Below are 55,557 nucleotides of genomic sequence, written 5' to 3'. Positions count from 1 at the left end.
CGTCGACGGGCGCGCTCCTCGGCGGACGCGGTGAGGAAGATTTTCAGCGGGGCGCCGGGGAAGACCACGGTGCCCATGTCCCGACCGTCGGCCACCAGGCCAGGCGCTTCGAGGAAGGCGCGCTGGCGTTGCAGCAGCGCATCGCGGACCGCCGGCAGCGCGGCGACCTGCGAGGCGCCGGCGCCGACCTGCTCGGTGCGGATGGTGTCGGTGACGTCTTCGCCTTCGAGGATGATGTGCTGGCCCTGCCCGCCCTTGGCGTGGGTGAACTGCACGTCCAGGTGGGCGGCCAGGACCTTGAGGGCTTCCTCGTTGGTCAGGTCGATCCCGTGATTACCGGCGGCGAACGCCAGCAGGCGGTACAGCGCACCGGAATCCAGCAGGTTCCAGCCCAGGCGCTTGGCCAGCAGGCCGGCGACGGTGCCCTTGCCCGAGCCGCTGGGGCCGTCGATAGCGAGGACCGGCCATTCGCCGTTCATCAGTTCTTCTCCTCGGCGACGCGGATGCCCGCGCCGGACGCCAGCCCGAGGAAGTTCGGGAAGGAAGTCGCGACATTGGCGCAGTCGTGGATGCGGATCGGCGCGCCGGCGCGCAGGGAGGCCACGCTGAAGGACATGGCAATACGGTGATCGCCGTGGCTCCAGACTTCGCCGCCGCCGTAGCTGCCGCCGTCGATGATGATGCCGTCCGGGGTCGGCTCGCACTTAACGCCCAGGGCCAGCAGGCCGTCGGCCATGACCTGGATGCGGTCGGATTCCTTCACCCGCAGCTCTTCCGCGCCGCGCAGGACGGTGCGGCCTTGCGCGTTGGCGGCAGCGACGAAGAGCACCGGGAATTCGTCGATGGCCAGCGGCACCAGGTCTTCAGGAATATCGATACCCTTCAGCTTGGCGGAACGCACGCGGATGTCCGCAACCGGCTCGCCGCCCACCTCACGCTGGTTTTCCAGGGTGATATCGGCGCCCATCAACTTGAGGATATCGATGACGCCGGTACGCGTCGGGTTGATGCCGACGTGCTCCAGGGTCAGGTCGGAACCTTCGGCGATGCTCGCGGCGACCAGGAAGAAGGCAGCCGAGGAAATGTCGGCCGGGACTTCGATGGAGGTGGCAGTGAGCTTGTGGCCGGACTCGACGCGGGCGGTGGCGCCTTCGACGTCGACCGGATAGCCAAAGCCGCGCAGCATGCGCTCGGTATGGTCGCGGGTCGGAGCCGGCTCGGTGGTGGAGGTTTCACCCACGGCGTACAGGCCGGCGAGCAGCAGGCAGGACTTCACCTGGGCGCTGGCCATCGGCATGTCGTAATGCATGCCGGTCAGCTTCTGGCCACCACGGATGGTCAGCGGCGGGCGACCTTCAGGACCGGTCTCGATCACTGCGCCCATTTCGCGCAGCGGTTTGGCGACGCGGTTCATCGGCCGCTTGGACAGCGAGGCGTCACCGGTCAGGGTGGTATCGAACGGCTGGGCGGCGAGCAGGCCGCTGAGCAGGCGCATCGAGGTGCCGGAGTTACCCAGGTAGATCGGACCGGGCGGAGTCTTCAGGCCATGCAGGCCGACACCGTGAACGGTCACGCGGCCGTGGTGCGGGCCTTCGATGACCACGCCCATGTCGCGGAACGCCTGGATAGTGGCAAGGGCGTCTTCACCCTCGAGGAAGCCTTGCACCTCGGTCGTGCCTTCGGCCAGCGAGCCGAGCATGATCGAGCGGTGGGAAATGGACTTGTCGCCCGGTACGCGAACACGTCCGGAGAGGCGGCCACCCGGCTGGGCCAGGAAAATCAGGTCATTGTTGTGCATGGCGTCCACATAGGCCCGGCGGGCCAGGATTTTGCTGAAATGCTCGCGGGCAACGCGGGCGCGGGTGAAGACGCCCATCAGTTGTTGCCCGTCCCCCTTGTCGACGGCCTCGCGCAGATCATCGAGGTCGTCACGGAATACGTCGAGGATGCGCAGGACTGCCTCGCGATTGGCGAGGAAGATGTCGTGCCACATCACCGGATCGCTGCCGGCGATCCGCGTGAAATCGCGGAAGCCACCAGCGGCATAGCGGAAGATTTCCAGATTCTCGCTGCGTTTGGCCAGCGAGTCGACCAGCGTGAAAGCCAGCAGGTGCGGCAGGTGGCTGGTGGCAGCAAGGACTTCGTCGTGGTGTTCGACGGCCATCTGCTCGACGTCCGCTCCCAACTCGCGCCAGAGGCTCTCGACGCACTGGATCGCGTCTGCGTCGGCATTATCCAGTGGCGTGAGGATGACTTTATGACGGCGGAACAGTTTCGCGTTGGCCGCTTCCACTCCGCTCTGCTCGGAACCGGCGATGGGATGGCCGGGGACGAAGCGCGCCGGCATGCCACCGAACACCGCCTTTGCCGCACGCACCACATTGCCCTTGGCGCTGCCCACGTCGGTGAGAATCGCGTCGCCGATGTCAAAGGTGGCCAGTTCGCCGAGGACCTTCTCCATGGCCAGGATCGGAACCGCGAGCTGGATCACGTCGGCGTCGCGGCAACCGACAGCGAGTCGCTCCTCGCAGCGGTCGACCACGCCGAGCTCCACTGCGAGGCGGCGGGTCTGCGGGTCCCGGTCGATGCCGACCACTTCCTCGAACAGGCCCTTCTCGCGGATACCCCTGGCGAAGGAACCGCCGATCAGGCCGAGCCCCACTACCACCAGGCGACGCAGCTTGTGCGGCTGGACATCAGGCACGGGCGAGCACCTTGGCCAGCGCGTCGAGGAAGCGGGCGTTCTCGGCCGGCAGGCCGATGGAAATGCGCAGGTGCTGCGGCATGCCGTAGCCGCCCACCGGGCGGACGATCACGCCTTCGGCGAGCAGGGCCTGGTAGACCGGGCCGGCATCGCGCTTGAGGTCCACGGCGATGAAGTTGCCTTTGGAGGGAATCCACTCTAGCCCCAGCTCGGTGAAACCCTGTTCCAACTGTGCCATGCCTTCATCATTGATCTCCTTGCCTTCAGCCAGGTACTCGGCATCGTCCAGCGCAGCGCAGGCCGCAGTCAGGGCCAGACTGTTGACGTTGAACGGCTGGCGTACGCGATTGAGCACGTCGGCGACCTGCGCCGAGGAGATCGCGTAGCCGACGCGCAGCGACGCCAGGCCATAAGCCTTGGAGAAGGTGCGCGAGACCAGCAGGTTCGGATAGCGGGCCAGGTACTTCAGGCCGTCCGGCAGTTCTTCGCCCTCGGCGTACTCGATATAGGCCTCGTCGAGCACCACCAGAACGTTCTCCGGAACCTGCGACAGGAAGCGCTCCAGCGCGTCCGGGCCGAACCACGTGCCGGTGGGGTTGTTCGGGTTGGCGATGAAGACCACGCGGGTGTCGGCATCGATGGCCGCCAGCATGGCTTCCAGGTCATGGCCCCAGTCTTTCGCCGGGACGACCTTGCCCTGGGCGCCGACGGCCTGGGTGGAGATCGGGTAGACGGCGAAGGCGTACTGGCTGAACACCGCATTCAAGCCGGGCGCGAGGTAAGAGCGGGCCACCAGGTCAAGGATGTCGTTGGAGCCGTTGCCCAGGGTGACCTGCGCGATATCGACGCTGCAGCGGGCCGCCAGGCGGCTCTTGAGTTCGAAGCCATTGCCATCGGGGTAACGAGTCAACTCCAGCATCGCCAGCGCGAGCGCTTCGATGACCTTCGGGCTCGGGCCCAGCGGGTTCTCGTTGCTGGCCAGCTTGACGATGCTGTCGGGGTCGAGTTTCAGCTCGCGGGCCAGTTCATCGACCGGCTTGCCTGGCACGTAGGGGGAAAGCTTCTGCACGCCCGGCTGGGCCAGGGCAAGGAAATCACACGACATCGCTAAAAGCCTCAAGCTATGGGCCGCAAGCCATCAACCGTCTACCGACGTGTCGGCAGCTTGCGGCCCTGGCTTGCGGCTATCGGTTCAGAGAACCGCTTTGGGGTACGAGCCCAGCACCTTCAGGGCAACGGCTTCGCTGTTGATCTTTTCCAGGACATCCTTGATCAGCGGGTCCTTGTGGTGGCCGACGAAGTCGATGAAGAACACGTAGGTCCACTTGCCGCTGCGCGACGGACGGGTCTCGATGCGGGTCAGGTCGATGCCGTTGTTGTGGAACGGCACCAGCAGCTCATGCAGAGCACCCGGCTTGTTGCGCATGGAGACGATGATGGAGGTCTTGTCGTCGCCGGTCGGCGGCACTTCCTGGTTGCCGATCATGAGGAAGCGCGTGGAGTTGTCCGGGCGGTCCTCGATCTTCTCGTGCAGCTTGTCCAGGCCATACAGGCTCGCAGCCATGTCACCGGCAATCGCCGCGCTATTCCACTCGCTCTTCACCCGCTTGGCAGCATCGGCGTTGCTCGAAACCGCTACGCGCTCGACGTTCGGGTAATGCGCATCCAGCCACTTGCGGCACTGGGCCAGGGACTGGGCGTGGGAGTAGATGCGAGTAATGTTGCTGGTCTTGGTGTTCTCGCCCACCAGCAGGTGGTGGTGGATGCGCAGCTCCACCTCGCCGCAGATCACCAGGTCGTGTTCAAGGAAACTGTCGAGGGTGTGGTTGACCGCGCCCTCGGTGGAGTTTTCCACCGGCACCACGCCGAAGTTCACCGCGCCGGCGGCGACTTCGCGGAACACTTCGTCGATAGCCGCCATCGGGGTGCTGATCACCGCGTGGCCGAAGTGCTTGAGCGCCGCCGCCTGGGTGAAGGTGCCTTCCGGGCCGAGGTAGGCCACTTTCAGCGGCTGCTCCAGAGCGAGGCACGAGGACATGATCTCGCGGAACAGACGAGCGACTTCCTCGTTGTCCAGCGGGCCCTTGTTCAGCTCCATGATGTGCTTGAGCACCCACGCCTCGCGCTCGGGCCGGTAGAACACCGGCTTCTCGCCTTCGGGCAGGGCCGCCATCTTCACGCGCGCCACGTCAGTAGCGCAGCGGGCACGTTCGCTGATCAGCTCGAGGATCTTCTCGTCGAGGCTGTCGATGCGTACGCGCAGCGCCTTGAGCTGGTCAGCGTCGCTCATCAGCCGTGCTCCTTCTCGAACTCGGCCATGTAGCCGACCAGGGCTTCGATGGCGTCCAGGCCCAGCGCGTTATAGATGGAGGCGCGCATGCCGCCCACCGAACGGTGGCCCTTGAGGTTGAGCAGGCCGCGCGCATCGGCGCCTTCGAGGAAGGCCTTGTCGAGCTTCTCGTCGGCCAGGCGGAACGGCACGTTCATCCAGGAGCGGGCGCTGGGCTGGATCGGGTTGGTGTAGAAGTCGCTGCTGTCGATGAAGCCGTACAGCATGTCCTTCTTGGCGCGGTTGCGCTGCTCCATGGCGTCGACGCCGCCCTGCTCCTTCAGCCACTCGAAGACCAGGCCGGAGAGGTACCAGGAGTAGGTAGCCGGCGTGTTGTACATGGAGCCGTTGTCGGCGGCGACCTTGTAGTTGAGCATGGTCGGGCAGATGCTGCGGGCGCGGCCCAGCAGGTCTTCGCGAACGATGACAACGACCAGGCCGGACGGGCCGATGTTCTTCTGCGCGCCGGCGTAGATCAGGCCGAACTTCGACACGTCGGTCGGGCGGGAGAGGATGTCCGAGGACATGTCGACCACCAGCGGGACGTCACCGACTTCCGGAATCCAGTCGAACTCCAGGCCGCCGATGGTCTCGTTGGACGCGTAGTGCAGGTAGGCGGCGTCCTTGGACAGGTTCCACTCGTTCTGCCCGGGAATGGCGAAGTAGTCGTATCGGGATGCGCTGGCAACCACGTTGACGTTGCCGTAGCGACGAGCTTCCTCGATGGCCTTCTTCGACCAGATGCCGGTTTCCACGTAGTCCGCCACGCCGTCTTCGGGCAGCAGGTTCAGCGGGATCTCGGCGAACTGCTGGCTGGCGCCGCCCTGCAGGAACAGCACCTTGTAGTTCGAGGGCACGCCCATCAGGTCGCGCAGATCCTGCTCGGCCTTCTCGGCGATGGCCACGTAGTCGTCGCTACGGTGGCTCATCTCCATGACCGACAGGCCCTTGCCTTGCCAATCCAGCAGCTCGGCGCGGGCGCGCTCCAGCACCTCGGTGGGAAGCGCCGCGGGACCGGCGCAGAAGTTAAAGGCTCGCTTGCTCACATCCACTCTCGCTATCAGTCTTCGCTGGCCTGCGGGGCTTCTTCAGCCGCAGCTTCGCCTGCTTCTGGGTTCTCTTGCGACACTTCACCCTCGACGATCTCACCGTCGATGACGTCGTCTTCACCTTCCACCACGGTCGGCTCCTGCACCCGCTCCAAGCCCACGACGGTCTCGTCGGCGGCCAGCTTGATGAGGATCACGCCCTGGGTGTTACGACCGGCGCCGCGGACTTCGTCGACACGGGTACGCACCAGGGTGCCCTGGTCGGAAATCAGCATGATTTCCTCGCCGTCCAGCACCTGCACGGCTCCCACCAGGTTGCCGTTACGCTCGTTGATCACCATGGCGATCACGCCCTGGCCACCGCGACCGCGGCGCGGGTAGTCGGCCAGCGGGGTGCGCTTGCCGTAACCGCGCTCGGAAGCGGTGAGGATCTGCGCTTCGCGGCACTCGGGGATCAGCATGGATATGATGCGCTGGTCGTCGGCCAGGCGCATGCCGCGTACACCACGGGCGTTACGACCCATGATGCGTACCTTGCTTTCCTTGAAGCGGATCACCTTGCCGGCGTTGGAGAACATCATCACGTCCTTCGAACCGTCGGTGATGGCGGCGGCGATCAGCGAGTCGCCCTCTTCCAGCTTCAGGGCAATCAGGCCATTGGAGCGCGGCTTGGTGAACTGGATCAGCGGGGTCTTCTTCACGGTGCCCTTCATGGTGGCCATGAAGATGTACGCGCCAGTCGGCTCGTCCTGGCTGAAGTCGGCGTCGTCGCCTTCCTCGCCCTCTTCGACCTCCACCACTTCGGCGACCTGCTCGGCGACCACGTCGTCGTCATCGCCATCGTCACCGGCGAACTGGGCACGCACGGCTTCCAGGTCGATCTGCAGCATCGCGGTGATGCGCTCGCCTTCGTCCAGCGGCAGCAGGTTCACCAGCGGACGGCCACGGGCGGTGCGCGAGGCTTCCGGAATCTCGAAGGTGCGCAGCCAGTAAACCTTGCCCTTGCTGGAGAACAGCAACAGGGTGGCGTGGCTGTTGGCGACCAGCAGGTGTTCGATGTAGTCCTCGTCCTTCACGCCACTGGCGGACTTGCCCTTGCCACCGCGACGCTGGGCCTCGTAGGCGGCCAGCGGCTGGGACTTGGCGTAGCCGCCGTGGGAGATGGTCACCACGCGCTCTTCTTCGGTGATCAGGTCGGCGATGGTCAGGTCCATCTGCGACGCGACGATCTCGGTGCGACGGGCATCGCCGAACTCGGCCTTGACCTTCTCCAGCTCCTCGCGGATGACTTCCATCAGGCGCTCGGGGCTGGTCAGGATGCGGATCAGCTCGCCGATCAGGGTGAGGATTTCCTGGTACTCGGACAGGAGCTTCTCGTGCTCCAGGCCGGTCAGGCGGTGCAGGCGCAGTTCCAGGATGGCCTGGGCCTGCTCCGGCGACAGGAAGTACTTGCCGTCACGCAGGCCGTATTGCGGGTCCAGGTCTTCCGGACGGCAGGCATCGGCGCCGGCGCGCTCGACCATGGCTTCCACGGCGCTGGATTCCCAGCCGGTGGCGATGAGGCGCTCCTTGGCTTCGGCCGGGGTCGGCGACGTCTTGATCAGCTCGATCACCGGGTCGATGTTCGACAGTGCGACGGCCTGGCCTTCGAGGATGTGGCCGCGCTCGCGGGCCTTGCGCAGCTCGTAGACGGTCCGGCGGGTCACCACTTCACGGCGGTGACGAATGAACACCTCGAGCATGTCCTTGAGGTTCATCGTGCGCGGCTGGCCGTCGACCAGGGCCACCACGTTGATGCCGAAGACGCTCTGCAGCTGGGTCTGCGCGTAGAGGTTGTTCAGCACCACCTCGCCCACTTCACCGCGGCGCAACTCGATGACCACGCGCATGCCGTCCTTGTCGGACTCGTCGCGCAGCTCGGTAATACCTTCGATCTTCTTCTCTTTCACCAGCTCGGCGATCTTCTCGATCAGGCGGGCCTTGTTCAGCTGGTAGGGCAGCTCGGTGATGATGATCTGCTGGCGGTTGCCACCCTTCTCCATATCCTCGATGGTGGCGCGAGCACGGATATAGACGCGGCCACGGCCGGTGCGATAGGCCTCGATGATGCCCGCACGGCCGTTGATGATGCCCGCGGTCGGGAAGTCCGGGCCGGGGATGTAGTTCATCAGGTCGTCGATGGACAGCTCGGGGTTGTCCATCAGCGCCAGGCAGCCGTCGATCACCTCGGTGAGGTTGTGCGGCGGGATGTTGGTCGCCATGCCCACGGCGATACCGCTGGAACCGTTGACCAGCAGGTTCGGGATCTTGGTCGGCATGACCGCCGGGATCTGCTCGGTGCCGTCGTAGTTGGGCACCCAGTCGACGGTTTCCTTGTCCAGGTCCGCCAGCAGCTCATGGGCGAGCTTGGCCATGCGCACTTCGGTGTATCGCATGGCCGCGGCGTTGTCGCCGTCCACCGATCCGAAGTTGCCCTGGCCGTCGACCAGCATGTAGCGCAGCGAGAAGGGCTGGGCCATGCGGACGATGGTGTCGTACACCGCGGTGTCGCCGTGCGGGTGGTACTTACCGATCACGTCGCCGACCACACGTGCGGACTTCTTGTAGGGCTTGTTCCAGTCGTTGCCCAGTTCGCTCATGGCGTACAGGACGCGGCGATGCACGGGCTTCAAGCCGTCGCGGGCATCGGGCAGGGCACGACCGACGATCACGCTCATGGCGTAATCGAGGTAGGACTGTCGGAGTTCGTCTTCGATGTTGACCGGGAGGATTTCTTTGGCCAGTTCGCCCATGAGAAGCCTGGTTCCTTTTTCAAATGGGACTCCGCCAAGCCCGTCCTGAGCCCGGCGGAGCGCGGTGCGCCATCAAAGCGCCACCGACTCTCTACAAATCAACGACTTGGCCGTTGATCCGCGATGCTGTGGGGGCCGAAAAAATGCCCCATCAAGAACCGTCGGAGCTTACCACAAGCCAGGGTCAAACCCTACCCTCGGCCACGCCCCTCGATGAATTGCCGCAGCCCCCGTCAGTGCAGGCGCTTGCGGCTCATCAGCTGGGCCATCCGCTCCGCGTCCGGGCGTTCGACCACGCCGCGTTCGGTCACGATCGCATCAATCAGGTCGGCCGGCGTCACATCGAACACCGGATTGAAGGCTTCGACGTCAGCGGCCACACGTTTGCCACCGATTTCCAGAAGTTCGCGACCATCGCGCTCTTCGATCGGGATGTCCTCGCCGCTTTCCAACCCCATGTCGATGGTCGAACTGGGCGCCACCACCATGAAGCGCACGCCGTGGTGCATCGCGGTGACTGCCAACTGGTAGGTACCGATCTTGTTCGCGACGTCGCCATTGGCGGTGATGCGGTCGGCGCCGACGATGACCCAGGTGATGCTTTCGGTCTTCATCAGGTGCGCGGCGGCGGCATCCACGTTCAGCGTGACCGGAACGCCTTCGTTGGCCAGCTCCCAGGCGGTCAGGCGGGCGCCCTGCAGCCAGGGGCGAGTCTCGTCGGCATAGACCCGCTCGATCAGGCCCTCCAGGTGCGCCGCACGCAGCACGCCCAGCGCGGTGCCGAAGCCGCCGGTGGCCAGGGCGCCGGTATTGCAGTGGGTGAGGATCTTCTGCGGGCCGCCGTGGTGCTTGCGGATCAGATCCACGCCCAGCTGGGCCATGGTCAGGTTTGCCTCGCGGTCGCTTTCGTGGATCGCCACGGCCTCGGCTTCCAGCAGCGGCAGCGGGTCCTCGCCCGGCTTCAGGCGTTCCAGGCGGTCGCGCATGCGGTTCAGCGCCCAGAACAGGTTGACCGCGGTCGGACGCGACTCGGCCAGCACGGTGAAGTCGTCTTCCAGCGCCGTGCGCCAGTCGCCACCGGCAGCCAAACGAGCACGCAGGCCCAGCACCAGGCCGTAGGCGGCGGCGATGCCGATGGCCGGCGCGCCGCGCACGACCATCTGGCGGATGGCGTCGGCTACGCCTTCGGCGGACTCATAGGACAGCCAGGTTTCCTCCAGCGGCAGCGCGCGCTGGTCCAGCAGACGGAGTGTGCCCTTGCGCCAATCAATGGCCGTGACCCGTTCGGCCGCCAACAGTCGCTCACGCATGGAACACCTCTTCATTCGATTGGAATCGCGGGCCGCTCAGGCACCACGGAAATCACCCCGGAAGCACCGGGAAACGGCGGAGTATACCGAGCCTGAAGCAGCACTGCTCGGCTATACTCCGGCCCTTTATCAACGCGCCCAGGATGCGCTTCATGCCGACCGAAAAAGTCCCGCTCGACCTGCTGCTCTTCCCCACCTGGATCGTCCCCGTGGAGCCCGCAGGCGTCGTCCTGCGCGATCACGGCCTGGGCATCCGCGACGGCCGCATCGCCCTGCTCGCCCCGCGAGCCGAAGCAATCCGGCACCCGGCCACGGAAACCCGCGAACTGCCGGGCATGCTGCTCTCTCCCGGGTTGATCAACGCCCACGGCCACGCGGCGATGAGCCTGTTCCGCGGCCTGGCGGACGACCTGGCGCTGATGACCTGGCTGCAGGAGCACATCTGGCCGGCGGAATCCCAATGGGTCAGCGAGGACTTCGTCCGCGACGGCACCGAACTGGCCATTGCCGAGCAGCTCAAGGGCGGCATCACCTGCTTCTCGGACATGTATTTCTTCCCGCAGGTCGCCTGCGAGGTGGTGCACAAGGCCGGCATACGCGCGCAGATCAGCGTGCCGGTGCTGGACTTCCCGATCCCCGGCGCCCGCGACGCCGACGAGGCGATCCGCCAGGGCCTGGCACTGCGCGACGACCTCAAGCACCATCCGCGCATCAAGGTGGCCTTCGGCCCGCACGCGCCCTACACGGTCAGCGACGACAAGCTGGAAACCATCCTGATGCTCGCAGAGGAGCTCGACGCCGGCATCCATATGCACGTCCACGAGACCGCCTTCGAGGTCCAGCAGGCAGTGGAGAAGCACGGCGAGCGCCCGCTGGCCCGCCTGCACCGCCTGGGGCTGCTCGGCCCTCGCTTCCAGGCCGTGCACATGACCCAGGTGAACGACGAGGACCTGGCCATGCTGGTGGAAACCAACAGCTCGGTGGTGCATTGCCCGGAATCCAACCTCAAGCTGGCCAGCGGCTTCTGCCCGGTGGAACGGCTGTGGCAGGCCGGCGTCAACGTCGCCATCGGCACCGATGGCGCCGCCAGCAACAATGACCTCGACCTGCTCGGCGAAACCCGCACCGCCGCCCTGCTGGCCAAGGCCGTGGCCGGCCAGGCTACCGCACTGGATGCCCACCGCGCCCTGCGCATGGCCACGCTGAACGGCGCCCGCGCACTGGGCATGGAGCAGGAAACCGGCAGCCTGGAACTGGGCAAGTCCGCCGACCTCACCGCCTTCGATCTCTCTGGCCTGGCCCAACAGCCGGTGTACGAGCCGGTCTCGCAGATCATCTACGCCAGCGGCCGCGACTGCGTGCGCCATGTCTGGGTCGGCGGCAAGCAGCTACTGGACGACGGCAAGCTCACCCGCCTGGACGAAGAGCGCCTGATCGCCGCGGCCGGCGACTGGGGGCGGCGGATCGCCGGCGCCTGACCGCGCCTTCCTGCGCATCGCGACCTCGGATACGGGGCCGCAGTTGCGACAATCTGTCATGCCGCGCCCCATCCATTCCGCGAAGCTGGCATCATAGCCAGTCTTCGTTTCCAGCTTTTTGATCAATAGGGACACCATGAGCAACGTCGACCACGCCGAGATCGCCAAATTCGAGGCCCTCGCCCACCGCTGGTGGGACCGCGAAAGCGAGTTCAAGCCCCTGCACGACATCAACCCGCTGCGGGTCAACTGGATCGACGAGCGCGTCAGCCTCGCCGGCAAGAAGGTGCTCGACGTCGGCTGCGGCGGCGGCATCCTCAGCGAAGCCATGGCCCAGCGCGGCGCCACCGTCACCGGCATCGACATGGGTGAGGCACCACTGGCGGTCGCCCAGTTGCATCAGCTGGAATCCGGCGTGCCGGTCGAGTACCGCCGCATTACCGCCGAGGAACTCGCCGAGGAAATGCCTGAGCAGTTCGACGTGGTGACCTGCCTGGAGATGCTCGAGCACGTGCCGGACCCGGCCTCGGTCATCCGCGCCTGCTACAGGATGGTCAAGCCCGGCGGCCAGGTGTTCTTCTCCACCATCAACCGCAACCCGAAGGCCTACCTGTTCGCCATCGTCGGGGCGGAATACGTGATGCGCCTGCTGCCGCGTGGCACCCACGACTTCAAGAAGTTCATCCGCCCCTCCGAGTTGGGCGCCTGGTCGCGTGACGCAGGCCTGGCGGTCAAGGACATCGTCGGCCTAACCTACAACCCGCTGACCAAGCACTACAAGCTGGCCAGCGACGTCGATGTCAACTACATGATCCAGACCCTGCGCGAGGAGTGAATCGCATGCTCAGAGCGGTTCTCTTCGACATGGACGGCACGCTGCTGGACACCGCGCCGGACTTCATCGCCGTGTGCCAGGCAATGCTCGTCGCCCATGGCCGTGCGCCGATCGATGACCGGCGCATCCAGGACGTGGTCTCCGGTGGCGCCCGCGCCATGGTCGCCGCGACCTTCGACATGGACCCGGAAGCCCCCGGCTTCGAGGCCCTGCGCCAGGAGTTCCTCGACCGCTACCAGGAGCATTGCGCCGTCTTCACCCGCCCGTACGACGGCATGGCCGAACTTCTGGAGAGCATCGAGCAGTCGCGCCTGATCTGGGGCGTGGTGACCAACAAGCCGGTGCGCTTCGCCGCACCGATCATGGAGCAACTGGGCCTGGCCGAGCGCTCCGCGGTGCTGGTCTGCCCGGATCACGTGACGAAGAGCAAGCCGGATCCGGAAATGCTCCTGCTGGCCTGCCGCCAGCTGAAGGTCGACCCGTCCGAAGTGCTGTTCATCGGTGACGACCTGCGCGACATCGAATCGGGCCGCGCCGCCGGGACCAAGACCGCCGCCGTGCGCTACGGCTACATCCACCCGGACGACAACCCCGCACACTGGGGCGCCGACGTCATCGTCGATGCACCCCGCGACCTGCTCGCCGTCCTCGACCGCGCCCTCTGCTCCTGCTGAGCCGAACCCCCGGGAGCCCGTCGCTCTGACGGGCTCCGCCAAGGAGAAACCATGTTCGACTATTCCGCCCGCCCTGACCTGCTCAAGGGCCGCGTGATCCTGGTGACCGGTGCCGGCCGCGGTATCGGCCGGGCCGCTTCGCTTGCCTTCGCCGCCCACGGGGCCACCGTGCTGCTGCTGGGCAAGACCGAGGACTACCTCAACGAGGTCTATGACCTGATCGTCGCCGCCGGTCATCCCGAGCCGGTGGTGGTCCCGCTGAACCTGGAAACTACCCTGCCGCATCAGTACGACGAGCTGGCGGCCATGATCGAGAAGGAGTTCGGCAAGCTCGACGGCCTGCTGCACAACGCCTCGATTCTCGGTCTGCGTTCGCCCATCGAGCAGATTTCCACCGACAACTTCACCCGCGTCATGCAGGTGAACGTCAACGCCATGTTCAGCCTCACCCACACCCTGCTGCCACTGCTCAAGCTCTCCGAGGACGCCTCGGTGGTCTTCACCTCCAGCAGTGTCGGCCGCAAGGGCCGCGCCTACTGGGGCGCCTACGCGGTGTCGAAGTTCGCTACCGAAGGCCTGATGCAGGTGCTGGCGGACGAGTGCGAGGACATCACCAGCGTGCGCGCCAACAGCGTCAATCCTGGCGCCACCCGTACCGCCATGCGCGCCCACGCCTATCCGGGTGAGAACGCCTACAACAACCCGGCGCCCGAAGAAATCATGCCGGTCTACCTGTATCTCATGGGCCCGGACAGCAAGGGCGTGAACGGCCAGGCCTTCAACGCCCAGGACTGATTTCCGCCTCACAGAATCGGTACTGGCGTACCAGCGGCGTCGACTTGCAGCCCAGCAACGACGCCGCCTCCCGCCATTTTTCTGGCTCTACCTCACTCAACCCTCTGGCTAAGTGCCACTATTTCGCCAGACTTCTGGCGAAACCTTCCTCCACCCGGGAACCCTGACCGCCACCGGTCGGTCAATACGGCGTCTTTTCAGGCCTTTCCGCGCCCTGGCACGGAAATCGCTCTGTCCCCGCAAACGCCGTAAAAATGGTCACCGCCATGGTTCCTCCCAAGCAGTCCAACACCATTGATTTCGATGCTGCCAAGCTCCAGCGCGCCGCCAGCCAGGACACCCGCACACCCTCGCGGCGTCCGCTGGAACTGCTGGAGCTGCGCCAGCAGCTGAACCTGCAACTGCAGGTGAGCCTGGAGGCCGAGCGCATCCTGGCGGTGTTTTTCCGCGAGATCCAGCAGATGCTGCCGGTGGAGTACCTGGCCTACTTCCATGCAGGTGCCGACCTGCGCCTGGAGTTCGGCGAAGCGGCCCGGCACAGCGCCGACTACCGCCTGACCCACGCCAGCGAATACCTCGGCGAGATCAGCTTCCGCCGCGCCCGGCGCTTCTCCGAGGCCGAGCTGTCGCAGCTGGAATCACTGATGGCCTGCCTGCTCTACCCTTTGCGCAACGCCCTGCTCTACCGCGCCGCCGTGCAGTCGGCGCTGCGCGATGCGCTGACCGGCACCGGAAACCGCATCGCCATGGACCAGACCCTGGGCCGCGAGGTCGAGGTGGCACGGCGTCACCTGCTGCCGCTGTCGATCCTCATGCTCGACCTGGACCACTTCAAGCAGATCAACGACGAGCACGGCCACAGCGTCGGCGACGACGCCCTGCGCGCCGTGGCCACGGCACTGAAGAACAGCCTGCGCAACGTCGACATGGTGTTCCGCTTTGGCGGCGAAGAGTTCCTCGTACTGCTGTCCAACACGCCCGGCGTTGCCGCCGTGCAGGTCGGCGAACGGCTGCGCGCTGCCGTGGAGGAGCTGAACCTGGCCGCCGACGGCAAGCGCTTGCCGCTGTCCATCAGCCTGGGCTGCGCAACGCTCAATGGCGGCGAGTCGGTGGACGACCTGCTGCGCCGCGCCGACAGCGCCCTCTACGAAGCCAAGCGCGACGGGCGCAACCGCCTGGCCTGCGCCAGCTGATTCAACAGGAACCTACCCTGTAGGAGCGAGCTTGCTCGCGAACCCGCTTAATGCCGGTGCCGCCGGAAAACTCGTTCGCGAGCAAGCTCGCTTCTACGAAGAGCCCATCCGGATAATGTGCAGGCAATAAAAAAAGGGCTCCGAGGAGCCCTTTTCATTGACCGCTGTCGCTTAGCGCTTGAACCCCGGACGCATGCCGTCACCGGCAGCCTGTGGGCGACGCTTGGCGATTGGCTTGCGGGCGACCGGCTTGCCGGGACGCTCGGCCAGCGGGGCACCTTTCTCGCGAGCCGGACGGTCGCTCGGCGCCTTGCGCGGAGCACGGCCTTCGCCGGCATCACTGCGCGGGCCACGGGCCGGACGATCGGCACCGTCACGCGGAGCGCGAGCAGGGCGATCACCACCGGCGTCACGCGGCTTGCGCGGAGCGCGGCCTTCACCCGCGTCACTGCGCGGGCCGCGAGCCGGGCGATCGGCGCCATCACGCGGAGCGCGAGCGGGACGATCACTGCCAGCATCGCGCGGCTTGCGCGGTGCGCGGCCATCGGCGGAGTCACCACGCGGAGCACGAGCCGGACGCTCGTCGGAATCGCGCGGACCACGAGCCGGACGCTCACCAGCAGCCGGACGCGGAGCACGCTGCGGACGCTCACCTTCGACACGCTCGGTGCGGGTACGCGAGCCACGGCCCGGACGCTCGCTGGGCGCCAGCTTCTTGCCGAGCTTGCGCTCCTGGCGCTCGACCTTTTCCTTGGTCTTGGTGGAAACCGCCGGCAGCGCGATCGGCGTCAGGCCGACTTCCTCGCTGAGGATGTCCAGCTCGCGCTGGCCCATCTCGCGGTAGCGGCCCATGGTCAGCTCGGAGGTCAGGAAGACCGGTCCGAAGCGCACGCGCTTCAGGCGGCTGACCACCACACCCTGGGATTCCCACAGGCGGCGAACTTCGCGGTTACGGCCTTCCATCACCACCACGTGGTACCAGTGGTTGAAGCCTTCGCCACCCGGCGCTTCCTGGATGTCGCTGAACTTGGCCGGGCCGTCTTCGAGCATCACGCCGGCCTTCAGGCGCTCGATCATCTCTTCGTCGACTTCGCCACGCACGCGCACGGCGTACTCGCGGTCCATCTCGTAGGACGGGTGCATCAGGCGGTTGGCCAGTTCACCGTCGGTGGTGAACATCAGCAGGCCGGTGGTGTTGATGTCCAGGCGACCGACGTTGATCCAGCGGCCGCTGCGCAGGCGCGGCAGACGGTCGAACACGGTCGGGCGGCCTTCCGGATCGTCGCGGGTGCAGACTTCGCCTTCGGGCTTGTTGTAGATCAGCACGCGACGGACGTGTTCTTCGATCTTCTCGCGCTTGAGCAGACGGTCGTCGACGGCGATGGCATCGCGGTCGCCCACGCGCTGGCCGAGGGTCGCCACGGCGCCATTGACCTTGACGCGGCCCTCTTCGATCCAGGCCTCGACGTCGCGGCGCGAGCCGACGCCCATGCGCGCGAGGACTTTCTGCAGTTTCTCGCCGGACGGGGCTGGGGTAAGTTCTTCAAGGTTTTCGTGCGTGTCGGTCATCTGGGCACCTCCCGGTGTGGCATGCAACGAATAAAAAAGGTCGCGCATCATACGCGCTTGCGGGCGGCAAAGCACCGTCCGCAGTCGGGAAAGACTAGTCGACTTACAGGGAGAATGAAGCCATGCAGCCAGAAGACGACTTCACCGGCGCCAAGCTCGCGCTGTTCCACGCCGGCCAACTGGTGGTCTACAAGCGCGACGAAAAGGCCGGCATCCCCTACCCCGGCTGCTGGGATTTCCCCGGTGGCGGCCGCGAAGGCGGCGAAACCCCGGCGCAGTGCGCGCTGCGCGAGCTGGAAGAAGAGTTCGCCCTGCGCCTGGACGAACAGCGTATCGAATGGCAGCGCCGCTACCCCGCCACCCACGGTCCGGCGCCCTGGGCGTGGTTCCTGGTGGCGCGCCTGGAGCAGGCCGAGTTCGAGGCCATCCGCTTCGGCGACGAAGGCCAGTACTGGCGCCTGATGCGGGTCAGCGAATACCTCGCTCACGAACAGGCCGTGGATTACCTGCAGGAGCGCCTGCGGCATTTCCTCGCAGGGCGGCTGGACATCGCCTGATTCCGCATCGCCGGCCGCTGATCCGTATTTGCGCGGCCTATCTGAATCTGTTTCCTGCTGCTGCATTTTCCTAGATTGCCCGCTCACCGAAGCGCGCCGGATTTGCCGTCCATGGCGCGCCCGGACGTTCTGTCACAAGCGGGAATCGAGCATGAACACGAGAAGCACGGAGCAGGCGTACAACTACAAGGTCGTCCGCCAATTCGCCATCATGACGGTGGTCTGGGGCGTCGTCGGCATGGCCATGGGGGTTCTGATCGCCTCCCAGCTGGTCTGGCCGCAACTGAACCTGGACCTGCCATGGACCAGTTTCGGGCGTCTGCGCCCGCTGCACACCAGCCTGGTGATCTTCGCCTTCGGTGGCTGCGCGCTGTTCGCCACCAGCTACTACACGGTACAGCGCACCTGCCAGACGCGACTGTTCTCGGACAGCCTGGCGGCGTTCACCTTCTGGGGGTGGCAGGCGCTGATCGTGGTGATGATGATCAGCCTGCCGCTGGGCTACACCACCACCAAGGAGTACGCCGAGATCGAGTTCACCGGCGCGGTGTGGATGGCCATCGTCTGGGTCGCCTACGCCGTGGTGTTCTTCGGCACGCTGATGAAGCGCAAGACGTCGCACATCTACGTGGGCAACTGGTTCTTCGCCGCCTTCATCCTGGTCACGGCGATGCTGCACATCGTCAACCACCTGGCCATTCCGGTGGACTGGTTCAAGTCCTACCCGGTCTACGCCGGCGCCACCGACGCCATGGTGCAGTGGTGGTACGGGCACAACGCGGTCGGCTTCTTCCTCACCACCGGCTTCCTCGGGATGATGTACTACTTCGTGCCCAAGCAGGCCGGGCGCCCGGTGTATTCCTACCGGCTGTCCATCGTGCACTTCTGGGCATTGATCACCCTGTACATCTGGGCCGGCCCGCACCACCTGCACTACACCGCCCTGCCCGACTGGGCGCAGAGCCTGGGCATGGTGATGTCGCTGATCCTCCTGGCGCCCAGTTGGGGCGGCATGATCAACGGCATGATGACGCTCTCCGGTGCCTGGCATAAGTTGCGCACCGACCCGATCCTGCGCTTCCTCGTGGTGTCGCTGGCCTTCTACGGCATGTCGACCTTCGAAGGTCCGATGATGGCGATCAAGACCGTCAACGCCCTCTCTCACTACACTGACTGGACCATCGGCCACGTCCATGCCGGCGCGCTGGGCTGGGTCGCGATGATTTCCATCGGCTCGCTCTATCACCTGATTCCCAAGGTTTTCGGTCGCGAACAGATGCACAGCATCGGTCTGATCAACGCACACTTCTGGCTGGCCACCATCGGCACAGTCCTCTACATCGCCTCGATGTGGGTCAACGGCATCACCCAGGGCCTGATGTGGCGGGCGGTGAACGCCGACGGCACGCTCACCTACTCCTTCGTCGAGGCGCTGCAGGCCAGCCACCCCGGCTTCGTGGTGCGCATGAGCGGCGGGATGATGTTCCTCGGCGGCATGCTGCTGATGGCCTGGAATACCTGGATGACCGTGCGCCAGGCGCGCCCGGAATCCATGCGCGTCGCCGAGCGGATGGCCTGAGATGACGCTCTGGCTGGGGCTGGCCGGCCTGCTGGCGCTGTATTTCGGCGTCGGCTGGAGCCTGCGAGCGCACCGCGAGCGCGGCATCGAGGAGGCCAGCATGCTGCCCTTCGCCGATGACGACGAGGTTGCCCAACGCATGGAAAAGGCCACGGGGCGCAGCCGCAGCGGCTGCGCTTGCCCCGGTCGCTGCCAGGGCGACTGCCAGCACTGGCGCGACTGGCAGCCCTAGCACGGCACTTTGCGGGCATGCCTGCGACAGAGCGCCACATCACCTCCATCAATTTTCATTAGCAAGCACATCAATTTCCCGGCGGCGGCCCCGAGGAGGAATATCACTCCCGTGCCCCGCCACCTGATGGACGCCTGAAGCATCGTCCCCTGTCCTGTCTGGACCCCAGGACAGACATTATCGATGCCAGCGCTCCCCGGTGGGGCTTTCAAACCCATTCAAGGGCCCCGCGGCCCTCACCGAGGAAATACAGAATGAAGCTTGCCTCTGTCGTGTCGGCTGTCATCTCCAGCCTCGCCCCGATGGCTTTTGCCCAGGACGCTATCAAGAACCCCGGCGCTGACCTGCCGGTCACCGAATACCACTACGGCATGTCCCTGGACGTCGACAAGGTCCTGCACCGCACCGACAACTCCGGCAAGGTCGGCATCGTGCCGGCATACATGGTCTACCAGGATCACGAAGGCCAGACCCACAAGGTCCGTTTCCTCGAATGGGGCGGCAGCACCAGCCAGGGCTGAGCCTCGCCGAACATCGTCCTCCGGCCGTCTTGGCCAAACCCCGCGAGCCTGTGGTGGCGGTCGGGGGGCGATCCTGATTCAAGTCATGCGCCAGCCTCAACGAAAGAACGCGCCCAGCGGCGCGTTCTTTCATTCAGAGGCAGATCAGATTTCCACCTGTGTCCCCAGCTCGATCACCCGGTTCAGCGGCAGATTGAAGTAGCGCAGGTTGCCGTTGGCGTTCTTCAGCAGGAAGGCGAACAGCGCCTCGCGCCAGCGCGCCATGCCGATCAGCTTGGACGGGATCACCGTCTCGCGGCTGAGGAAGTAGGTGGTGCGCATCGGGCTGAAGTCCAGCTCGTTGAGGTGGCACAGCTTGAGCGCCTGCGGGATGTCCGGGTCCTCCATGAAGCCGAAGTGCAGCACCACGCGGAAGAAACCCTCACCGTAGGCGTCAACCTCGAACCGGCGGTCCGGCGGCACGCGCGGGCTGTCTTCGTTGACCACGGTGAGCAGCACGACCTGCTCATGCAGCACCTGGTTGTGCAGCAGGTTGTGCAGCAGCGCATGGGGGACGGCGTCGGTACGGGCGGTGAGGAACACCGCGGTGCCCTGCACGCGATGCGGCGGCTGCGAGCGGATGCTGGAGATGAACAGCGGCAGCGGCAGCGAGCCCTCGTCGAGGCGGTCCACCAGCAGTTGGCGGCCGCGCTTCCAGGTGGTCATCAGGATGAACAGGCCGATACCGGCGATCACCGGGAAAGCCCCCCCCTGGACAACCTTGGGCAGGTTCGCGGCGAAGAACAGCGTGTCGACGAACAGCATCATCAGGAAGAACGGAATCGCCAGCCACAGCGGCCACTTCCACAGCAGCCAGACCACCACGCCCATCAGCAGGGTGGTCATCAGCATGGTCCCGGTCACCGCCACGCCGTAGGCCGACGCCAAGGCGGCGGAGGATTCGAAGCCCAGCACCAGCAGTACCACGCCGACCATCAGCGCCCAGTTCACCATGCCGATGTAGATCTGCCCCTGCTCGTGGCTGGAGGTGTGCTGGATCACCATGCGCGGCACGAAGCCAAGCTGGATGGCCTGGCGGGTCAGCGAGAAGGCACCGGAAATCACCGCCTGGGACGCAATCACCGTGGCCGCGGTGGACAGCGCCACCATCGGCACCAGCGCCCAGCCCGGCGCGGTCAGGTAGAAGGGGTTACGCGCGGCTTCCGGGTTGACCAGGATGGTCGCGCCCTGGCCGAAGTAATTCAGCACCAGCGCCGGCAGCACCAGGGCGAACCAGGCGCGGGCGATGGGCTTGCGGCCGAAGTGGCCCATGTCGGCGTACAGCGCTTCGGCACCGGTCAGCGCCAGCACGGTGGCGCCGAGAATGGCCACGCCGATGCCCGGATGCGAGAGGAAGAAATTGACGGCCCAGGCCGGGTTCATCGCCTTCAGCACTTCCGGCTGGCGCGACACGCCGTAGGCGCCCAGCGCCGCCAGCGCCACGAACCACGCCACCATCACCGGACCGAAGAGAATGCCGATACGCGCGGTACCGTGCTTCTGGATCAGGAACAGGCCGACCAGCACGATCAGCGACAGCGGCACCACCCAGTGCTCCAGGCCGTCGAAGGCGATCTCGAGGCCCTCGATGGCCGAGAGCACCGAAATGGCCGGGGTGATCATGCTGTCGCCGTAGAAGAGCGCCGCGCCGATCAGGCCGGCGACCACCACCATCGCCTGCAACCGGTGCTTCCCGGCGGCGGCGCGACGTGCCAGTGCCGACAGCGCCATCACCCCGCCCTCGCCCTGGTTGTCGGCGCGCAGCACGAAGATCACGTACTTGATCGATACCACCCAGATCAGCGACCAGAAGATCAGCGAGAGCACGCCGAGCACCCCGTCGTGGTTGGCCTGCACGCCGTACCCGCCGATGAAGACTTCCTTGAGGGTGTACAGCGGGCTGGTGCCGATATCGCCGTAGCAGACCCCCACGGCGCCGACCATCAGGCCGATCGCGGAGCTCGAATGGGGCTGCTCATGCTCAACGGTGCCGGCGCTTGCATCGGACATGTAACAAAATTCCTCAAAAAAATTCGGCGCATCCTGCTCCGACCCTTTCGTCGATGCAAGAGCCGGCTTCGAAGGTTCTGATTGACTATAGAGCCTGTTGCCCGGAATTACCGGGCGGACGGGGTTGTCCGGCAGCGTGCGACAGCTTGTCCCAGAGAGGCTGGTCAAGTGCACGGGACGCCGCTAGAATTGCGCACTTTTTGATCAGAGGCGCCGCCAGCGCGCCCTTCGAGGTTAGCCGCACATGTCCACCGCCACACCCAAAGTCGGATTCGTCTCGCTCGGATGCCCGAAAGCGACCGTCGACTCCGAACGCATCCTCACCCAGCTGCGCATGGAAGGGTACGAAATCGTGCCCACCTACCAGGACGCAGACGTGGTGGTGGTGAACACCTGCGGCTTCATCGACAGCGCCAAGGCCGAATCCCTGGACGCCATCGGCGAAGCCATTGCCGAGAACGGCAAGGTGATCGTCACCGGCTGCATGGGCGTCGCCGAAGACAGCATCCGTGACGTGCACCCCAGCGTGCTGGCCGTGACCGGCCCGCAGCAGTACGAGCAGGTGGTCAACGCCGTCCACGAGGTGATCCCGCCCAAGGCCGAGCATAACCCGCTGATCGACCTGGTGCCGCCGCAGGGCATCAAGCTGACCCCGCGTCACTACGCCTACCTGAAGATTTCCGAAGGCTGCAACCACAGCTGCAGCTTCTGCATCATCCCGTCCATGCGCGGCAAGCTGGTCAGCCGCCCGGTCGGCGACGTGCTCAGCGAAGCCCAGCGTCTGGTCAAGGCCGGCGTGAAGGAACTGCTGGTCATCTCCCAGGACACCAGCGCCTACGGCGTGGACCTGAAGTACAAGATGGACTTCTGGGACGGCCAGCCGGTGAAGACCCGCATGCTGGAGCTGTGCCAGGCGCTCTCCTCCATGGGCGTCTGGGTACGCCTGCACTATGTGTACCCGTACCCCAACGTCGACGACGTGATCCCGCTGATGGCCGAGGGCAAGCTGCTGCCCTACCTGGACATTCCCTTCCAGCACGCCAGCCCGAAAGTCCTCAAGTCCATGAAGCGCCCCGCCTTCGAGGACAAGACCCTGGCGCGCATCAAGAAGTGGCGCGAGATCTGCCCCGAGCTGACCATCCGCTCTACCTTCATCGTCGGCTTCCCCGGCGAGACCGAGGAAGACTTCCAGTACCTGCTGGACTGGCTGACCGAAGCCCAGCTCGACCGCGTCGGCTGCTTCCAGTACTCCCCGGTGGAAGGCGCGCCAGCCAACGACCTGGGCCTGGACGTGGTACCCGATGACATCAAGCAAGAGCGGTGGGAGCGCTTCATGGCGCACCAGCAGGCCATCTCCGCCGCCCGCCTGCAATTGAAGATCGGCAAGGAAATCGACGTGCTGATCGACGAAGTGGACGATGAGGGCGCGGTCGGCCGCTCCTACGCCGACGCCCCGGAAATCGACGGTGCCGTCTACATCGACAGCTTCGACGTGAAACCGGGCGACAAGGTGCGCGTGCGCATCACCGACGCCGACGAGTACGACCTCTGGGCCGAACTGGTCTGATCCGCAAAAGCCCCGCCTCGCGGGGCTTTTCATTTCTGCTATCGGAAAGCACATGACCAACAACGACGTACTGCGCAGCCTGCGCTACCTGCTGGACATCCGCGACGCACAGGTGGCCGAGATCACCGCGCTGGCCGGCTTCAATCTCAGCGCCGAGGAAGTCGGCGCCTTCCTCGCCCGCGACGACGAACCGGACTTCAAGCCGTGCAGCGACCGCGTGCTGGCGCACTTCCTCGACGGCCTGATCGTGCACCGCCGCGGCCGCGACGAATCGCGCCCGCTGCCGCCGGTGGAGTTGCCGCTGACCAACAACATCACCCTGAAGAAGCTGCGCGTCGCCTTCGAACTGCGCGACGACGACATCCTCGCGATCCTCGACAGCGTCGGCTTCATCGTCACCAAGGGCGAACTGGGCGCGCTGTTCCGCAAGCCCGGCCACAGCAACTACCACCCCTGCGGCGACCAGCTGCTGCGCAACTTTCTCAAGGGCCTGACCCAGCGCCAGCAGCGCTGAGGCCGCGATGTTCTACCGCCTGGTCGCCGACGCCGTCGTCCTGTTCCACCTGGCGTTCATCCTCTTCGTGCTGCTCGGCGGCCTGCTGGTGCTGCGCTGGCCGCGCCTGGCCTGGCTGCACGTGCCGGCCGCAGCCTGGGGCATGGCAGTGGAATTCCTCCACCTCTACTGCCCGCTCACCCCGCTGGAAAACCACTTCCGCGCCCTGGCGGGGGGCCAGGGCTACGAAGGCGGCTTCATCGAGCACTACCTGATCCCGCTGATCTACCCCGCCGGCCTGACCGAAGCGACCCAGGTCGTCCTTGGCCTGGTGGTGGTGGCGGTCAATCTGCCGCCGTATCTGCTCCGGCTGCGCCGGGCACTGCGCCCGAACTGAGCGGCGCCGGCTTGCTCACCGGCAGATACGCCAGGCTGGCTTCCTTGTTCTTCGCGTGCCCCAGGCGCTGGCCATTGTTGAGCGTGGACTCGATCAGCCGGTGATCCACAGTCAACCAGTTCAGCGGCTGTTCTCCGTCGTGCGTCACCTGGGAAACGATCACGGTCCGTGCCGGGTCCCAGTCCTCGCCGGTGCGCTGGCGCAACCAGGCGAACAGCGCGGCACTGTCGCCCTGTGGATAACCGGAGCGGATGTAGAGGAAGGGATGCGCTTGTCGCTCTCCGTGCTGCTCCAGGTACATCGGCAGGCGCGCATCGTCATCGCCGAGGACCAGCACGCGCCACTGCGACCAGGGCGCGCTCTGCTCAGCCGCTGCGTGTACCTCCCTGGCGAAGAGTGGAACCCCACCGCCACCATTGCTCCACGGATAGGCCACCCCCAGCACCAGCAACATCAGCACACCAGCCGCCGCCACCGCTCGCGGCCAGAGGCGGCCAATACCGTCCAGCCCGCGCTGATGCCGCCGCTCGACTACCCACCACGCGGCCAGCAACTGGGCGAACGGCACCAGCGGCAGAACGTAGTAGCTGCGTCGGCTACCGCTGGCGGTGAAGAACAGGAACAACAGCAACAGTGCCCAGACCAGCCAGCGCGCGTTGGGCTCCAGCTGCTTCCAGCGGCGTGCGGCGAACCACAGGCCGAGTATCCACAGCGGCGCCCAGGGCAAGGTGTAGGCAGGCAGATAGATCAGGTAGGTGTAGATCGGCCCTTCGTGGTCGAAAGGCTGGAAGAAGCGCACGACGTTTTCGCGGAACACCAGCGCCAGCCCGCTCTCGCCATAGCTGGGCTGGCCGTACAAGTGCGACAGCACGAAGGGGATCGCGTAGACGCCGCCGGCCATCACCAGCGCCGCCACCAACCGCAGGTTCAGGTGCCGGCGCCAGCGACCTTCGCCCAGCAGGTGCGGCAGCAATACCAGCCCCGGCAGGATGAAGCCGATCAGCCCCTTGCACAGCGACGTCAGCGAGAGGATCAGGAAGAAGCCGAGGTAGCCGGAAAAGCGCGTGTCTTCCGGGTCCCGCCAGTACCAGGCAAGCGCTGCCAGCACGCCGAACACCGTGAGCACGTCCGCCGTCGCCACCCGCGCCCAGAACAGGAAGTAGAAGGTGGTCGCCAGCAGCCAGCCCGCCAACAGTCCGGTGCCCTTGCGCAACAGGCGCTCGCCCAGCCACCAGGTCAGCCAGATGCTGCCCAGCCCCGCCAGCACGGTGCTCAGGCGCAACGTCCAGTGATTGAGACCGAACAGGCTGGCCGGCGCGGTGATCAGCCAGTAGGACAGCAGCGGCTTGTCGTAATACGGCGCGCCGCGCAGGTAGGGATCGAAGTAGTCCCCGGACTGCAACATCTGCAACGCGATATCCGCCCAGCGCACCTCCGGACCCCAGACCTCGCGCCAGCCCAACCCGAACATCAACAGCAGCGCAGAGACGCCCAGCAATAGCGCCAGCGCCCTACGATCCTTGCTCCACTCCTGCATCACCCGGCCCCCGGCCATTCGAACGTGCGCGGGACACTAGGGCAACGTTGGTTATGCGCAGGTTAAGAAAATGCAGCCATCGCGTAATGCGGCGCCATTTCCCGGCTGGATAGTGCTCGGAGCGCCCCGGCGATCCCGCTAGGGTGAGGCGAAAAACCAGCCAGGAGAGGCTCATGCACCCGTACTTTTCCCTCGCCGGACGGACCGCACTGGTCACCGGTGGCACCCGCGGCATCGGCCGGATGATCGCCCAGGGCCTGCTCGAAGCCGGCGCCAAGGTGATCATCTGCGCCCGCGACGGCGCGGCCTGCGCCGACACCGCCGCCGAGCTGTCGCAGTTCGGCGAGTGCATCGGCCTCCCAGCGAACCTCGCCACCGAGGAAGGCGCCCGCGCCCTGGCCGCCGAGCTGAACGAGCGCCTGGACCACCTCGACATCCTGGTCAACAACGCCGGCACCACCTGGGGCGCGCCATTGGAAAGCTACCCGGCCTCTGGTTGGGAAAAGGTCATGCAGCTCAACGTCACGGCGGTATTCAGCTGCATCCAGCAACTGCTGCCGCTGCTGAAGAAAGGCGGCAGCGCGGAGAACCCGGCGCGGGTGATCAACATCGGTTCGGTGGCCGGCGTCACCTCCCACGGTGAGAACGCCTATGCCTACGGCCCGAGCAAGGCCGCGCTGCATCAGCTGTCACGCATGCTGGCCCGGGAACTGGTGAAGGACCATATCAACGTCAACGTCATCGCCCCCGGCCGCTTCCCCAGCAAGATGACCCGCCACATCGCCAACGACGAGCAGGCCATGGCCGAGGACACGGCGGTGATTCCCATGCGCCGCTGGGGACGCGAGGAAGAGATGTCCGCCCTGGCGATCAGCCTGGCGAGCGCTGCCGGCGCCTACATGACCGGCAACATCATCCCCATCGACGGCGGCTTCCATCTAGGCTGAACGGCCGAATCGGGTACCATGGCGGCCCCTGCAACAGCCCGTGCCGCCATGTCCCACACCATCTCGCCGATCGGCCATGTCCGCTCCTGCTTCAAGGAGAAGTTCGCCATCCCGCGCCAGCCGCAACTGGCCCCGGCCGCGACCGGCGTGCTGGAACTGCTGCCGCCGTTCGACACCGGCGACGCGGTGGAGGGCCTGGAGCAGGTCAGCCACGTCTGGCTGATCTTCCTCTTCCACCAGGCACTGGAAGACAAGCCGCGGCTGAAGGTGCGCCCGCCGCGCCTGGGCGGCAACCAGTCGATGGGCGTGTTTGCCACCCGCGCCACCCACCGGCCCAACGGCCTCGGCCAATCCGTGGTGAAACTGGAGAAGGTCGAGCCCGGCCGCCTCTGGCTCTCCGGCATCGACCTGCTGGATGGCACCCCGGTCATCGACATCAAGCCCTACGTGCCTTACGCGGACATCGTCGTAGACGCGCGCAACGCCATCGCCGACGCACCGCCCGCCCCCATCGCCGTGCACTGGAGCGATGACGCCCTGCGCCAGGCCCGTGAGCACGGCCTGCGCCTCGGCCAGCCGGTGCGCGAACTGGTGGAGCAATGCCTCGCCCAGGACCCGCGCCCGGCCTACCAGAAGCCTTCACCCGAGCGTCGCTACGGCGCTCGTCTGTGGGACCTCGACGTGCACTGGCACTACCCCACCGACGGCGAAATCCGCGTGCTGGACCTGCAACGCGCCGCCGACTGATATCTGCGGTCAGTCCACCGGATTGAGCGCGATCACATCGCTCTCGAAGCATTCCTGCTCGACGATCAGCGGCTCCACCAACGGGCGGCTGTCGCGGAAGTGCGCGGTCTGCGTATGCGCCTCGTAGGCCGCGTCATCGCGGTAGATCTCGTAGAGGTAGATCACGTCCGGATCAAGACGATCCTGGGACACATCGAAGACCAGACAACCCGGCTCGCTGGACACGGAAGCCGCAGCATTGACCTTGATGGCGTGGAGAAAATCCTCGGCGCTGCCGGGTTTCACGCGGGTCTTGATGAACAGACTGTACACAGGACGCTCCTTTTGTTTTAAATTTGAAATCAAATTGTATACAAAAAAGGAACCGCGTCCATGTCCGATCTCCCTGCCCACCCCGGCCGCCTCAATGGCCTGCGCCACCTCGCTCTGCTGGTGCCGAATCTGGAAGAGTGCGAGCGCTTCTATGTCGACGTCCTCGGCATGGAGGTACTCAACCGCGCCAACGAGGACCTGGTCTATCTCACCTGCGGCAATGACAACCTGTCCCTGGGCCGAGGCTTCGGCGCCGCCAACGGCCTGCAGACCCTGGACCACTACGGTTTCATCGTCGACAGCGTGGAAGAGCTGGAAGCCTGGTACCAGTACTTCAAGGCGAGCGGCGTAACCCTGCTGGACCGGCCTTTCGACCATGGCGATGGCGCGCGCAGCTTCCACCTGCTGGACCCGGCGGGGAACAAGGTGCAGCCGCTGTATCACCCGGCGGTTTCAGGGCAGCGCCTGGCCTGAGACTCGCCGCTGCAAACACCGCACGATAAAAAACGCCGCGACTCCAGGGGAATCGCGGCGCTCTTGTGACGGAAGCGTCGGAGTTGCTTACTTCTCGACGAAGGCACGCTCGATCAGGTAGTCGCCCGGCTCGCCCATACGCGGGGAGATCTGCAGACCGAAGCCGTTCAGCACTTCGCTGGTCTCGTCGAGCATGCTCGGGCTACCGCAGATCATCGCGCGGTCGTCCTGCGGGTTCATCGGCGGCAGGCCGATGTCGGCGAACAGCTTGCCGCTGCGCATCAGGTCGGTCTGGCGCCCCATACTGTGGAACTCTTCACGGGTGACCAGCGGGCAATAGATCAGCTTCTCTTTCACCATGTCGCCGAAGTACTCGTGCTCCGGCAGGACCTTGGTGATGAAGTCGGCATAGGCCAGCTCGCTGACCCAGCGCACGCCGTGGACCAGGATGACCTTCTCGAAACGCTCGTAGACTTCCGGGTCCTGGATGACCGACAGGAACGGCGCCATGCCGGTGCCCGTGCTCAGCAGGTAGAGGTGCTTGCCGGGCTTGAGGTCGTCCAGCACCAGGGTGCCAGTAGGCTTGCGGCTGACCATCAGCTCGTCGCCTTCCTTCAGGTGCTGCAGACGCGACGTCAGCGGACCGTCCGGTACCTTGATGCTGAAGAACTCCAGGTGCTCTTCGTAGTTCGGGCTGGCGATGCTGTACGCGCGCATCAGCGGACGACCGTTGACTTCCAGGCCGATCATCACGAACTGACCGGTCTTGAAGCGCAGACCCGGGTTACGGGTGGTCTTGAAGCTGAAGAGGGTGTCGTTCCAGTGGTGCACGCTGAGAACGCGCTCGGTGTACAGGTTGCTCATCAAGGACTCCTAGGAGAAACGTGGCGCACCCCAGCAGATCCCGGACGTAGCGCAATTGCGCGACATTTTATAGGCGGCGACAATATCCGCAAAATAAATTATCTGGATATTGCTAATCCAAAACGCAGATAAGCCTGCCTCGTCGCCGCAAAAGAATACCGTCAGACCCTTCCTGCGCCGGGGTGACGAAATGTCGCGCAGCCTTCCTGGAGCCCTCTGAATGAAGTTCACCCTGCGCCAGCTCGAGGTCTTCGTTGCCGTCGCCCAGCAGGAAAGTGTCTCTCGCGCCGCCGAAGCGCTGTCCATGTCACAGTCGGCCACCAGCACCTCGCTGGGTGAGTTGGAGCGGCAGTTCGACTGCAAGCTGTTCGATCGTTCCGGCAAGCGCCTGACCCTCAACGCCCTCGGCCGCCAATTGCTTCCCCAGGCAGTGGCCCTGCTCGACCGCGGCAGCGAGATCGAGAACATGCTCAACGGCAAGAGTGCGTTCGGCTCGCTGGACCTGGGCGCCACCCTGACCATCGGCAATTACCTGGCGACCCTGCTGATCGGCACCTTCATGCAGCGCCAGCCCGACTGCCGGGTGCGCCTGCATGTGCACAACACCGCCCACGTGGTGCAGCGCGTGGCACATTACGAACTGGACCTCGGGCTGATCGAAGGCGACTGCCAGCACCCGGATATCGAGGTGCAGCCGTGGATGGAGGACGAACTGGTGGTGTTCTGCGCGCCGCAACACCCGCTCGCCCGAGACGGCCGCGCGAGCCTGGAGCGGCTGACGGAGGAGGCGTGGATCCTGCGGGAACAGGGTTCGGGCACGCGCCTGACCTTCGACCAGGCCATGCGTCACCACGTCGACCCGCTGAACGTGCGGCTGGAGCTGGAGCACACCGAGGCGATCAAGCGCGCGGTGGAGTCGGGGCTGGGGATCGGCTGCATCTCACGCCTGGCCCTGCGCGACGCCTTCCGCCGCGGTAGCCTGGTGCCGGTGGAGACTCCGGACTTGGACCTGCGCCGGCAGTTCTACTTCATCTGGCACCGGCAGAAGTACCAGACCGCGACCATGCGCGAGTTCCTCGAGCTATGTCGCAGCGAAACCGCCGGGGTGACGCGCAGCGACGATATCGTCCTGCCGATAATTCCCTGAGAGGAATTGCCCTGCGGGAGATGGCCCTGGGGGCGCTCCTGCAGGGCAGCACGTCAACCGAGCAGGATGCCTGCCCAGGTCACGGTGATGATGGTCAGCGCCACGAACTGGGCCGCGCTGCCCATGTCCTTGGCGTTCTTCGACAGCGGATGGCGCTCCAGGGAAACCCGGTCCACCACCGCCTCGATGGCGGAGTTGAGCAGTTCGACGATCAGCGCCAGCAGGCACACGGCGATCATCAGCGCGCGCTCGCCACGAGTCACGTCACAGAAAAACGACAGCGGGATCAGGATGACGTTGATCAGCACCAGCTGTCGGAACGCCGCTTCACCCTTGAAGGCGGCAGCGAAGCCGGCCAGGGAATAGCCAGCGGCATTGAAGATGCGTTTCAGGCCGGTCTGGCCCTTGAAGGGGGAAGCGGACACGTGTGGTTCTCACAGGCAAAGGTCGCGGCACTCTATACCAGCGATCGTCAAAAAGGGGTCAAGGCCATTACAGAATGTGACGGCCCCGGATCCTGAATGTGAAGGGCCTCAGGCCCCCGGCACCGATTCCATCTGCGCCAGCAGCAATGCTGCCTGGGTGCGGGTGCGCACGTTCAGCTTGCGGAAGATCGCCGTGACGTGGGCCTTCACCGTGGCTTCGGAAACGCTCAGTTCAAAAGCGATCTGCTTGTTCAGCAGGCCTTCGCAGACCATGGTCAGCACGCGGAACTGCTGCGGGGTCAGACTGGCAAGGCCTGCACTGGCGGCGCGGACGTCCTCGCTCATCTCGGTCACGGCGTCCACCTGCGGCGGCCACCAGACATCGCCGTCGAGCACCGCACGCACCGCCTGCTGCAACACGCTCAGTTCGCTGGACTTGGGAATGAAACCGCTGGCGCCGAACTCTCGGGAGCGCTGCACCACGGCGGCATCTTCCTGGGCCGAAACCATCACCACCGGAATCTGCGGATACTGGCCGCGCAGCAGCACCAGGCCGGAGAAGCCGTAGGCACCGGGCATGTTCAGGTCCAGCAGCACCAGGTCCCAGTCGGCCTTCTCGTTCAGGCGCGTCTCCAGCTCCGCGATACTCGCCGCCTCCGACAGTCGCGCCTCGGGGCCAAGACCGATGGTCAGAGCCTGATGCAGGGCACTGCGGAACAGCGGGTGATCGTCAGCGATCAGGATCTCGTAGGAAGCCATGAATTTTCCTTGAAGGCCGCGCCGAAGTCCCGCCGTGGATAACAGCCAGACTTGCGCAGGAAAGGTCGGAGCACGGATAGAGCACTACTTGTCACATTGTACGCAAAGACCACCCCCGGTGTCCGCCGTGAATGCGTCCCCCGCAGTACTTGCACCATGACCTGAAAGCCCCTGCCACTGTGCCCGCCGACACGCCCCTCCCCTTTCCAAAGGCCGGGCGTTACGGCAGAGTTCCGCTTTTTTTCCTGCCCGTTACGAGAACAAGATGAAAAGCCATGCGCTGCGCGCCGATTTCCTGATGCTGTTCACCGCGATGATCTGGGGGGTCTCCTTCGTCGCGCAACGGCTCGGGATGGATGCCATCGGTCCCTTCCTCTATACCGGCCTGCGCTTCACCCTCGGCGCGGTGGCACTGCTGCCGCTGCTGGCCTGGTCGAGCAAGCGCGGCGCCCAGCCGTTCAACCGCGGCCTGCTGCTGGCGGGCCTGGCCATCGGCACTGCGCTGACCGTGGGGATCAACCTGCAACAGGTCGGCCTGATGTTCACCAGCGTGACCAACTCCGGCTTCATCACCGGCCTGTACGTGATCATCGTGCCGCTGCTCGGCCTGCTGATCGGCCATCGCGCCGGCATGGGCACCTGGCTGGGCGCCGCCCTGGCCGTGATCGGCATGGCCATGCTGAGCATCGGCCCGGACTTCCACGTCGCCTCCGGTGACTGGCTGCAACTGACCGGCGCCTTCGTCTGGGGCGGCCACGTGCTGCTGGTGGGCCTGTTCGCCAGCCGCTACGACCCGATCCGCCTGGCCTTCCTGCAGTTCGCCACCTGCGCGGTGGTCAGCATGATCCTGGCGCTGGTGTTCGAGGAGATCCGCCTCGACGCCATCATCCAGGCCGGCCCCGCGCTGATCTATGGCGGCCTGTTCGGCGTCGCCACCGGTTTCACCCTGCAGGTCATTGCGCAGAAGCACGCCATCGCCTCTCACGCGGCGATCATCCTCTCGCTGGAAGCCGTGTTCGCCGCCATCGCCGGTGCGCTGTTCCTCAACGAAACCCTGCATGTACGCGGCTACTTCGGCTGCGCGCTGATGCTCGCCGGCATGCTGGTGGCTCAGTTGTGGCCGAAAAAGGCCGAGGCGACGGCAGCCTGACGCTTGGAATCCCCTGCTGGCGAGGACCATGCCCGCGATCCGCGGACGATCCACGCTAGCAGGGGCGCCGCAGTGAGTCAGCTTATCGCTGGGTAAACGGCATCAACGCCTGATGCGCCGGGCTCTGTTCGTCCAGCGGCTGCTGGCGCTTGGAGCCCAGGTAGCGCTCGCTGAACACGTCCAGGTAGGCATCCAGCGCATCGCCGGCGCGACGATCGCCGGCCAACCCCAGGCAGAGCGCCGCAACCTCGGCGGTGCACAGGTGCTCATCGAACTTGGAACGCCGCAGTCGGTAGCGCGACAGGGCGTCTGGGGTGATGCTCAGTACCGGGAAGCGATCCAGGTACGGGCTCTTGCGGAACATCTTGCGCGCTTCGTTCCAGGTCGCGTCGAGCAGGATGAACAGCGGGCGCTTGCCGTCCTGCGGCTCCACCGTCGTCACCACACGCTCGGGCTGGACGAACTCCCCCGGGAACACCACGTAGGGCTGCCACTTCGGGTCATCGAGGAGTGCCAGCAGTGCCGGGTCGACCTCGATGCGCGACCAGCCGAACGCCCAGGTCTCGGGCACCGTCTCGGCAATCAGCCAGCCGGTATTACTGGGCTTGAGCGGTTCGGTGTCGAACATCACCAGGCACATCGCCGAGTTGGACTCAACCTGCGGGCGCAGGCCGCACATGCAGTAGTTCGGCCGCAGGCGGCAACCCGGGCAGCGCGGCGAGCGCGAGCCGCGAGCGTAGAAGGGCTTGAGGCAGCGGGCCAGGCGCGCTTCGCGCAGGCGGGCAACGGCGTGGCTCATGCAGCAGCCACCGGGGTGCGGGAAATCGGACAGAACATCGAAGGCTCGAAGGGGACGACAGTTGCGGTCGGCCCAGTGTACCAGAGCCGCCGCCCACCTCCGTGCGGACGGCCCAGTGGACCTCGGAGCAGGATGCCCGGAGGCAAGGTGGCCTTCAGAAGCTGTGGTTGAGTGCCAGGCCGATGAAATGGATCTCCTGCTTGTATTCCCCCTTGTAGTTGCCCCCGTTGCCGGTGCAGCGCACGCCGCTGTCGACGTACAGCCCGCCACTACCCGGCGCCCAGCCGGCCGGCGAGCAGCCGTCGCTGTAGTCCATCTTGCCGCTGTCGAACTTCACGAAGCTGTAGGCCAGGTCTACCGAGGTGTCCTTGGTGAAGTGGTAGTTGGCGCCGAAGGACAGCCATTTGCGATTGGCGTCGGGGAACGCCGGGTGGCGCAGTCCGTCGCCATTGACCGGGGTCTTGTCGTAGGCGATGCCGGTGCGCAGCAGCAGATCGTCGTTGTACTGGTAGTTCATCCCCAGGGAGACCTTGTAGGTGTTCTTCCAGTCCTGCTTCACCTTCAGGTCGCCTTCGCTGACGCCGTTGAAGTACGGATATCCCTCGACCTGGTCGATGCCGATATCGACGCTGTCCAGCCGCGAATGGCGTGTCCACGTCACGTCGGCCATCAGCGCGACCTTGTCGTTGAGCTGGTGAAAGCCGTTGAGGGACAGGGACTCGGGCGTGTCGATGGTCACCTTGGCCTTGGAGTTGGGATGCAACCGGGTGGCGGCGAAATGGCCGGGGTTGACCCATTGGTCCGGGTCGAAGAGCTGCTGGATGGCATCCTTGGGCGGCAGCTCGATGATGCCCAGGTCCAGGCCGCCACTGAGGTCGGTGTCAGGCGACGGCACCGTGCCTTGCACGTCGGAGAAGCTCCACTTGGTGCGGCCCTCCAGCTCGTGCTTGATCCGCGAGCGGTAGGCAATGCCGAAGCGGGTGCGCTCGGTGGGCTCCCACAGGTAACCGAAGTTCCAGCCGTATCCCCAGTCGTCGCCTTTGACGCGGAAGTAGCCGTCGCCCTGGACGTTGTCCGAGAAGTTCTTCGCCACGCAGTCGACGAAGGCGTCACCGTTCTGGCCATTACAGCGGGTCACTTCCTCCGGAACCTGCACGCCATAGACCAGAGGGATCACCGCCTGCCCCAGCGGTGACGCAGCCAGCTCGGTGACGTCCTGGTTCTCCTTGACGAACTGCCCGGCCAGTTGTCGCGAGGCACCCTTCACGTCGGCCGCGCCGCGCTGGATGGAGCGGATGTACTGGGCCGAGACGCCGAAGCCGACGCTGTGGTGCTCGTTGATGCGGAAGGAAATGCTCGGATTGAAGGTGACGGTTTCCAGCGAGGCCGACTGGATGCCATAGCGTCCGCTCCAGTCCTTCTCGTAATCGAGCTTGGCACCGTAGGGCGTGAAGATACCCAGGCCGATGTTGATGGTTTCGTTCACCTGGTGGGAGAAGTAGAAGTTCGGCGCGGCGGCTGCGTCGGGCAGGTAGGAGCCCGCATCGCCGTCCCCCTCCCCGGTGCGGTTGCCGAACACGTCGGTGGAGCCGTCGTCATCGTACTCGCCCCTGGGCAGCAGGATGGTCAGGCCGCCGGTGACCTGGGTGCCGGGCAGACGAGCCATGCCGGCGGGGTTGTAGAAGATGGTCGAGGCGTCGGTCGCTTCGGCGCCGTTGGCGTGGGCGGTACCCTGGGCGGACACCGACTGTGAACCGAAGTGATAGCCGGATGCCTCGGTCTGTTCCGCGGGAATCGCGATCAGGCACCAGGAACCCAGGGCTAGCGGCCAGGGGCGCAATATTCTTGTCATTGTTCTTCTCCTGCGATGGGATGATTCGCCCGACGCATCGACAAGAGTCCGCCCTACCGCAGAAGCAGCATGAAAATGGCACCGTCTTGCGCGGCGGCTGGACCTCCCGATGGTCGACCCTCCCGCGTGGAGGGCAGAGGTTGTGACCCAAGCGTTGCGCGATCCTTCCCCCATCCTTTGACGGGGCTGGCCGCTCGGCAGCGCGGCTTGGGGCCTGAGGTAACAGTTTCTCGGCACGGGGGCCGTTTTAAGGGACAATAGGCGGCTTGAATGACCAGCGAACCCGGAAGGTTCGCCATGGTCGAATCGGCACCATTGTCAGGAGATGCCCATGCTGCGCCTCACCGCCCTCGCCCTCTGCCTCGTTCTTCCCGTCGCGCACGCCGCGTCAAAGAAGGACTTCGAACTGACCCAGACCCTGGAAAAGGTCGCCAAGGAAAGCAGCGAAGGCACTCCGCGCGCCATCAACGAGGACATTCTTGACCAGGGCTACACCGTCGAGGGTCCGCAACTGATCAACCACCTGAGCGTACGCGCCAGCCATGCCGAGCGCATGCGCGATAACCCCGACAGCGTGCGCAGCCAGCTGGGCGACAGCGTCTGCAGCAACACCGCCTACCGCCAACTGCTGGCCAAGGGCGCGATCCTCACTTACAGCTTCACCGAGTACAAGACCAACGCCCCGGTCGCCACCGAGCGCTTCGACGCCGGCAGCTGCAAGATCAAGCTGCAGAAGTAAGCCGCTGCGATGCTCGACAAGGAACAGTTGCTGAAGATCGCGCGCACGCCGATGCCCTTCGGCAAGTACCAGGGCCGCATGCTGGTGGACCTGCCGGACGAGTATCTGCTGTGGTTCTACAAGAAGGGCCAGTTCCCGCCCGGTGAGCTGGGTCGGCTGATGCAGCTGACCCTGGAACTGAAGATCGACGGCCTCGACGGCCTGATCAAACCGCTGAAGCGCTGAACCCCGCGCAACCGCCTGTGCCGGTTGCGCGGGCGCGCGTCAACGCAGCGCGACAGGGCTTCCCTTGCCGGCCACCGCCGCCGCTTCGTCCGGCGCGAGCAAGGCGCTGCGCGGTATGTCCAGTAGCCGCGCACAGGCCGCCAGCACATGGGCCCAACTGCAACGGTTGGCGAACAGCATGCCCGCCTCGTCCAGCGTCCCGCCCTGGTTGCGATACCCCAGCACGGCTGTCTTCAGCGCATCCGGCAGGATCGGCCAGAGGTGCCCGCGCGCCACTTCCGGGCGCATATGGGTGAGCAGCACGCGACGCTGGTAGTGATCGGGGTACAGCCGCATGGCGACGGATTCGTCCGCCAGGGCCTGCAATTCCCAGTTGTCGCGCGGCGCACGGAAGCGTCCCGGCTCCTGCAGATAGACCAGACGGTACGGATAGCCAGCCTCCTCCAGGCGCAACGCGGCGCGGCGCATCTCGGCCAACTGATAGCTCCCGTTGGCAATCAGCAGCACGGGGTCGGCGCCGGGGTGTTCGTCCATCAGGATCGCCCCATCGCGGGCCAGCTGCTCTGCCTGAGCCTGGTTGAATACGGCTGGACGATCACGCTTGGGCGCCACGATGCAGGCCAGTTCCCCACGAGTGCGGTAGATGTCCGGCAGCAACGCCAGGTGACTGTTGTGGTCAGCCGGAAAGACCACCCGCACCATGTCGCTCATCTCGCCCAGCAACGCTTCGCAGAACGTGGTGTCCTGGTGGGACTGCTGATTCTTGCCGTTCTCCCAGGTGTGCGAGGTGGCCACCAGCGGCCAGCCGAGCCAACCTGCCGGGCGCCCGGCCTCCTTCTGCTGGCGAGCGAAGATCAGCGTCTGGCGTACCGCGCCGATCATCTTCACGCAGAACGCCTCATAGCTGGCCACCAGGTTCAGCCCGCCCTGGTTGGCCAGACAGGCCGACACCACTGCCTCTTCATTGAGTGCGGTGATGATCCGCCCATCCACGGCTTCCAGATCGCTTTCCGGCTCGCTCACCCGGTGCCGCAGCGCCCTGAGCACGCCCCCCAGGCGGTTGCTGGCCAGCTCGTCCGGGTTGCCGACGCGGGCGCGCAGATCCGGGTTGGCAGCACAGAGGTCGACGTAGAAGCGATCCAGCGCAGCCATGGGCGAGCATTCGTCGTTGCGGTAATGCAACGGTGGAATCGAAGGCTCGATGGGCCGACGCACGGCCAGAGGGTTATCCCGCTCCAGTACGCGACCGCTGTGTGATGCCGTGAACAGGCGGCAGGCCTCGGCGAGTTCTTCCGGCTCCACCCACAGGGGGGCCGCGTGCTGATTGAAGAGGTCACGCGCTTCGGCGTCCTCGCTGGGATTGCCTGGCAACGGCAAGTTGTGGGCCGCGTTGCTACCGGCACCGTAGAAGCCATAGCCCTTGGTCGTCTCGGCAATGCCGTAGGGAATCGGCAGTGGATAGCGCAGGATGCCACGCACCTTCTCGTCGACACGATGCTGCAGCCGTTCCTCCATTTCCCACAGGGCGCAGACAAAAGCTGCCGGGTCGCGGCCGTCGAAGCTGATCGGGTCGAAACCGCAGCGCCGCAGGTGCAGCTTGAAGCCCTCGAGCCCTTCGCGGGTGCCCAGGTCGGTGCGCTGTTCGATGCGCCGGCCATTGGCGATCATGACCGGCAGCGCCGTGCCGCAATCCTCGGCGCGCCACCAGCGGGGGATCCAGTCGCTACCTCGCTGCTCCTCGGCGGCACCGTCGGAGAGGAAGGCCACCAGGGTCTCGCCCGGTAGCGGCATATGCGCATACATCAGCTCAGCGAAACCGAGATAGCCGCCTTCGGCAATGCCGCCTGCAGTCTGTGGATTGACGTGGCTGCCCAGCGGCGCGGCAACCTTGCCGTCGGGCGTCTGGGCATAGCTGTAGAAGTCCTGCACCAACTGGTCCAGCCCGGCGTCGCCATGTCCGTAGGCAGCGGCCTGTTCCGGATGCAGGTTGCCGACGAGTACGTTGAGCGCGTCGATTGCTGCCACGCAGTGCCCCTGCCCCATCAACCAGCCGCGAGTCTTTCCGCTCAGCGCATTCAGGGCGAGGTAACCGGCGTAGGCCGGCACCATGTTCAGCGCGCCGCCGGTGTGGCCCTCGGGCTGCGCCTTGAAATCCTCTGCCTGCAAGGACGTACCGTCGAGACGAACGCGCCTGGTATAGGTCATGTGCGCCACCAGCCAGAGGCCGGCGCAGGTCAGGCGATCCAGCGCGCCAAACAGGCGGTAGACGCTGGCAAGATCCGGCTGCAGGCCGTACTGGACCAATTGATGAGCAACCCGAAAGACCGCCGCCTGGGTCTGCGCGCTATGCTGAAGCGGACCGCGGCCTTGCAGCCAGCGTGCGTATTCCGGCTCGGCTGCCGCATGGGCGGCAAGTTCCTCGGGGCTTGGCAGGATCTGGGACATGTCGGCTCTCCCTTGGTTATGGCCGAAAGTCTAGGTCGCCACAGATCGGACGGGCGCTGACATGTATCAACGAGCGCCCCGACCATTCGAGCAAGGCTGAAAGAGAATTCCGACTAGGAGACGACATGGCGCTTCTCACTTTCATCGGCGCGATCCAGGAAGTCACCGGTTCCTGCTACCTCCTGGAGACCCGCGACGGCGTCCGCGTGCTGCTCGAATGCGGGATGCGCCAGGGGCGCAGCGGAAACAAGGGCACCCGCGAGAACGAGACGACCAACCGGACGCCCTTCCCCTTCGATCCGAAGGAGCTGGATGCCGTCATCCTGTCCCACGCCCACCTGGACCACAGCGGCCTGTTGCCGCGACTGGCAAAGGAAGGCTACAAGGGGCCGATCTACGCCACCGAATCCTGCTGCGACCTGCTGGAACTGATGCTGATGGACTCGGCTCACATCCAGGAAAAGGACGCCGAGTGGGAGAACAAGTGGCGCGCCCGCCAGGGCAAGCCGCCGACCAGGCCGCTCTATACCGTCGAAGACGCCTCCCGCGCCCTGAACCTGCGACGTCGCGTCAGCTACGGCAGCACCGTGGAGGTGGCGCCCGGCATTCGCCTGACCTTCCACAACGCCGGGCACATCCTCGGCTCGGCCATCGTCGAGCTGGAAATTCATGAATTCGGCTCGACCCGCCGCCTGGTGTTCTCCGGCGACCTGGGCAGCACCTGCTCGCCGCTCATGCGCACGCCGACCCCACTGGCGCGCGCCGACGTGGTGCTGCTGGAGTCCACCTACGGCGACCGCGACCATCGCGACGCCAACGACACCCTGCTGGAGCTGGCCGGCATCCTCCAGCGCGCGCAGAACGAGGGCGGCAACGTACTGATCCCATCGTTCGCCGTCGGCCGTACCCAGGACCTGATCTACTATCTCGGACGCTTCTACCAGGAAGGGCGGCTGCCGCAGCAGGTCGTCTACCTGGACAGCCCCATGGCAGCACAGGCCAACAACATCTACCTGCAACACATCGGCGAGATCGCCGATGTCGACCGCGAATACATGCGCGGTACCGGCACCGCGAAGGTGGGGGAATGGCTGCCGATCCTGCGCACGACCCAGAGCGCCGACGAATCCATGGCACTGAACCGTATCAAGAGCGGCGCCATCATCATCGCCGGCAGCGGCATGTGCACCGGCGGGCGCATCGTCCACCACCTCAAGCACAACCTCTGGCGCGAGGAGTGCCACATCGTCTTCCCTGGCTTCCAGGCCAAGGGCACGCTGGGCCGCGCCATCGTCGACGGCGCCGAGAGCGTACGCATCCTGCGCCAGCGCATCAGCGTGAAAGCGCAGATCCACACCCTCGGCGGGTTCTCCGCACATGCGGGACAATCACAATTAATTCAGTGGGTTGGCCACTTCGAGAACAAACCCGAGCTATACCTGATACATGGCGAGCGAGAAAAGATGGATGCACTCAAGGGTGCACTCCAGGATCGCCTGAACTGGACGGCCAATATTCCGGAGCCCGGAGACCGGATCGCCATCTGATATCGAGACCTGACCGACTGTCACACCCTGCGTGGCAGACTGGAAAGGCCTCCTGCTGAACCCTGTGCGTGCGGCGAAGCGCCACTGCGGCCCGCCAGAGCCACCTTGCGTGGCCGGCGCCGCCCATGGACAGGCGACAGGGGTTGATGAACAAGGAGTATCAACATGCCCTACGAGCCCGACGACTACCTCTCCAGACACTTCCAGACCAGCGGCACCGACCTCGCGCAGAAGATCGAGGAACTGGCGGAACTCGCCGCCCCTGGCAACAGCCAGAACCTGCCGCTGTACCGCGAGATGCTCACCACCGTCGCCCGCATGGCCCAGGCTGACCGCAACCGCTGGGACGCCAAGATCATGCTTCAGACTCTGCGCGAGATGGAGCACGCCTTCAGTACCCTGGAGCAGTTCAAGCGTCGCCGCAAGGTCACGGTGTTCGGCTCGGCCCGCACGCCGGCCAACCACCCCGTCTACACCCTCGCCCGCGAGCTGGGCGAGACCCTGGCCCGCTACGACCTGATGGTCATAACCGGCGCGGGCGGCGGCATCATGGCGGCAGCCCACGAAGGCGCCGGGCTGGAAAATAGCCTCGGCTTCAATATCACCCTGCCCTTCGAGCAGCATGCCAACCGCACCGTGGACGGCACCAGCAACCTGCTGTCGTTCCACTTCTTCTTCCTGCGCAAGCTGTTCTTCGTCAAGGAAGCTGACGCTCTGGTGCTCTGCCCCGGCGGCTTCGGCACACTGGACGAGGCGCTGGAAGTACTGACCCTGATCCAGACCGGCAAGAGCCCGCTGGTACCGGTGGTCCTGCTCGACCAACCTGGCGGCCACTACTGGGATCACGCCCTGGAGTTCATCAAGGAGCAACTGGAGGACAACGGCTACATCCTGCCCAGCGACATGAACCTGATGACACTGGTGCACACCGCCGAAGAGGCTGCGGAGGAAATCGCCCAGTTCTACAGCAACTTCCACTCCAGCCGCTGGCTCAAGGATCGCTTCGTGATTCGCCTGAACCACCCGCTGAGCGTGCGCGCATTGCAGTTGCTCGAGCGCGAATTCGGCAGCCTGTGCGTGACCGATGGTTTCCACCAGCAGCCCTATAGCGAATCGGAACTGGATGAGCCCGAATTCTCCCACCTCACACGCCTCGCCTTTGCCTTCAACGGTCGCGACCAGGGACGCCTGCGGGAGCTGCTGAACTTCATCAACCAGCCGGAGAACTGGGAGCGCTGATTGCCAGGCCCTACTAACGAAAAAGGCACCCGGATGGGTGCCTTTTTCATTCAATCTTCTGATCGTCGACCACTCAGCAGCCGGCTGATGGCTTCCATCGAGTAGCCCCGATAGCTCAGGAACCGCCCCTGCTGCGCCCGTTCGCGGGCATCCTGCGGCAGCCGGGCGAACTTGCGACGCCAGACCTCCCGCAGGTTCTCATTCCAGTCAACGTTCGACTCGCTCAGCGCACCGTCGATTTCGCCACGGGGCAAACCACGCTGCGACAACTCCTCGCGAATCCGCACCGGACCGTAACCGGCCCGCGCACGGCTGGCGATGTAGCTTTCCAGATAGCGGCTTTCGTTGAGCAACCCCTCCTCGGCCAGACGGTCGAGGGCGGGGTCGATCAGGTCCGGCGTCGCGCCGCGCTGCCGCAGCTTGCGCGAGAGCTCCGCCCGGCCATGCTCGCGTCTTGCCAGCAGGTCCATGGCAACCCGCCGCACCGCGACGGGGTTATCGAGCTCGACGGCCATCACTATCAGTAGTCGGCTTCAGCTTCTGCTTCGGCTTCTGCCGCAGCGAGTTCGGCTTTGGTCGGCGGCGTCTGCTTGGACAGCAGCTGGTCACGAATAGCCTTGTCGAGAGTGGTGCAGACCTCGGCATTATCTTCCAGGAACTTGGCTGCGTTGGCCTTGCCCTGGCCGATCTTGCTGCCCTGGTAGCTGTACCAGGCACCCGACTTCTCGATCAGGCCCAGTTGAACACCCAGGTCGATGATCTCGCCGGTGCGGTAAATGCCGCGACCGTACATGATCTGGAACTCGGCCTGACGGAACGGCGGAGCGACCTTGTTCTTCACGACCTTCACGCGGGTTTCGCTGCCGACCACTTCGTCACCTTCCTTCACCGCGCCGGTACGGCGAATGTCGAGACGGACGGAGGAGTAGAACTTCAGCGCGTTACCACCGGTGGTGGTTTCCGGGTTGCCGAACATCACGCCGATCTTCATGCGGATCTGGTTGATGAAGATGACCAGGCAGTTGGCGTTCTTGATGTTACCGGTGATCTTGCGCAGCGCCTGGGACATCAGGCGGGCCTGCAGGCCAACGTGCTGGTCACCCATCTCGCCTTCGATTTCAGCCTTGGGCACCAGAGCGGCCACGGAGTCGACGATGATCACGTCAACGGCGTTGGAGCGCACCAGCATGTCGGTGATTTCCAGGGCCTGTTCGCCGGTGTCCGGCTGGGAAACCAGCAGGTCGTCGACATTGACGCCCAGCTTGCCCGCGTAGTCCGGGTCCAGCGCGTGCTCGGCGTCGACGAAGGCGCAGGTGGCGCCGATCTTCTGCGCCTGGGCGATGACCGACAGGGTCAGCGTGGTCTTACCCGAAGATTCCGGACCATAGATCTCGACGATACGACCACGCGGCAGACCGCCGATCCCAAGCGCGATGTCCAGACCCAGCGAGCCGGTGGAGATGGCGGGGATTGCTTGGCGCTCATGGTCGCCCATGCGCATGACCGCACCCTTGCCGAATTGGCGTTCGATCTGTCCCAGGGCCGCAGCCAGGGCGCGCTTCTTGTTGTCGTCCATTGAAGTCCTCGCGAAGTCAGGCGGCCGGGCGGCCACGAACAACTGTATAAGTAGCCAGTATTATTCCACAGGGCAAGCCGCTCGCCTACCCCTGAATCGGATTTTCCCCGTCCGCCAGTCGCAACAGCCCTTCCAGAGCGGTCGCCACGGTCTGCCGGCGCACAGCTTCCCGATCACCGGTGTAGAGACGGCGTTCACTGAACACCTGTTCGCCTTTTCTCCACGCCAGCCAGACGGTTCCCACCGGCTTCTCGGCAGAACCGCCATCCGGCCCGGCAATACCGCTCACCGCTACGGCAATATCTGCCCCACTGCGCGGCAAGGCACCGGCGACCATCGCCTCGACGACCTCCCGGCTCACCGCGCCAACCTGCGGGAACAACTCGGCCGGCACATCCAGCAGCCGCGTCTTCTGGGTGTTGGAGTAAGTGACGTAGCCTGCTTCGAACCAGGCGGAGCTACCGGCAATACGGGTGATCGCCTCGGCGATCCCGCCACCGGTACAGGATTCGGCAGTGGTGACGCGCAGCGTGTTGGCAGCCAGTCGCGCGCCCAGCTGGGCGGCCAGTTCGGTGATGGATAGATCGGTAATCAAGGAATCGGTGACGGGCACAGTGCGCTCCGGGGTTAAAGAAGGCCAGGCGGATACCGTACACTAGGCGCTTTTGCATGTTGAAGCCGGACAGCCAGAAGCCATGAGTCAGAGCGACCTCTCCGCCCACACACCGATGATGCAGCAGTAGTGTAATTTCCCCTCCGCAGGCCGCTCAGCGCCAGCGTTTCCACCTTCGACTGTCTAAAACGAAATCTCCAGATAGGGCTCCCAGAGGCCGCGAACCACGCTGGAAGCCCAGTTAGTTTTAGACAGCTTTTCGCCCCGCCTTGCACGACCTACTCCCTTCGTCGCCCCACCTTGAAACTGTATATCCATACAGTATCCTTCCACTCCCCTGACTTGGGAGGCGGATCATGCAGTACACCAAGATCGAAGAAGACCGCCGGCTGCTGAAGTACCGGTGGGAGGCAGCGCTGCGCGACAGCGTCGCCTTCCTCTACCGCACCGACGATCACTACCACTACCTGTTGGCGCAGGCTGACGAGGGCTACCAGCTCGGGCTGATCTGCCTGTCCGAGCGCCAGGAAATGGTCACCCGCGCGCTCGGTGCGTACTCATGGAGCGTCGAGCACAACATCACCCGGGAAACCCACTGGTGCCTGGGCTGCTACTACCATGTTCTGGTCGGGGGCGAAGTGATTGGCACGATCGGCACCGAAGGCCATTACCACGACCTGAAGGGGAAGCTGCTCGGCAACATCGACGGGCAGCCGCCGAAGCTGAGTCTTTGGGTAAATCGCTTCGACCGCGAGTTCGCTGGCGACGTCCAGGGCCTGCGGATCGTCTGCGATGGCCAGGAGCTGTTCGAGCTGCGGGAAATGATTCCGGCCGGCGCCGGCGACAAGCGCTGGCCATACTCGGGAGGCTGAAGGATGTGCGGAAGAGTTGCGCAGTACGACAGCTGGGCTGAGCTGGTGGCGATCATGCGCCTGCCAGGGCCGGACATGCTGAAGGAGCCTATCGAACCGCGCTACAACGTGGCGCCGACCACACAGACACTGCTGATGGTCAACGATGAGGGGACGCTCGTCGGCGAGCGCGTGAGGTGGGGATGGCGGCCGCATTGGGCCAAGGACCGGGCGGCGCCGATCAATGCCAGGGTCGAGAAGGTGGCGCACGGCCCCTTCTTCCGCGCGATCTGGCCGCATCGAGCAATCTGCCCGGTGGGTGGCTGGTATGAGTGGGTCGACGAAGGCGGCCCGAAGAAGCAGCCCTACTTCATCCGCCGGCGAGACGGAGCCGCGTGCCTGGCTGCAGCGATCGGGCAGTTCCCGGCCGGCGACCGGGAACCAGGTGACTACGACGGCTTTGTGATCATCACCGCTGACGCCCAAGGCGGGATGGTCGACGTGCACGACCGGCGGCCGGTGGTTCTGTCGCCTGAGTTTGCTGCTGAATGGTTGGACGCGGCAACGCCGAAGGAGCGCGCCGAGCAATTGGTCCTGCAGCAAGGCGAGCCGCCCGAAGCATTCGAATGGTTCCGGGTCAGCGCCGCGGTGGGTAACGTCAGGAACCAGGGCCCGCAGCTGATTGATCCGATCTAGAGGTAATGGGCAGTGCCCTTGCCGATGGGCTTCCACTCCTCCTGCGGCGAGTGGGCCGACAGCATGGCGAATAGCTCGACCTCCTGCCCCTCCTTCGGCTCAGCCGGCAGCAGTGCTGCATGGCGCCCGGCCTGTAGTCCCTTGAACATCTCGGAGTTGGCCGCGACGTGGAACTCCCAGACACCGTACTGCCCGGCCTTGGTAACAAGGCGCTCCAGGTTCAAGCGCGTTCCGCCGTTGGATCGAATTCTGAGCATGTCGACCTCCTGTTGATCGAGGGCGGCATGATACCCCACTAAGCCGGACGGGAAACGTGCCATCCTCCCCGTGCCATTCTGCGCTGGACATGCAGTCGGAACTCGTCAGGCGCAGCGGGGACCTTCCGTTTATGACGCCCTTGATTGCAGAACTTGCAGGCAGCCGCAATATTGTCATGCGTGTCCTTGCCGCCATCCTCGCGTGCCTTTAGATGCTCAGCAGTGCACTGAAACGCCCGAGCTTGCCCGATGGTGAGCATATGGTCGGCGGCGAATTGTTCTGGGGAGTTCTGCCACATGAGGCAATTGCAGTAGAAGCAGCGGCCATTTTGGCGCTGGAATGCGACAGAGCGGATAGTGGTGAGACGGTTCATGGGCGCGGCGGCCTCCTGAGTAATCAAGGAAGTCCGCCAAGCGCTGTACGCCTAGAGCGGTACCGTCAGGCTGTGCCCTACGGCCAAACATCGCACCTACTGAGTGGCGACGACAGAAGACTATATTAGCAACCGGTCACTCACAAGCCCGCACCGCCGCGACCAACTGCAGCTCGTAGCCCTTCCGCTGCTCCAGCTCGGCCAGCAGGGCGCGCACCTTGGTCTGCAGGCTGTCACCCTTCTGCAGCGATGCCGTCGCCCAGGTCGGCACCTCAACCGCGGGCGAGCGACACGGTACTGCCACCGGAACCTCTACGCGCACCGTGCGCGGCTCAGGCTCGACCTGGCCGCCGCATCCCGCCAGCGCGACCATCAACACCAGAAGCCACTTCATAAACCCAGCTCCTTGTCGATGACGGCCTCTGCCGCTGCGCACTGGTCGCCCTCGGCGCGCTCCTGCTGCAGCCGCTGGGCGGCGGCGTAGTGCTGGCCGGCCTGCTGCTGGGCAGTGGCGACCGCCTGGGCCGCCTTCGCCTGCCGTTGCTCTGCCTGATTGGCCAGTTCGCCGAGCTTGGCGCCCTGCTCCGTGACCAATGCCAGTACGTTGTCGCGCGCTGCGGTGCACGCCGCCAGCTTGTCGCTCTTCTCCTGGAGCTGAAGCGCGTATCGCTCAGAACTGAGCCATGCCCCGCCGGCGGCGCCGATGAAGATCAGCAGGGCGGCGGCCAGCGCCATCGCTCCCGCCTTCCACCCGCCGGTCATCGAGCAGCCTCCAGAGCCGCTGCGTAGTTCGCCGACCACTTATTGCGCAAGGCGGCGCGCTGGGATGCGTCGCCCCGGGCATAGGCTCCCGGTCGCCAGGTGCGCAGGTAGAGATCCCAGGCACCGGACTCGTCTCCAAGCTCCGGCAGCCGGGCCGGGTCGGTGTACAGCAGCAGGCGCGCCAGGCCGGCGGCTAGGATGTCGTCGTGCTCGATGGCTTTCCACACGTCGACCGCAGCAGGCGCCACGCCGCGCCCGACACATAGCGCGGTGGCCTGGTCTCGCACGCTCTGGATGCGGTAGGTCAGCAGGCCAGTAATCATCCCACCACCCTGCTCTGCCTGCCAGAGCGACCTGGCCGGGCCAGTCGGCCACTGCCGGCGGCGTTGCTCAGGGTCTTCCTGCCGTGTGATAGCCAGCAGCATGACGATCGCCTGCGGGCTTTCCATTTTTGCAGGCAGCAGCAACAGCGCCGGCTCGATGATCGAGCGGCGAACTTCTCGAAGATTCATATGGGCTCCAGAAACAAAAAAACCCGCTAAAGCGGGCCGTTGGCGGTACTGCAGGCAGATCAGACGGGCATGGCTTGGCGGAGCTCGGCAACCTCGCTCTGCAACTCCAGGATCATTCGCTTAGCGGTCTGCAGGTTCAGGAGCAATTCCGGGACGACCTTAGACCAGTCGACGCCCTGCATCACCATGCGCTCTTCGGTCTTCTCCCACCGCTGCCCAGGCAGCAGCTCCTTCGGCTCAGGGATGCTGGTAGCCACTTCGAACTCCCGGCTACCGGTCTCGATCCAGCGCCCCTCTTCAGGTTCTGGCACGTCACGGGCGATGACCTGGTCATGGTCACCAAGTACGATGCCAACGGCCCGCATCTCCAGCAGCGAGCCAAGCGCGACCATTCCGTCTTTCTCTCCGGACACCATGTCCGGGTTGACCTCGGCTAGTTCGTGGGCAATGCCACCGAAGCGGACCCGGTGGTCAGGATCAGTCTTGTACGCGTAGCTGCGGATGCGATAGCCATCGAGGTTGTGCCAGGCGGCATCAGCATCGGAGTCGGAGACATCCTGCTTCAGGCGGTAATCCGAGCCGGTGTTGTAGGAAGTAATGGAGCCATTGGTGGTGATGTTCCCGACGTTCGCAAGGCCGCTCCAGAAGTTCAGCAACTGGTTGGCGCCCGTAGTGGCCACCTCCATGACCGTTGTCGGGGCGCGTGCCTGGATATAGCCCTGAGCATTGATCGCGATGCCGTTAACGTTGCCCGTAATCGGTCCAGTGTTGGTGGTTTGCAGACAGATGATTCCGTTCGTCTGCAGGCGCATACGCACACCGCCGCCGGACGCCAGATCCAGCGGAACATAACCGCCACCCGCGTTATTAGATCCGACCCCGATCGAGGTACTGGTTGCGTAAAGCGAACCCCACGCGCCATTGCGGGCGGCGTTGTTATAGACCGTCCAGGCGGAGTCCACACCGGACCCGTTCGGCACCGCCGGGACATAGGTGGCACCGTTGACGGTCGTCGTCTGGAACACTACCGGGGCGCCCGAACTGAAATCGCCCGCGACCTTAGTTCCGGCACCGGACAACAGAACAGTTCCCCCAGGCTGCCAGACTGCCAGCGGCCCAAGCCCGAGCTGTGTCCTTGCGTCCGCAGCGGTGGGGGCCGTTGACCAGGCGCCAAGGCTGGCGAGTTGGCCACCGTACTGATTGACGAACCCGCGCAAGGCATCAGCGGAATCCTTCACATATCCCTGCATCGGAGCGATCGCATAGCTACCGGCGGCGTTGGTAGCGCCTTGATAGTTGGGCTTGATCGAGATGACCGTGGCGCTGGCCACGTTGGTGACCTCGTACCAGAGGCCGTCCGGCCCTCGAAGCGCATCGCCCACACGGGCATTGGCCGAGAAGCTGGTGCCCGTACCGGTCACAGTAGGGCTGTTGTTGTTCACCGCAACGGTGCCAGCGGAATACCAGGGCATTTCCCCTCCTCAATTCACCATGACCAGCGGCCAGTTAAAGTTCGTGATTTCAGCCAGACCACGGCCAACCCGCATCGCGAAGGCGTTGATCTGAGTTTTGGTTGCGCCGTTCAGGAAGCCAATACCCACCTCGGCACTGTTCGGCGGGGCAACGAAGCCGGCCATGAAGTGGCTGGCCATGACATAGGAGCCCGACACGTAGGCGTTGCCCCAGGTGTCCGTCGTCCAGTTGCTCTGATAGTTGCCGTTGTAGCCGACCTTCGACCAGGTCTGAGCCCCTGCGAGAATCGTGAGCACTCGACGATTACTGTCGAAAAGCAGGCGGTTGCTTGCGTCGAAAACCTGAAGCCCATAGCCGCCGGTGCGCGGCAGGTAGAGGGCAGCGACCTTGTACTGCCCCGACCGGACAATCCCCGTGAACCCGCTGTCGGTGTAGAGAAGGGCGGTCCAACCGGTCCAGTTGCCCGGACCGCCAAGGTTCCGCATGTAGCGAAGTATGTGCGCCCCATCCGGGCGGATGAAGATCGCCGGCGGGTTCGGGCTGTTGATCGCCGCTGGGTAGGTCACCGTCACGGTGCCGCTCGATCCGTCATAACTTCCCGAGGCCACCTCCATGTAGCAGGGATAGTTGTCGTCGATCTGAACCTGGCCGGCGTTGCCAACGAAGAGTGCGCCATAGCTCATGAGAACATCACCGCATTCAGGTAGTCGGTCTGGTTGACGTTGAAGTAGCTGCCGAGGATCGTCACTGTGTTACCCGATACCGTGAACCGCTGCGCAAAGGTGGTGGTACTGCCTGACCAGGTAGTGTCCAGCCAGACCACTCCCTTTGCGGCATCAAATCCGGGAATCACGATCGTCTGCTGGCTGGCGGAGGTCTGAAACGCCACCCGGTACACCATGCGGCACGTCAGTGAATTGCTGTCGAATACCAGTCCGCCCCCGCCGTCGAACACCTGCAGTCCATAACTCATACGTCGAGATTCCCAAGCTGCACGCGGCGCACGCCGTTGCCGTCAAACACTTTGTAGGCCTCGGCTGTCAGCTGAGTTCGGCCGCCCCCACCTGCACTGTTCAGCAGGAACGAGCCGGCCTTGTTCAGTTGCCACAACGGCTGGCCGTTACTGCCCAGGGCGTTGGACTGGATGACATCGCCGATCTTGGCGTTGGTGATGCTCGCGTCCTGAACGATCGCGCTGTTCAGGAATATCTGCCCCCCGACGATCGACACCGGCGCAACCGCCTGGCCGCTGGAGCTGTTGAAGAACAGGAAACGGTCAGCCTGGAAGGCCAGCGTGGTCGTGGTCGTGCCTCCGTCGAAGCCGAGCTGGAAGCCGGCGGCGTACTGCTGGCCGCCTTGAGAGACATTGAGCTTCACGCTCCACATCGCCTGGACACCGGCATTCACGTCCGCGACTACTTTGCTGACCTGCTCGACTACGCCAGAGTTAACCGCAGTAGCGGCAGACACCTGCTCCACCGTCTGGGCCATCGCCTGGTTCTGTGTGGCGCGCACCTGGCTTTCCCGGACGATCTGCGCCGTTGACTCGGCGCCGCGCAGGGCGTCCTGCAGCTCGCCCTCTCCGTTGTCGTCACGGTAAGCAGCCAACAGCACATCCATCTGGCTCGCGCTGGCAGTGACCTTGCCGTCCAACTCCTGGATGTCGGCGGTGTTCTCCTGCACCTGGATCGCCAGCCCGTTGGCCGTCTCGACGATCTGCCCGACGTCGCCCCAGTAGATCGGGTTCGGCGGCGGGTTGCCGGCCGGCACGTTCTGCAGCGCCTGATACAGGCGGCCATCCTGCCGAACGATCTGCCCCTTCGAGTAGGCAACGGCCGGGTCGAAGTACTGCTCCATCAGTTCGTCGACGTTGGTCTGGATCTCCTCGATGGCGTCGAAGAACTCCTGCCCCAGTGCCGACTCCACGTACTCCTTGGTAATCAGCTCGTTGTATTCGGTGGCGTCTGTCGAGGTGATGCCGTCCACCCAGCCCGACCAGGCTCCCACGTTGCCGGTGCGATCGATCAGACGCCCACGGAAGGCCAGGCGCGCGCCGGCCGGCATGGGCATGACCGTGTGGGTGTCTGTCGGATAGGCGAACAGGCCCAGAGCGGTTGCTGTCTGCTCACTGCCGCCCGGCGTGGTCGACTGCTGCAGCTCGGTAAACGCTGTGTCCTCCGCCCCGGCCGGGAATCCCCAGTCGAGCTGGATCTTCCAAGGGCCCGAGGTCGTGCGCAGGTAGGCCAGTACCGGCGGCACACCGTCCTTTCCGATCAGGTTGGTCAGGATCGAGGAGCGCCAGACCGAGGTGATATCGAAGGCACTCACCGCCCGCACCCGCGCCAGGTAAGCGCCGGCATAAATACCGGTGACGTCAACGCTGGTGGTGCCCTGACGCGGCAGGCGGATCCAGTTGCCGCTGTCCTTCTTCCACTCGACGTCGTAGGCCACGGCCCCCTCCACCGCCGGCCAGACGATGGACATGGTGCTGACCGCCAGGCCCTGGTCAATCGTCCAGCGCGACGACAGCGTGACGCTGGACGGCGGCTGCACGGTGGTAACCGGGATGACGCTGATCGGGCGCTCTTCCAGGCGCGCGCCGGTGTCGATGTAGTCGAACTTGCTCGGCTCGTACTGCAGGCCGTTGATGGTCCACTGGCCGTTGTCGTCGCGCTTGGTGCTCATCACCCGATAGAGCTGGACGGCCAGGTCATCGGCATCGAGCGCCCAGCACAGTTCCGGCTCGGGCGTCTCCGAGTAGGCCGTGGTGACGGTCACAGCCTTGCCATTGACCGACTGCACGGTGCGCCCCTCAGCGCGCCCGCTCGGCAGGTTAATGATCAGGCGATCGCCAGCCTTGGCCTGGGTGACGCGATCGAGCGTAACCACGCGGCCGGCAACAGCCGAGATCCGGCCGCCGATCTCGCGGCCGGCCAGCAGTGAGTCAGCCACCGGGATGATGTAGCCCGGCAGCGGAATCCGGCCTTCCATGCCAGTGCTGAAGGTGATGGTCCGGTCCTGCACGCTGGTCAGCACCGCCCACTTCCCGCGCCGCTGCGCCTCGCTCTCGCGTGTGCAACCAATGGCAGACAGCTCCACCGGGTTATCGCCATATCGGCGCAGCAACGGCGCATCGGAATAGCCCGTCACGTCGGTGTCGTAGTTGTTCGCCGGGTTGTCGTAGCTGACCAGGGCACGGCTGTACCTGGTGCGCGCCGAGGCAGCGCCGTAGGTCATCTTCCCGTCGATCACATTCGCCCGGGTGAACACGTAGTCGAAGTCGGCAGTGCGCGGCATGTCAGCCTGCGACACCAGTTGCCCCTGCGCCCAGTAGCTCATCCCCCGGTAGATCGCCGCGATGTCACGCAGCAGCGTCCATGCCTGGGAGCGCGACTGCAGGTTGAGGTCACAAAGGAAGCGAGGTTCCTGGCCGCCCCTCCCGTCTGGTACCAGCTGGTCGCAATACTGGGCGATCTTGTAGAGCTCCCACTTGTCCACCATCCAGGCCTTGATCCGCTTGCCCAGGCCGAAGCGCGCGTTGGTGCTGATGTCGTAGGTGATCCACGCCGGGTTGTTGGTCCAGGCGCTCTTGAAACTGCCATCCCAGACGCCGGTGTAGGTGCGCAGCTCCGGGTCGTAGGTGGTCGGCACCTGGACCTTCCGGGCCTTGCACTCGACGGTGACGGCCGGAATGTTGCTGAACTGCTCCGCGCTGAACTCGATGTAGAGCAGCGCGGTATTGGGGTAGCGCAGCTTCGCGTCGATCACCTCAGTGAGGCCGGCGATCAGCATGGTGTCGGCGATCAGGCTGCTGTTCTGGTTCGGCGTGATCCGGCGCACGCGCACCTGCCAGCCCGACGTCGCAGCCGGCAGATCGATACGCTGGCTGCGCTCATAGCGGCTGGTGGTCTTACCGTCGACGGCATCGAGCAGCACCTGTTGATAGGCGCCGCCGTCGGTGCTGACGTCCACCGCGTACTCGATCCGGTAGCCCTTCACGTCGCCGCTGGTTTCCTGCTTCTGCAAGGCAGGCCAGGCGAAGCGCAGGCGCACGGCGGACAGCTGGGTATTGGTTACCGAGCGCACCCACGGAGTGTCGCTGCGCAGCTCCACGTTCACCGTGGTCTCGTTCTCGACCGACGGAATACCTGGGATGTAGTCCTGGTCAACACTGCCGTTGCGCCACTCCCACTTCACGTTGGGGAAGTTGACGTTACCGCTGGCGTCCATCAGCGGGGTGTTGTCCAGATAGATGTCCTGGTCACTCGGCCCCTCTGCAAACTCGCCTTCACCCACTGCCAGCAGGAGCTTGGCGGTGGCCACCGACTGCAGGCTGTCGCGTGCGATCGATGGTTGTTTGGGCTTGCTACTGCCGCCCTTGCGGCCGGTGAGGTGCTGCTGAACGTCGGCGCCCATACATTTCTCCAGGCGTAAAAAAGCCCGCTCTTGGCGGGCTTCGGTTTAGTTGGTTATAGCAATCTTAACCGCAGATTCTGGCACCCCGTAGGAAAGGGCCAAACGTCTAGAAGCGTCCCTGATAGAGAGAAAGGTTGGCTCGATTGAAGGTGGCAGTTGAGTCGACTTACCCAAGTTGTCCCAGATGGATGCCTCGATATTCGTGAAGGTCCGAACCCCAAAAATTGGGCCAACCAGATTGCGCAACTCGGACTCCACCCCTTGCAGGGACCAGTAGCCATTTAAGTGCAAATCTACAGCTGTGCTCGGCTTATCAGAAACCTTGAGAACCACGCTCTCTACTTTAGCGATCCATTTGTAGCGTGTGGCTCTTGCGCGCGCGGCATCCCAATCCACTAAAAGTATGCAGTCAAACAACATATCCGACGTATCAAAGTTTTCTAGACGGATGAACCCCATTTCCAGGTAGGACGCTGGAAAGTCGAATCCATCTATCAATACTAATGCTCGCATGGTTCCCTCCTATCCAAAGAGCGAGACACTAGCTAGCTTTTATCCTCTGCGTAAATAGATGCACTGATAATCGCCCCGCCCCACCGGCGTTTCCCGCAGCAGTAAGCCACAGGGTTGCCGCTGGCGGTGGTGTTCTTCGCGCTGCCGAAGGCGTAGCTGGGTAGGTTCTCAGGGGCGGCAGACTGGCTCAGGCCCTTGGCTTGGGGGCTGAGCATCTGGACTACCCCGCCAAGGGCCAGGGAAACGCCAGTAGCCCCAACAACCCCCCACGCACCTCCAGCGGCCAGCCCTCCAATACCGCCAGTCGCAATTGTTGCAGCGGCGATCATTGCCACTCCGATGATGGTCTGCATCAGGCCGGCGCGCTTGCTGCCAGAAATGATCGGCACTATCCGCACCTCACGGGTACCACCAGCGGAGAAGTCACCTTCACCGACATTCCTTCGATTGCGGAAAATGGCGAAACGCATGCCCAGTCCCTGCAAGCGCAGGATCGCTTCCTTGAAGCCTGGCAAGGTGTTGCGCAACGCACTAAATGCTTCCTGGACGCTACCGGTATCGAGCTGGCGGCGATGCTCACGACCAAACTGACGGATAAGTGGGCCTGACAGCTTGATGATCGTCATGGGCCGATTATCCAAGGCACTTGCGGGCATGTTTCCTCCAGGCACAAAAAAGCCGCCCCGAGGCGGCTTGGATTACTGACAGCTTCTCGCTGCCTCAACTCGACTGTTTTTTCTCCAATCCATAATCCCGGACTGAAAGTACACGCTGACCCTGGACCCGTTTGAGGCCGGCACCACATCTGCAAACTCGGTTTGCCCTTGAGAAACAACTGTGCGCCCACCACCTGGTGCTGGCTGCAACATCACGTCGTAGTGCACGCCAGCCAAGGACTGGCTCTGCCAGGCGAACAGGATGCACTCCGCAGTTTGTTCAGGAGCCTTATTGGTGGTGAACGACTGAAATGGCGCTCCCTCCCGCAATTCGCTCATCGAAGAACAGCCAGCCAATACCACCAGTGCGGACAAGCCAATCAGCTTCTTCATGGTTCCCTCCTATGAGATCGCGGGAGGGTAGCACAGCGAGCTGGATGGAATCACAGTGCCACCCTCCCGCCAGCCTCCCTTATGCTCCGGTCTCCCTGGCCAGGCTCCTACACCATCAGCCAGGGGTTCCAGCGCCGTCCTGGCGCGCTATAGACCAAGGAGGTCATGTGGATCAGTCGAAAATTACGGAAGCTTGGAATCGCGCAACAGCCGGGGAGAAAACTCCCGGCATTGAAATACCCGTGGATGACCACGAGCAGGTTATTTCGATCAGCTACTCACTTCCGCACGGTCAGGAGATCTACATCAGGCACAAGGACCCGAAGACTCAGGCATGGGGGGACTGGAAAGAGCTAGGTTCAGATGAGCTTGAGCTGGTTCTGCAAAATCGCGCTGCAGGGCAGACTAATATCCGTAGCCTGGTCAAAAATCTCCCCAAAGACCCCGACAATCCCGGCTCCGTGCTGGGGTGGGCCGTTGTAAAAAACGACCCTTGGACGTTCGTGGATATCTATCCAACCAAGGATGCCGCAGAGGCGGTGTGCTCGGCGAAAGGTGCAGGCTTCAGTGTTTCCTATGGGTCGCATCAGGTTGGGTCTGATAATTTCATTGGAGGAGGCACTCCTCCGTCTCCATGACCGTGAGCTCCTTCTGTCCAGCCAAGCTGAAGTTGAAGGTGCACTCCCCACTTTTCAGGACAGCTGTGAGGCCAGGCTCGCCGCGAACTAAACGGCGATAACCTGGACCTCCGCTGACCTTGCCAATGAATCGCTCTACTCGCACCTCTTGGGACTCCTTCTGCAGCGCAATTTCTGCAGCTCCCAGTAAGTTAAGAATGTGCAGCTCGTAGACTTGACACATGACATCCTCCTGCGGCCATGCCGCTCAGCTTGTTATTGAGCCTTTGTGGCGCAGCACCAACCGCGCCCGCTCGTGCCAGTTACCGCCGTAGACGATCACCTCGCTGGGCTTGCCGAGCAAGTGATGGAGCAGGAACGGGCCTGAGCCGAATACCTTGCTGTCCTCCCCGGGTAGCGACACGTCGGCTCCAAGGTAGATGCCGGCATGGTTCGGGTGCGCTGTCTTACCCACCGCCATGACGATCATGTCGCCGCGCCGTGGCGTGCCGACCTG

57 protein-coding genes (2 of these 57 cut by a window edge) are annotated in these 55,557 nt (G+C 64.7%); 24 read left to right on the top strand and 33 right to left on the bottom strand.

What is annotated here, in order from left to right; genetic code table 11:
• The 7 genes from cmk to mtnA form a co-directional block, all read right to left on the bottom strand.
• Positions 1-479: the 5' portion of a (d)CMP kinase gene (gene cmk / locus AC1ZV1_RS09165; RefSeq protein WP_484296432.1), read on the bottom strand. It extends 211 nt beyond the left edge of the window; only the first 479 of its 690 coding nucleotides appear in the window; it begins with the start codon at positions 477-479; its stop codon lies beyond the left edge, outside the window.
• Positions 479-2,704: a bifunctional prephenate dehydrogenase/3-phosphoshikimate 1-carboxyvinyltransferase gene (locus AC1ZV1_RS09160; RefSeq protein ID WP_484296431.1), complete on the bottom strand. Its 2,226-nt coding sequence runs from the start codon at positions 2,702-2,704 to the stop codon at positions 479-481. The genes cmk and AC1ZV1_RS09160 overlap by 1 nt, the downstream gene beginning before the upstream one ends.
• A complete protein-coding gene (gene hisC, locus AC1ZV1_RS09155; RefSeq protein WP_484296430.1) occupies positions 2,697-3,809 on the bottom strand; it encodes a histidinol-phosphate transaminase in 1,113 nt (370 codons plus the stop codon). Before hisC ends, AC1ZV1_RS09160 begins: the two co-directional genes overlap by 8 nt.
• Before the next feature lie 87 nt (positions 3,810-3,896).
• The gene (pheA, locus tag AC1ZV1_RS09150; RefSeq protein WP_484296429.1) at positions 3,897-4,994 is read right to left on the bottom strand and encodes a prephenate dehydratase; all 1,098 of its coding nucleotides are present in this window, start codon (positions 4,992-4,994) and stop codon (positions 3,897-3,899) included.
• The gene (gene serC / locus AC1ZV1_RS09145; protein ID WP_484296428.1) at positions 4,994-6,079 is read right to left on the bottom strand and encodes a 3-phosphoserine/phosphohydroxythreonine transaminase; all 1,086 of its coding nucleotides are present in this window, start codon (positions 6,077-6,079) and stop codon (positions 4,994-4,996) included. Before serC ends, pheA begins: the two co-directional genes overlap by 1 nt.
• Positions 6,080-6,093: 14 nt before the next feature.
• A complete protein-coding gene (gene gyrA, locus AC1ZV1_RS09140) occupies positions 6,094-8,874 on the bottom strand; it encodes a DNA gyrase subunit A (protein WP_484296427.1) in 2,781 nt (926 codons plus the stop codon).
• A gap of 233 nt (positions 8,875-9,107) precedes the next feature.
• Positions 9,108-10,184, bottom strand: a complete 1,077-nt coding sequence (gene mtnA / locus AC1ZV1_RS09135) for an S-methyl-5-thioribose-1-phosphate isomerase (protein ID WP_484296426.1) — start codon at positions 10,182-10,184, stop codon at positions 9,108-9,110.
• 152 nt (positions 10,185-10,336) lie between these two features.
• Between mtnA and AC1ZV1_RS09130 the strand changes: the two genes are divergently transcribed.
• From AC1ZV1_RS09130 to AC1ZV1_RS09110, 5 genes are all read left to right on the top strand, one after another.
• Positions 10,337-11,662 (top strand): TRZ/ATZ family hydrolase, encoded by a 1,326-nt coding sequence (locus AC1ZV1_RS09130; RefSeq protein ID WP_484296425.1) that lies wholly within the window; start codon positions 10,337-10,339, stop codon positions 11,660-11,662.
• A 136-nt stretch (positions 11,663-11,798) separates the two neighbouring features.
• On the top strand, positions 11,799-12,497 hold the full coding sequence (ubiG, locus tag AC1ZV1_RS09125) for a bifunctional 2-polyprenyl-6-hydroxyphenol methylase/3-demethylubiquinol 3-O-methyltransferase UbiG (protein WP_484296424.1): 699 nt from the start codon (positions 11,799-11,801) through the stop codon (positions 12,495-12,497).
• On the top strand, positions 12,494-13,171 hold the full coding sequence (mupP, locus tag AC1ZV1_RS09120; RefSeq protein ID WP_484296423.1) for an N-acetylmuramic acid 6-phosphate phosphatase MupP: 678 nt from the start codon (positions 12,494-12,496) through the stop codon (positions 13,169-13,171). Before ubiG ends, mupP begins: the two co-directional genes overlap by 4 nt.
• Before the next feature lie 51 nt (positions 13,172-13,222).
• Entirely contained in the window at positions 13,223-13,966 is a 744-nt protein-coding gene (locus tag AC1ZV1_RS09115) for a YciK family oxidoreductase (RefSeq protein ID WP_484296422.1), read from the top strand.
• Positions 13,967-14,232: 266 nt separating this feature from the next.
• Positions 14,233-15,159: a GGDEF domain-containing protein gene (locus AC1ZV1_RS09110; protein ID WP_484296421.1), complete on the top strand. Its 927-nt coding sequence runs from the start codon at positions 14,233-14,235 to the stop codon at positions 15,157-15,159.
• A 171-nt stretch (positions 15,160-15,330) separates the two neighbouring features.
• Here AC1ZV1_RS09110 and rluB read toward each other — a convergent pair whose 3' ends face one another.
• Complete coding sequence (gene rluB / locus AC1ZV1_RS09105; protein ID WP_484296420.1) at positions 15,331-16,728, bottom strand: 23S rRNA pseudouridine(2605) synthase RluB; 1,398 nt, start codon at positions 16,726-16,728, stop codon at positions 15,331-15,333.
• 122 nt (positions 16,729-16,850) lie between these two features.
• Between rluB and AC1ZV1_RS09100 the strand changes: the two genes are divergently transcribed.
• From AC1ZV1_RS09100 to AC1ZV1_RS09085, 4 genes are all read left to right on the top strand, one after another.
• Positions 16,851-17,285, top strand: a complete 435-nt coding sequence (locus AC1ZV1_RS09100; RefSeq protein ID WP_484296419.1) for an NUDIX hydrolase — start codon at positions 16,851-16,853, stop codon at positions 17,283-17,285.
• Between the two features lie 151 nt (positions 17,286-17,436).
• Complete coding sequence (ccoN, locus tag AC1ZV1_RS09095) at positions 17,437-18,864, top strand: cytochrome-c oxidase, cbb3-type subunit I (protein WP_484296418.1); 1,428 nt, start codon at positions 17,437-17,439, stop codon at positions 18,862-18,864.
• Position 18,865: 1 nt separating this feature from the next.
• Positions 18,866-19,096, top strand: coding sequence for a cbb3-type cytochrome c oxidase subunit 3 (locus AC1ZV1_RS09090; RefSeq protein ID WP_484296417.1), 231 nt, complete (start codon positions 18,866-18,868; stop codon positions 19,094-19,096).
• A 254-nt stretch (positions 19,097-19,350) separates the two neighbouring features.
• Positions 19,351-19,617, top strand: a complete 267-nt coding sequence (locus AC1ZV1_RS09085; RefSeq protein ID WP_024766463.1) for a DUF2790 domain-containing protein — start codon at positions 19,351-19,353, stop codon at positions 19,615-19,617.
• A 144-nt stretch (positions 19,618-19,761) separates the two neighbouring features.
• On the opposite strand, the gene AC1ZV1_RS09080 is transcribed toward AC1ZV1_RS09085, so the two are convergent.
• Entirely contained in the window at positions 19,762-21,666 is a 1,905-nt protein-coding gene (locus tag AC1ZV1_RS09080) for a potassium transporter Kup (protein WP_484296416.1), read from the bottom strand.
• Between the two features lie 244 nt (positions 21,667-21,910).
• On the opposite strand from AC1ZV1_RS09080, the gene rimO reads away from it, so the two are divergent.
• From rimO to AC1ZV1_RS09065, 3 genes are read left to right on the top strand one after another with little or no spacing between them, the layout of a single operon-like run.
• Positions 21,911-23,233, top strand: coding sequence for a 30S ribosomal protein S12 methylthiotransferase RimO (rimO, locus tag AC1ZV1_RS09075; RefSeq protein WP_484296415.1), 1,323 nt, complete (start codon positions 21,911-21,913; stop codon positions 23,231-23,233).
• A 52-nt stretch (positions 23,234-23,285) separates the two neighbouring features.
• A complete protein-coding gene (locus tag AC1ZV1_RS09070; RefSeq protein WP_484296414.1) occupies positions 23,286-23,747 on the top strand; it encodes a YehS family protein in 462 nt (153 codons plus the stop codon).
• Positions 23,748-23,754: 7 nt separating this feature from the next.
• Positions 23,755-24,123: a DUF2784 domain-containing protein gene (locus AC1ZV1_RS09065; protein WP_484296413.1), complete on the top strand. Its 369-nt coding sequence runs from the start codon at positions 23,755-23,757 to the stop codon at positions 24,121-24,123.
• On the opposite strand, the gene AC1ZV1_RS09060 is transcribed toward AC1ZV1_RS09065, so the two are convergent.
• On the bottom strand, positions 24,071-25,660 hold the full coding sequence (locus AC1ZV1_RS09060; RefSeq protein WP_484296412.1) for an ArnT family glycosyltransferase: 1,590 nt from the start codon (positions 25,658-25,660) through the stop codon (positions 24,071-24,073). The two genes, AC1ZV1_RS09065 and AC1ZV1_RS09060, sit on opposite strands and share 53 nt — an antisense overlap.
• A 173-nt stretch (positions 25,661-25,833) precedes the next feature.
• On the opposite strand from AC1ZV1_RS09060, the gene AC1ZV1_RS09055 reads away from it, so the two are divergent.
• Both AC1ZV1_RS09055 and tsaA read left to right on the top strand, forming a co-directional pair.
• Complete coding sequence (locus AC1ZV1_RS09055; RefSeq protein ID WP_484296411.1) at positions 25,834-26,607, top strand: SDR family oxidoreductase; 774 nt, start codon at positions 25,834-25,836, stop codon at positions 26,605-26,607.
• A gap of 48 nt (positions 26,608-26,655) precedes the next feature.
• Complete coding sequence (tsaA, locus tag AC1ZV1_RS09050) at positions 26,656-27,354, top strand: tRNA (N6-threonylcarbamoyladenosine(37)-N6)-methyltransferase TrmO (RefSeq protein WP_484296410.1); 699 nt, start codon at positions 26,656-26,658, stop codon at positions 27,352-27,354.
• A gap of 9 nt (positions 27,355-27,363) precedes the next feature.
• Here tsaA and AC1ZV1_RS09045 read toward each other — a convergent pair whose 3' ends face one another.
• A complete protein-coding gene (locus AC1ZV1_RS09045; protein ID WP_484296409.1) occupies positions 27,364-27,666 on the bottom strand; it encodes a heme-binding protein in 303 nt (100 codons plus the stop codon).
• A gap of 60 nt (positions 27,667-27,726) precedes the next feature.
• On the opposite strand from AC1ZV1_RS09045, the gene AC1ZV1_RS09040 reads away from it, so the two are divergent.
• Positions 27,727-28,140 (top strand): VOC family protein, encoded by a 414-nt coding sequence (locus AC1ZV1_RS09040; RefSeq protein WP_484296407.1) that lies wholly within the window; start codon positions 27,727-27,729, stop codon positions 28,138-28,140.
• 87 nt (positions 28,141-28,227) lie between these two features.
• On the opposite strand, the gene fpr is transcribed toward AC1ZV1_RS09040, so the two are convergent.
• Positions 28,228-29,004 carry a ferredoxin-NADP reductase gene (fpr, locus tag AC1ZV1_RS09035; protein ID WP_045210043.1) on the bottom strand — a complete coding sequence of 259 codons (777 nt, stop codon included), beginning with the start codon at positions 29,002-29,004 and terminating at the stop codon, positions 28,228-28,230.
• A gap of 220 nt (positions 29,005-29,224) precedes the next feature.
• Between fpr and AC1ZV1_RS09030 the strand changes: the two genes are divergently transcribed.
• Positions 29,225-30,151, top strand: coding sequence for a LysR family transcriptional regulator (locus AC1ZV1_RS09030; protein ID WP_484296406.1), 927 nt, complete (start codon positions 29,225-29,227; stop codon positions 30,149-30,151).
• A gap of 53 nt (positions 30,152-30,204) precedes the next feature.
• On the opposite strand, the gene AC1ZV1_RS09025 is transcribed toward AC1ZV1_RS09030, so the two are convergent.
• Both AC1ZV1_RS09025 and erdR read right to left on the bottom strand, forming a co-directional pair.
• The gene (locus AC1ZV1_RS09025) at positions 30,205-30,576 is read right to left on the bottom strand and encodes a diacylglycerol kinase (RefSeq protein WP_024765290.1); all 372 of its coding nucleotides are present in this window, start codon (positions 30,574-30,576) and stop codon (positions 30,205-30,207) included.
• Positions 30,577-30,684: 108 nt separating this feature from the next.
• Entirely contained in the window at positions 30,685-31,335 is a 651-nt protein-coding gene (erdR, locus tag AC1ZV1_RS09020) for a response regulator transcription factor ErdR (RefSeq protein WP_484296405.1), read from the bottom strand.
• Between the two features lie 265 nt (positions 31,336-31,600).
• Between erdR and AC1ZV1_RS09015 the strand changes: the two genes are divergently transcribed.
• Positions 31,601-32,485 carry a DMT family transporter gene (locus tag AC1ZV1_RS09015; protein ID WP_484296404.1) on the top strand — a complete coding sequence of 295 codons (885 nt, stop codon included), beginning with the start codon at positions 31,601-31,603 and terminating at the stop codon, positions 32,483-32,485.
• Between the two features lie 82 nt (positions 32,486-32,567).
• On the opposite strand, the gene AC1ZV1_RS09010 is transcribed toward AC1ZV1_RS09015, so the two are convergent.
• Both AC1ZV1_RS09010 and AC1ZV1_RS09005 read right to left on the bottom strand, forming a co-directional pair.
• The gene (locus tag AC1ZV1_RS09010) at positions 32,568-33,284 is read right to left on the bottom strand and encodes a tRNA-uridine aminocarboxypropyltransferase (protein ID WP_484296403.1); all 717 of its coding nucleotides are present in this window, start codon (positions 33,282-33,284) and stop codon (positions 32,568-32,570) included.
• Positions 33,285-33,438: 154 nt separating this feature from the next.
• On the bottom strand, positions 33,439-35,136 hold the full coding sequence (locus tag AC1ZV1_RS09005) for an OmpP1/FadL family transporter (protein ID WP_484296402.1): 1,698 nt from the start codon (positions 35,134-35,136) through the stop codon (positions 33,439-33,441).
• A 331-nt stretch (positions 35,137-35,467) separates the two neighbouring features.
• Here AC1ZV1_RS09005 and AC1ZV1_RS09000 point away from each other — a divergent pair, with 331 nt between their 5' ends.
• Together AC1ZV1_RS09000 and AC1ZV1_RS08995 are read left to right on the top strand one after the other, a co-directional pair.
• On the top strand, positions 35,468-35,875 hold the full coding sequence (locus tag AC1ZV1_RS09000) for a quorum-sensing-regulated virulence factor family protein (RefSeq protein ID WP_484296401.1): 408 nt from the start codon (positions 35,468-35,470) through the stop codon (positions 35,873-35,875).
• Between the two features lie 9 nt (positions 35,876-35,884).
• The gene (locus tag AC1ZV1_RS08995) at positions 35,885-36,100 is read left to right on the top strand and encodes a DUF3820 family protein (RefSeq protein ID WP_017518005.1); all 216 of its coding nucleotides are present in this window, start codon (positions 35,885-35,887) and stop codon (positions 36,098-36,100) included.
• A gap of 39 nt (positions 36,101-36,139) precedes the next feature.
• Here the strand turns inward: AC1ZV1_RS08995 and AC1ZV1_RS08990 are convergent, their stop codons facing one another.
• A complete protein-coding gene (locus AC1ZV1_RS08990) occupies positions 36,140-38,545 on the bottom strand; it encodes a phosphoketolase family protein (protein ID WP_484296400.1) in 2,406 nt (801 codons plus the stop codon).
• Between the two features lie 125 nt (positions 38,546-38,670).
• Between AC1ZV1_RS08990 and AC1ZV1_RS08985 the strand changes: the two genes are divergently transcribed.
• Positions 38,671-40,092, top strand: coding sequence for an MBL fold metallo-hydrolase RNA specificity domain-containing protein (locus AC1ZV1_RS08985; protein ID WP_484296399.1), 1,422 nt, complete (start codon positions 38,671-38,673; stop codon positions 40,090-40,092).
• 165 nt (positions 40,093-40,257) lie between these two features.
• A complete protein-coding gene (locus tag AC1ZV1_RS08980; RefSeq protein ID WP_484296398.1) occupies positions 40,258-41,331 on the top strand; it encodes an LOG family protein in 1,074 nt (357 codons plus the stop codon).
• A gap of 50 nt (positions 41,332-41,381) precedes the next feature.
• Here AC1ZV1_RS08980 and recX read toward each other — a convergent pair whose 3' ends face one another.
• From recX to AC1ZV1_RS08965, 3 genes are all read right to left on the bottom strand, one after another.
• Entirely contained in the window at positions 41,382-41,846 is a 465-nt protein-coding gene (recX, locus tag AC1ZV1_RS08975; protein WP_484296397.1) for a recombination regulator RecX, read from the bottom strand.
• 5 nt (positions 41,847-41,851) lie between these two features.
• A complete protein-coding gene (gene recA, locus AC1ZV1_RS08970) occupies positions 41,852-42,907 on the bottom strand; it encodes a recombinase RecA (RefSeq protein WP_081517917.1) in 1,056 nt (351 codons plus the stop codon).
• An 85-nt stretch (positions 42,908-42,992) separates the two neighbouring features.
• Positions 42,993-43,520: a CinA family protein gene (locus AC1ZV1_RS08965; RefSeq protein WP_484296396.1), complete on the bottom strand. Its 528-nt coding sequence runs from the start codon at positions 43,518-43,520 to the stop codon at positions 42,993-42,995.
• Between the two features lie 356 nt (positions 43,521-43,876).
• On the opposite strand from AC1ZV1_RS08965, the gene AC1ZV1_RS08960 reads away from it, so the two are divergent.
• Positions 43,877-44,392 (top strand): hypothetical protein, encoded by a 516-nt coding sequence (locus AC1ZV1_RS08960; RefSeq protein WP_484296395.1) that lies wholly within the window; start codon positions 43,877-43,879, stop codon positions 44,390-44,392.
• A 54-nt stretch (positions 44,393-44,446) separates the two neighbouring features.
• Positions 44,447-45,067 (top strand): SOS response-associated peptidase, encoded by a 621-nt coding sequence (locus AC1ZV1_RS08955; protein WP_484296394.1) that lies wholly within the window; start codon positions 44,447-44,449, stop codon positions 45,065-45,067.
• Here the strand turns inward: AC1ZV1_RS08955 and AC1ZV1_RS08950 are convergent.
• The 12 genes from AC1ZV1_RS08950 to AC1ZV1_RS08895 all read right to left on the bottom strand — a co-directional run bounded on the left by AC1ZV1_RS08950 (position 45,064) and on the right by AC1ZV1_RS08895 (position 54,423).
• Positions 45,064-45,324 carry a hypothetical protein gene (locus tag AC1ZV1_RS08950; protein WP_484296393.1) on the bottom strand — a complete coding sequence of 87 codons (261 nt, stop codon included), beginning with the start codon at positions 45,322-45,324 and terminating at the stop codon, positions 45,064-45,066. The genes AC1ZV1_RS08955 and AC1ZV1_RS08950 overlap by 4 nt on opposite strands.
• Positions 45,325-45,362: 38 nt before the next feature.
• Complete coding sequence (locus AC1ZV1_RS08945) at positions 45,363-45,698, bottom strand: HNH endonuclease (protein WP_484296392.1); 336 nt, start codon at positions 45,696-45,698, stop codon at positions 45,363-45,365.
• Positions 45,699-45,834: 136 nt separating this feature from the next.
• Positions 45,835-46,092: a hypothetical protein gene (locus AC1ZV1_RS08940; protein ID WP_484296391.1), complete on the bottom strand. Its 258-nt coding sequence runs from the start codon at positions 46,090-46,092 to the stop codon at positions 45,835-45,837.
• Positions 46,089-46,433: a hypothetical protein gene (locus AC1ZV1_RS08935; protein ID WP_484296390.1), complete on the bottom strand. Its 345-nt coding sequence runs from the start codon at positions 46,431-46,433 to the stop codon at positions 46,089-46,091. Before AC1ZV1_RS08935 ends, AC1ZV1_RS08940 begins: the two co-directional genes overlap by 4 nt.
• A gap of 23 nt (positions 46,434-46,456) precedes the next feature.
• Positions 46,457-46,972, bottom strand: coding sequence for a hypothetical protein (locus AC1ZV1_RS08930; RefSeq protein WP_484296389.1), 516 nt, complete (start codon positions 46,970-46,972; stop codon positions 46,457-46,459).
• A gap of 59 nt (positions 46,973-47,031) precedes the next feature.
• The gene (locus tag AC1ZV1_RS08925) at positions 47,032-48,444 is read right to left on the bottom strand and encodes a tail fiber domain-containing protein (protein ID WP_484296388.1); all 1,413 of its coding nucleotides are present in this window, start codon (positions 48,442-48,444) and stop codon (positions 47,032-47,034) included.
• Between the two features lie 9 nt (positions 48,445-48,453).
• Positions 48,454-49,128, bottom strand: a complete 675-nt coding sequence (locus tag AC1ZV1_RS08920; protein WP_484296387.1) for a hypothetical protein — start codon at positions 49,126-49,128, stop codon at positions 48,454-48,456.
• Positions 49,125-49,418: a hypothetical protein gene (locus AC1ZV1_RS08915; protein ID WP_484296386.1), complete on the bottom strand. Its 294-nt coding sequence runs from the start codon at positions 49,416-49,418 to the stop codon at positions 49,125-49,127. Before AC1ZV1_RS08915 ends, AC1ZV1_RS08920 begins: the two co-directional genes overlap by 4 nt.
• Positions 49,415-52,861 (bottom strand): TipJ family phage tail tip protein, encoded by a 3,447-nt coding sequence (locus tag AC1ZV1_RS08910; protein WP_484296385.1) that lies wholly within the window; start codon positions 52,859-52,861, stop codon positions 49,415-49,417. The genes AC1ZV1_RS08915 and AC1ZV1_RS08910 overlap by 4 nt, the downstream gene beginning before the upstream one ends.
• Before the next feature lie 45 nt (positions 52,862-52,906).
• Positions 52,907-53,374: a hypothetical protein gene (locus AC1ZV1_RS08905; protein ID WP_484296384.1), complete on the bottom strand. Its 468-nt coding sequence runs from the start codon at positions 53,372-53,374 to the stop codon at positions 52,907-52,909.
• Between the two features lie 32 nt (positions 53,375-53,406).
• A complete protein-coding gene (locus AC1ZV1_RS08900; protein ID WP_484296383.1) occupies positions 53,407-54,030 on the bottom strand; it encodes a tail assembly protein in 624 nt (207 codons plus the stop codon).
• Positions 54,031-54,072: 42 nt separating this feature from the next.
• Entirely contained in the window at positions 54,073-54,423 is a 351-nt protein-coding gene (locus AC1ZV1_RS08895; protein ID WP_484296382.1) for a hypothetical protein, read from the bottom strand.
• Positions 54,424-54,590: 167 nt separating this feature from the next.
• Here AC1ZV1_RS08895 and AC1ZV1_RS08890 point away from each other — a divergent pair, with 167 nt between their 5' ends.
• The gene (locus AC1ZV1_RS08890; RefSeq protein WP_484296381.1) at positions 54,591-55,061 is read left to right on the top strand and encodes a hypothetical protein; all 471 of its coding nucleotides are present in this window, start codon (positions 54,591-54,593) and stop codon (positions 55,059-55,061) included.
• Positions 55,062-55,308: 247 nt separating this feature from the next.
• Here the strand turns inward: AC1ZV1_RS08890 and AC1ZV1_RS08885 are convergent, their stop codons facing one another.
• Positions 55,309-55,557: the 3' portion of a C40 family peptidase gene (locus AC1ZV1_RS08885; RefSeq protein ID WP_484296380.1), read on the bottom strand. It continues 513 nt past the right edge of the window; 249 of the gene's 762 nt are visible here — the last part of the coding sequence; its start codon lies off the right edge, out of view; the stop codon is at positions 55,309-55,311.

Source organism: Pseudomonas sp. BB438 (assembly GCF_057180225.1).
Note: the sequence above shows the minus strand (reverse complement) of the source record. Positions and strands in the feature narration are given on the sequence as shown.

Coding starts and splice junctions, on each gene's coding strand:
- AC1ZV1_RS09070 (WP_484296414.1), top strand. CDS start 23,286: ATGACCAACAACGACGTACTGCGCAGCCTGCGCTACCTGCTGGACATC.
- AC1ZV1_RS09085 (WP_024766463.1), top strand. CDS start 19,351: ATGAAGCTTGCCTCTGTCGTGTCGGCTGTCATCTCCAGCCTCGCCCCG.
- rluB (WP_484296420.1), bottom strand. CDS start 16,728: ATGACCGACACGCACGAAAACCTTGAAGAACTTACCCCAGCCCCGTCC.
- fpr (WP_045210043.1), bottom strand. CDS start 29,004: ATGAGCAACCTGTACACCGAGCGCGTTCTCAGCGTGCACCACTGGAAC.
- AC1ZV1_RS09015 (WP_484296404.1), top strand. CDS start 31,601: ATGAAAAGCCATGCGCTGCGCGCCGATTTCCTGATGCTGTTCACCGCG.
- AC1ZV1_RS09115 (WP_484296422.1), top strand. CDS start 13,223: ATGTTCGACTATTCCGCCCGCCCTGACCTGCTCAAGGGCCGCGTGATC.
- gyrA (WP_484296427.1), bottom strand. CDS start 8,874: ATGGGCGAACTGGCCAAAGAAATCCTCCCGGTCAACATCGAAGACGAA.
- AC1ZV1_RS08995 (WP_017518005.1), top strand. CDS start 35,885: ATGCTCGACAAGGAACAGTTGCTGAAGATCGCGCGCACGCCGATGCCC.
- AC1ZV1_RS08895 (WP_484296382.1), bottom strand. CDS start 54,423: ATGAAGAAGCTGATTGGCTTGTCCGCACTGGTGGTATTGGCTGGCTGT.
- AC1ZV1_RS08930 (WP_484296389.1), bottom strand. CDS start 46,972: ATGAATCTTCGAGAAGTTCGCCGCTCGATCATCGAGCCGGCGCTGTTG.
- AC1ZV1_RS08945 (WP_484296392.1), bottom strand. CDS start 45,698: ATGAACCGTCTCACCACTATCCGCTCTGTCGCATTCCAGCGCCAAAAT.
- AC1ZV1_RS08900 (WP_484296383.1), bottom strand. CDS start 54,030: ATGCCCGCAAGTGCCTTGGATAATCGGCCCATGACGATCATCAAGCTG.
- AC1ZV1_RS08950 (WP_484296393.1), bottom strand. CDS start 45,324: ATGCTCAGAATTCGATCCAACGGCGGAACGCGCTTGAACCTGGAGCGC.
- AC1ZV1_RS09060 (WP_484296412.1), bottom strand. CDS start 25,660: ATGCAGGAGTGGAGCAAGGATCGTAGGGCGCTGGCGCTATTGCTGGGC.
- recX (WP_484296397.1), bottom strand. CDS start 41,846: ATGGCCGTCGAGCTCGATAACCCCGTCGCGGTGCGGCGGGTTGCCATG.
- AC1ZV1_RS09000 (WP_484296401.1), top strand. CDS start 35,468: ATGCTGCGCCTCACCGCCCTCGCCCTCTGCCTCGTTCTTCCCGTCGCG.
- ubiG (WP_484296424.1), top strand. CDS start 11,799: ATGAGCAACGTCGACCACGCCGAGATCGCCAAATTCGAGGCCCTCGCC.
- AC1ZV1_RS09130 (WP_484296425.1), top strand. CDS start 10,337: ATGCCGACCGAAAAAGTCCCGCTCGACCTGCTGCTCTTCCCCACCTGG.
- AC1ZV1_RS09005 (WP_484296402.1), bottom strand. CDS start 35,136: ATGACAAGAATATTGCGCCCCTGGCCGCTAGCCCTGGGTTCCTGGTGC.
- AC1ZV1_RS08915 (WP_484296386.1), bottom strand. CDS start 49,418: ATGAGTTATGGACTGCAGGTGTTCGACGGCGGGGGCGGACTGGTATTC.
- AC1ZV1_RS08955 (WP_484296394.1), top strand. CDS start 44,447: ATGCGCCTGCCAGGGCCGGACATGCTGAAGGAGCCTATCGAACCGCGC.
- AC1ZV1_RS08960 (WP_484296395.1), top strand. CDS start 43,877: ATGCAGTACACCAAGATCGAAGAAGACCGCCGGCTGCTGAAGTACCGG.
- AC1ZV1_RS08920 (WP_484296387.1), bottom strand. CDS start 49,128: ATGAGCTATGGCGCACTCTTCGTTGGCAACGCCGGCCAGGTTCAGATC.
- erdR (WP_484296405.1), bottom strand. CDS start 31,335: ATGGCTTCCTACGAGATCCTGATCGCTGACGATCACCCGCTGTTCCGC.
- AC1ZV1_RS09065 (WP_484296413.1), top strand. CDS start 23,755: ATGTTCTACCGCCTGGTCGCCGACGCCGTCGTCCTGTTCCACCTGGCG.
- AC1ZV1_RS09100 (WP_484296419.1), top strand. CDS start 16,851: ATGCAGCCAGAAGACGACTTCACCGGCGCCAAGCTCGCGCTGTTCCAC.
- rimO (WP_484296415.1), top strand. CDS start 21,911: ATGTCCACCGCCACACCCAAAGTCGGATTCGTCTCGCTCGGATGCCCG.
- AC1ZV1_RS08990 (WP_484296400.1), bottom strand. CDS start 38,545: ATGTCCCAGATCCTGCCAAGCCCCGAGGAACTTGCCGCCCATGCGGCA.
- pheA (WP_484296429.1), bottom strand. CDS start 4,994: ATGAGCGACGCTGACCAGCTCAAGGCGCTGCGCGTACGCATCGACAGC.
- AC1ZV1_RS08925 (WP_484296388.1), bottom strand. CDS start 48,444: ATGCCCTGGTATTCCGCTGGCACCGTTGCGGTGAACAACAACAGCCCT.
- AC1ZV1_RS08985 (WP_484296399.1), top strand. CDS start 38,671: ATGGCGCTTCTCACTTTCATCGGCGCGATCCAGGAAGTCACCGGTTCC.
- AC1ZV1_RS09040 (WP_484296407.1), top strand. CDS start 27,727: ATGTCCGATCTCCCTGCCCACCCCGGCCGCCTCAATGGCCTGCGCCAC.
- AC1ZV1_RS09030 (WP_484296406.1), top strand. CDS start 29,225: ATGAAGTTCACCCTGCGCCAGCTCGAGGTCTTCGTTGCCGTCGCCCAG.
- AC1ZV1_RS08935 (WP_484296390.1), bottom strand. CDS start 46,433: ATGGCGCTGGCCGCCGCCCTGCTGATCTTCATCGGCGCCGCCGGCGGG.
- AC1ZV1_RS08940 (WP_484296391.1), bottom strand. CDS start 46,092: ATGAAGTGGCTTCTGGTGTTGATGGTCGCGCTGGCGGGATGCGGCGGC.
- AC1ZV1_RS09055 (WP_484296411.1), top strand. CDS start 25,834: ATGCACCCGTACTTTTCCCTCGCCGGACGGACCGCACTGGTCACCGGT.
- AC1ZV1_RS08980 (WP_484296398.1), top strand. CDS start 40,258: ATGCCCTACGAGCCCGACGACTACCTCTCCAGACACTTCCAGACCAGC.
- tsaA (WP_484296410.1), top strand. CDS start 26,656: ATGTCCCACACCATCTCGCCGATCGGCCATGTCCGCTCCTGCTTCAAG.
- ccoN (WP_484296418.1), top strand. CDS start 17,437: ATGAACACGAGAAGCACGGAGCAGGCGTACAACTACAAGGTCGTCCGC.
- hisC (WP_484296430.1), bottom strand. CDS start 3,809: ATGTCGTGTGATTTCCTTGCCCTGGCCCAGCCGGGCGTGCAGAAGCTT.
- AC1ZV1_RS09090 (WP_484296417.1), top strand. CDS start 18,866: ATGACGCTCTGGCTGGGGCTGGCCGGCCTGCTGGCGCTGTATTTCGGC.
- AC1ZV1_RS09110 (WP_484296421.1), top strand. CDS start 14,233: ATGGTTCCTCCCAAGCAGTCCAACACCATTGATTTCGATGCTGCCAAG.
- recA (WP_081517917.1), bottom strand. CDS start 42,907: ATGGACGACAACAAGAAGCGCGCCCTGGCTGCGGCCCTGGGACAGATC.
- AC1ZV1_RS09080 (WP_484296416.1), bottom strand. CDS start 21,666: ATGTCCGATGCAAGCGCCGGCACCGTTGAGCATGAGCAGCCCCATTCG.
- AC1ZV1_RS08905 (WP_484296384.1), bottom strand. CDS start 53,374: ATGCGAGCATTAGTATTGATAGATGGATTCGACTTTCCAGCGTCCTAC.
- AC1ZV1_RS09010 (WP_484296403.1), bottom strand. CDS start 33,284: ATGAGCCACGCCGTTGCCCGCCTGCGCGAAGCGCGCCTGGCCCGCTGC.
- AC1ZV1_RS08910 (WP_484296385.1), bottom strand. CDS start 52,861: ATGGGCGCCGACGTTCAGCAGCACCTCACCGGCCGCAAGGGCGGCAGT.
- mtnA (WP_484296426.1), bottom strand. CDS start 10,184: ATGCGTGAGCGACTGTTGGCGGCCGAACGGGTCACGGCCATTGATTGG.